The organism is Microbacterium hibisci (genome assembly GCF_015278255.1).
In the GTDB taxonomy this organism is placed as follows: Bacteria; Actinomycetota; Actinomycetes; order Actinomycetales; family Microbacteriaceae; genus Microbacterium; species Microbacterium hibisci.
Genome location: NZ_JADIJC010000008.1, coordinates 115,344 through 173,014 on the forward strand (window position 1 = coordinate 115,344; position 57,671 = coordinate 173,014).

At 70.9% G+C, this 57,671-nt stretch carries 47 protein-coding genes (2 of these 47 cut by a window edge); 29 read left to right on the top strand and 18 right to left on the bottom strand.

Annotation, left to right across the window (positions count from 1 at the left end):
• The 5 genes from IM770_RS14705 to IM770_RS14725 form a co-directional block, all read left to right on the top strand.
• Positions 1-358, top strand: partial view of a DUF8832 domain-containing protein gene (locus IM770_RS14705; RefSeq protein ID WP_239066273.1) — the final stretch only. The gene continues 653 nt to the left of window position 1, outside the view; 358 of the gene's 1,011 nt are visible here — the last part of the coding sequence; the start codon falls outside the window, past its left edge; it ends in the stop codon at positions 356-358.
• Positions 359-381: 23 nt separating this feature from the next.
• On the top strand, positions 382-2,661 hold the full coding sequence (locus tag IM770_RS14710) for a heavy metal translocating P-type ATPase (protein WP_203581903.1): 2,280 nt from the start codon (positions 382-384) through the stop codon (positions 2,659-2,661).
• Positions 2,662-2,691: 30 nt separating this feature from the next.
• Positions 2,692-2,997 carry a metal-sensitive transcriptional regulator gene (locus IM770_RS14715; RefSeq protein WP_203581904.1) on the top strand — a complete coding sequence of 102 codons (306 nt, stop codon included), beginning with the start codon at positions 2,692-2,694 and terminating at the stop codon, positions 2,995-2,997.
• A gap of 214 nt (positions 2,998-3,211) precedes the next feature.
• Complete coding sequence (locus IM770_RS14720) at positions 3,212-4,915, top strand: vWA domain-containing protein (protein ID WP_203581905.1); 1,704 nt, start codon at positions 3,212-3,214, stop codon at positions 4,913-4,915.
• 147 nt (positions 4,916-5,062) lie between these two features.
• A complete protein-coding gene (locus IM770_RS14725) occupies positions 5,063-5,731 on the top strand; it encodes a VOC family protein (protein ID WP_203581906.1) in 669 nt (222 codons plus the stop codon).
• Positions 5,732-5,794: 63 nt separating this feature from the next.
• On the opposite strand, the gene IM770_RS14730 is transcribed toward IM770_RS14725, so the two are convergent.
• Positions 5,795-6,802: a LacI family DNA-binding transcriptional regulator gene (locus tag IM770_RS14730; protein ID WP_203581907.1), complete on the bottom strand. Its 1,008-nt coding sequence runs from the start codon at positions 6,800-6,802 to the stop codon at positions 5,795-5,797.
• Between the two features lie 121 nt (positions 6,803-6,923).
• On the opposite strand from IM770_RS14730, the gene IM770_RS14735 reads away from it, so the two are divergent.
• The 10 genes from IM770_RS14735 to IM770_RS14780 all read left to right on the top strand — a co-directional run bounded on the left by IM770_RS14735 (position 6,924) and on the right by IM770_RS14780 (position 15,425).
• On the top strand, positions 6,924-8,054 hold the full coding sequence (locus IM770_RS14735; RefSeq protein WP_203581908.1) for a Gfo/Idh/MocA family protein: 1,131 nt from the start codon (positions 6,924-6,926) through the stop codon (positions 8,052-8,054).
• Positions 8,051-8,779 carry a cupin domain-containing protein gene (locus IM770_RS14740; protein WP_203581909.1) on the top strand — a complete coding sequence of 243 codons (729 nt, stop codon included), beginning with the start codon at positions 8,051-8,053 and terminating at the stop codon, positions 8,777-8,779. Before IM770_RS14735 ends, IM770_RS14740 begins: the two co-directional genes overlap by 4 nt.
• On the top strand, positions 8,776-9,837 hold the full coding sequence (locus tag IM770_RS14745) for a Gfo/Idh/MocA family protein (RefSeq protein WP_203581910.1): 1,062 nt from the start codon (positions 8,776-8,778) through the stop codon (positions 9,835-9,837). Before IM770_RS14740 ends, IM770_RS14745 begins: the two co-directional genes overlap by 4 nt.
• 160 nt (positions 9,838-9,997) lie before the next feature.
• Entirely contained in the window at positions 9,998-10,405 is a 408-nt protein-coding gene (locus IM770_RS14750; RefSeq protein WP_203581911.1) for a TIGR03618 family F420-dependent PPOX class oxidoreductase, read from the top strand.
• A 9-nt stretch (positions 10,406-10,414) separates the two neighbouring features.
• The gene (locus IM770_RS14755) at positions 10,415-10,723 is read left to right on the top strand and encodes a YciI family protein (RefSeq protein WP_203581912.1); all 309 of its coding nucleotides are present in this window, start codon (positions 10,415-10,417) and stop codon (positions 10,721-10,723) included.
• Between the two features lie 81 nt (positions 10,724-10,804).
• Positions 10,805-11,290, top strand: coding sequence for a GyrI-like domain-containing protein (locus IM770_RS14760; RefSeq protein WP_203581913.1), 486 nt, complete (start codon positions 10,805-10,807; stop codon positions 11,288-11,290).
• A gap of 106 nt (positions 11,291-11,396) precedes the next feature.
• Positions 11,397-12,548 carry a peptidoglycan-binding domain-containing protein gene (locus IM770_RS14765; protein ID WP_239066274.1) on the top strand — a complete coding sequence of 384 codons (1,152 nt, stop codon included), beginning with the start codon at positions 11,397-11,399 and terminating at the stop codon, positions 12,546-12,548.
• A 220-nt stretch (positions 12,549-12,768) separates the two neighbouring features.
• Entirely contained in the window at positions 12,769-13,749 is a 981-nt protein-coding gene (locus tag IM770_RS14770; RefSeq protein ID WP_203581914.1) for a ThuA domain-containing protein, read from the top strand.
• A 161-nt stretch (positions 13,750-13,910) separates the two neighbouring features.
• On the top strand, positions 13,911-14,651 hold the full coding sequence (locus tag IM770_RS14775; protein ID WP_203581915.1) for an IclR family transcriptional regulator: 741 nt from the start codon (positions 13,911-13,913) through the stop codon (positions 14,649-14,651).
• Positions 14,652-14,654: 3 nt separating this feature from the next.
• Positions 14,655-15,425, top strand: coding sequence for an IclR family transcriptional regulator (locus IM770_RS14780; protein ID WP_203581916.1), 771 nt, complete (start codon positions 14,655-14,657; stop codon positions 15,423-15,425).
• 6 nt (positions 15,426-15,431) lie between these two features.
• On the opposite strand, the gene IM770_RS14785 is transcribed toward IM770_RS14780, so the two are convergent.
• The 4 genes from IM770_RS14785 to IM770_RS14800 are packed head-to-tail and all read right to left on the bottom strand — an operon-like array spanning position 15,432 to position 19,190.
• Entirely contained in the window at positions 15,432-16,124 is a 693-nt protein-coding gene (locus tag IM770_RS14785) for a TetR/AcrR family transcriptional regulator (RefSeq protein ID WP_203581917.1), read from the bottom strand.
• A complete protein-coding gene (locus IM770_RS14790; RefSeq protein WP_307785474.1) occupies positions 16,121-17,047 on the bottom strand; it encodes a shikimate dehydrogenase in 927 nt (308 codons plus the stop codon). Before IM770_RS14790 ends, IM770_RS14785 begins: the two co-directional genes overlap by 4 nt.
• Complete coding sequence (locus IM770_RS14795) at positions 17,044-17,346, bottom strand: Dabb family protein (RefSeq protein WP_203581918.1); 303 nt, start codon at positions 17,344-17,346, stop codon at positions 17,044-17,046. The genes IM770_RS14790 and IM770_RS14795 overlap by 4 nt, the downstream gene beginning before the upstream one ends.
• A complete protein-coding gene (locus IM770_RS14800) occupies positions 17,343-19,190 on the bottom strand; it encodes a bifunctional sugar phosphate isomerase/epimerase/4-hydroxyphenylpyruvate dioxygenase family protein (protein ID WP_203581919.1) in 1,848 nt (615 codons plus the stop codon). Before IM770_RS14800 ends, IM770_RS14795 begins: the two co-directional genes overlap by 4 nt.
• Positions 19,191-19,373: 183 nt before the next feature.
• Between IM770_RS14800 and IM770_RS14805 the strand changes: the two genes are divergently transcribed.
• Complete coding sequence (locus IM770_RS14805) at positions 19,374-20,081, top strand: IclR family transcriptional regulator (RefSeq protein WP_203581920.1); 708 nt, start codon at positions 19,374-19,376, stop codon at positions 20,079-20,081.
• Positions 20,082-20,083: 2 nt separating this feature from the next.
• Positions 20,084-20,848 (top strand): IclR family transcriptional regulator, encoded by a 765-nt coding sequence (locus IM770_RS14810; protein WP_203581921.1) that lies wholly within the window; start codon positions 20,084-20,086, stop codon positions 20,846-20,848.
• Between the two features lie 129 nt (positions 20,849-20,977).
• On the opposite strand, the gene dctP is transcribed toward IM770_RS14810, so the two are convergent.
• The gene (gene dctP, locus IM770_RS14815; protein ID WP_203581922.1) at positions 20,978-22,036 is read right to left on the bottom strand and encodes a TRAP transporter substrate-binding protein DctP; all 1,059 of its coding nucleotides are present in this window, start codon (positions 22,034-22,036) and stop codon (positions 20,978-20,980) included.
• Positions 22,037-22,353: 317 nt separating this feature from the next.
• Here dctP and IM770_RS14820 point away from each other — a divergent pair, with 317 nt between their 5' ends.
• Both IM770_RS14820 and IM770_RS14825 read left to right on the top strand, forming a co-directional pair.
• Complete coding sequence (locus IM770_RS14820; RefSeq protein ID WP_203581923.1) at positions 22,354-23,439, top strand: Gfo/Idh/MocA family oxidoreductase; 1,086 nt, start codon at positions 22,354-22,356, stop codon at positions 23,437-23,439.
• Between the two features lie 25 nt (positions 23,440-23,464).
• On the top strand, positions 23,465-24,826 hold the full coding sequence (locus IM770_RS14825) for an FAD-dependent oxidoreductase (RefSeq protein WP_203581924.1): 1,362 nt from the start codon (positions 23,465-23,467) through the stop codon (positions 24,824-24,826).
• A gap of 33 nt (positions 24,827-24,859) precedes the next feature.
• Here the strand turns inward: IM770_RS14825 and IM770_RS14830 are convergent, their stop codons facing one another.
• The 4 genes from IM770_RS14830 to IM770_RS14845 all read right to left on the bottom strand — a co-directional run bounded on the left by IM770_RS14830 (position 24,860) and on the right by IM770_RS14845 (position 30,262).
• Entirely contained in the window at positions 24,860-25,300 is a 441-nt protein-coding gene (locus IM770_RS14830; protein ID WP_203581925.1) for a type II 3-dehydroquinate dehydratase, read from the bottom strand.
• A gap of 79 nt (positions 25,301-25,379) precedes the next feature.
• Positions 25,380-26,660, bottom strand: a complete 1,281-nt coding sequence (locus IM770_RS14835) for a TRAP transporter large permease (protein WP_203581926.1) — start codon at positions 26,658-26,660, stop codon at positions 25,380-25,382.
• A gap of 4 nt (positions 26,661-26,664) precedes the next feature.
• Positions 26,665-27,354, bottom strand: a complete 690-nt coding sequence (locus IM770_RS14840) for a TRAP transporter small permease (protein ID WP_203581927.1) — start codon at positions 27,352-27,354, stop codon at positions 26,665-26,667.
• 214 nt (positions 27,355-27,568) lie between these two features.
• Positions 27,569-30,262 (bottom strand): outer membrane protein assembly factor BamB family protein, encoded by a 2,694-nt coding sequence (locus IM770_RS14845; protein ID WP_203581928.1) that lies wholly within the window; start codon positions 30,260-30,262, stop codon positions 27,569-27,571.
• Between the two features lie 308 nt (positions 30,263-30,570).
• Here IM770_RS14845 and IM770_RS14850 point away from each other — a divergent pair, with 308 nt between their 5' ends.
• The 4 genes from IM770_RS14850 to IM770_RS14865 are packed head-to-tail and all read left to right on the top strand — an operon-like array spanning position 30,571 to position 37,460.
• Positions 30,571-32,019, top strand: a complete 1,449-nt coding sequence (locus IM770_RS14850) for an aldehyde dehydrogenase family protein (RefSeq protein WP_203581929.1) — start codon at positions 30,571-30,573, stop codon at positions 32,017-32,019.
• A 31-nt stretch (positions 32,020-32,050) separates the two neighbouring features.
• Complete coding sequence (locus IM770_RS14855; protein WP_203581930.1) at positions 32,051-32,911, top strand: citryl-CoA lyase; 861 nt, start codon at positions 32,051-32,053, stop codon at positions 32,909-32,911.
• A complete protein-coding gene (locus tag IM770_RS14860) occupies positions 32,908-34,671 on the top strand; it encodes a thiamine pyrophosphate-binding protein (RefSeq protein WP_203581931.1) in 1,764 nt (587 codons plus the stop codon). Before IM770_RS14855 ends, IM770_RS14860 begins: the two co-directional genes overlap by 4 nt.
• A 35-nt stretch (positions 34,672-34,706) precedes the next feature.
• Complete coding sequence (locus IM770_RS14865; RefSeq protein WP_203581932.1) at positions 34,707-37,460, top strand: TIM barrel protein; 2,754 nt, start codon at positions 34,707-34,709, stop codon at positions 37,458-37,460.
• A 14-nt stretch (positions 37,461-37,474) separates the two neighbouring features.
• Here the strand turns inward: IM770_RS14865 and IM770_RS14870 are convergent, their stop codons facing one another.
• Entirely contained in the window at positions 37,475-38,734 is a 1,260-nt protein-coding gene (locus IM770_RS14870) for a CorA family divalent cation transporter (protein WP_203581933.1), read from the bottom strand.
• 174 nt (positions 38,735-38,908) lie between these two features.
• Between IM770_RS14870 and IM770_RS14875 the strand changes: the two genes are divergently transcribed.
• The gene (locus IM770_RS14875; protein WP_203581934.1) at positions 38,909-39,349 is read left to right on the top strand and encodes a VOC family protein; all 441 of its coding nucleotides are present in this window, start codon (positions 38,909-38,911) and stop codon (positions 39,347-39,349) included.
• Here IM770_RS14875 and IM770_RS14880 read toward each other — a convergent pair.
• The 3 genes from IM770_RS14880 to IM770_RS14890 all read right to left on the bottom strand — a co-directional run bounded on the left by IM770_RS14880 (position 39,315) and on the right by IM770_RS14890 (position 43,453).
• Positions 39,315-40,991: an MDR family MFS transporter gene (locus IM770_RS14880; protein ID WP_203581935.1), complete on the bottom strand. Its 1,677-nt coding sequence runs from the start codon at positions 40,989-40,991 to the stop codon at positions 39,315-39,317. The genes IM770_RS14875 and IM770_RS14880 overlap by 35 nt on opposite strands.
• Positions 40,988-41,629 (bottom strand): TetR/AcrR family transcriptional regulator, encoded by a 642-nt coding sequence (locus IM770_RS14885; protein ID WP_203581936.1) that lies wholly within the window; start codon positions 41,627-41,629, stop codon positions 40,988-40,990. The genes IM770_RS14880 and IM770_RS14885 overlap by 4 nt, the downstream gene beginning before the upstream one ends.
• 717 nt (positions 41,630-42,346) lie before the next feature.
• Positions 42,347-43,453: a substrate-binding domain-containing protein gene (locus tag IM770_RS14890; RefSeq protein WP_307785475.1), complete on the bottom strand. Its 1,107-nt coding sequence runs from the start codon at positions 43,451-43,453 to the stop codon at positions 42,347-42,349.
• Positions 43,454-43,662: 209 nt separating this feature from the next.
• On the opposite strand from IM770_RS14890, the gene IM770_RS14895 reads away from it, so the two are divergent.
• The 3 genes from IM770_RS14895 (at position 43,663) to IM770_RS14905 (ending at position 51,330) form a co-directional block, all read left to right on the top strand.
• Positions 43,663-49,077 (top strand): fibronectin type III domain-containing protein, encoded by a 5,415-nt coding sequence (locus IM770_RS14895; protein WP_203581938.1) that lies wholly within the window; start codon positions 43,663-43,665, stop codon positions 49,075-49,077.
• Positions 49,078-49,445: 368 nt separating this feature from the next.
• Positions 49,446-51,158 carry an IlvD/Edd family dehydratase gene (locus IM770_RS14900; RefSeq protein WP_203581939.1) on the top strand — a complete coding sequence of 571 codons (1,713 nt, stop codon included), beginning with the start codon at positions 49,446-49,448 and terminating at the stop codon, positions 51,156-51,158.
• Complete coding sequence (locus tag IM770_RS14905) at positions 51,145-51,330, top strand: hypothetical protein (protein WP_203581940.1); 186 nt, start codon at positions 51,145-51,147, stop codon at positions 51,328-51,330. Before IM770_RS14900 ends, IM770_RS14905 begins: the two co-directional genes overlap by 14 nt.
• A gap of 66 nt (positions 51,331-51,396) precedes the next feature.
• Here IM770_RS14905 and IM770_RS14910 read toward each other — a convergent pair whose 3' ends face one another.
• Together IM770_RS14910 and IM770_RS14915 are read right to left on the bottom strand one after the other, a co-directional pair.
• Positions 51,397-52,230, bottom strand: coding sequence for a CPBP family intramembrane glutamic endopeptidase (locus IM770_RS14910; RefSeq protein ID WP_203581941.1), 834 nt, complete (start codon positions 52,228-52,230; stop codon positions 51,397-51,399).
• A 94-nt stretch (positions 52,231-52,324) separates the two neighbouring features.
• Complete coding sequence (locus IM770_RS14915) at positions 52,325-53,737, bottom strand: aminotransferase-like domain-containing protein (RefSeq protein ID WP_203581942.1); 1,413 nt, start codon at positions 53,735-53,737, stop codon at positions 52,325-52,327.
• On the opposite strand from IM770_RS14915, the gene IM770_RS14920 reads away from it, so the two are divergent.
• Both IM770_RS14920 and IM770_RS14925 read left to right on the top strand, forming a co-directional pair.
• Complete coding sequence (locus IM770_RS14920) at positions 53,736-54,659, top strand: DMT family transporter (RefSeq protein WP_203581943.1); 924 nt, start codon at positions 53,736-53,738, stop codon at positions 54,657-54,659. The two genes, IM770_RS14915 and IM770_RS14920, sit on opposite strands and share 2 nt — an antisense overlap.
• Positions 54,659-55,264 (top strand): FMN-binding negative transcriptional regulator, encoded by a 606-nt coding sequence (locus tag IM770_RS14925; RefSeq protein ID WP_203581944.1) that lies wholly within the window; start codon positions 54,659-54,661, stop codon positions 55,262-55,264. Before IM770_RS14920 ends, IM770_RS14925 begins: the two co-directional genes overlap by 1 nt.
• 113 nt (positions 55,265-55,377) lie before the next feature.
• Here IM770_RS14925 and IM770_RS14930 read toward each other — a convergent pair whose 3' ends face one another.
• Entirely contained in the window at positions 55,378-56,712 is a 1,335-nt protein-coding gene (locus tag IM770_RS14930) for an HNH endonuclease signature motif containing protein (protein ID WP_239066276.1), read from the bottom strand.
• 191 nt (positions 56,713-56,903) lie between these two features.
• On the bottom strand, positions 56,904-57,671 hold the 3' portion of the coding sequence (gene corA, locus IM770_RS14935; RefSeq protein WP_203581945.1) for a magnesium/cobalt transporter CorA. Its footprint extends 231 nt past the window's final position; only the last 768 of its 999 coding nucleotides appear in the window; its start codon lies off the right edge, out of view — the gene reads right to left on this strand; the stop codon is at positions 56,904-56,906.

Consider the following 57,671-nt stretch of genomic DNA (forward strand, 5'->3'; position numbering starts at 1 on the left):
GCAGCCGGTCACGACGCTCGAGCCGTACCTCGGGGCGTTCGGTCACCTCGTGGCGCTCCGCGGCGGCGATCTCGCGTACCTGCACGTGCACGCCGAGGGCGCAGAGCCCGCGCCCGGCGACACAGCGGGACCGGAGATCGCGTTCATGGCGGAAGCGCCCACCCCGGGCCGCTACCTGCTGTACCTCGACTTCCAGGTCGACGGACAGGTGCGCACCGCCGCGTTCGTGCTCGACACCGCCGACGCCGACGGCTCCACCGCCGAGCCCACGCCCGCCGGACCGGCGCCTGCCGAGCCCGCGCCCGGCGGCGAGGCGCCCGTCGAGGAGTCGCACGACGACGAGCCGCACGGCCACTGACCGCGCAGATGAAGGAAGACACGATGAGCACGACGGCAGCCACGAGTCCCGCCGGATCGAGCCTCGAGCTCGAGATCGGCGGGATGACGTGCGCCTCCTGCGCGATGCGCATCGAGAAGAAGCTGAACAAGCTCGACGGCGTCGCGGCCACGGTCAACTACGCCACCGAGAAGGCCCGCGTGACGGTGCCCGCGGGCTACGATCCGGCCCAGCTGATCGCCGAGGTCGAGAAGACCGGCTACACGGCGGTGCTGCCGGCCCCGAAGAGGACGGATGCCGAAGGCGCGGGCGGCACGGATCGCGACGCGGATCCCGAGCTGACCTCGCTGCGGGAGCGGCTGATCGTGTCGACCGTGCTGACGGTGCCGGTCGTCGGGATGGCGATGATCCCCGCCCTCCAGTTCACGTACTGGCAGTGGGCCTCGCTGGCTCTCGCCGCCCCGGTCATCGTGTGGGGCGCCTTTCCCTTCCACAGGGCCGCATGGGCGAACCTCCGCCACGGCGCGGCGACCATGGACACGCTCATCTCGCTGGGCACGCTGGCCGCGTTCGCGTGGTCGCTGTACGCGCTCTTCCTCGGAACAGCCGGCACACCCGGCATGACGCACGGCTTCGAGTTCGCGCTCTCGCCGGCCGACGGCAGCGCGAACATCTATCTCGAGGTCGGGGCCGGGGTGACCGTCTTCATCCTCGCCGGGCGCTACTTCGAGAAGCGGTCGAAGCGGCAGGCCGGCGCGGCCCTGCGGGCGCTCCTCGAGCTCGGCGCGAAGGACGTGTCGATCCTGCGCGACGGCATCGAGGGCAAGATCCCGATCGACGACCTCCGGGTGGGCGACGAGTTCCTCGTGCGTCCGGGCGAGAAGATCGCCACCGACGGGGTCGTGGTGTCGGGCACCTCCGCCGTCGACGCCTCGATGCTCACGGGCGAGTCGGTGCCCGTCGAGGTCGCTCCCGGCGACCCGGTCACCGGCGCCACGGTCAACGCCGGCGGGCGGCTCGTGGTGCGCGCGACGCGCGTCGGCGCCGACACGCAGCTCGCGCAGATGGCGCGTCTGGTCGAAGACGCGCAGACCGGCAAGGCCGAGGTGCAGCGCCTGGCCGACCGCGTCTCGGGCGTCTTCGTGCCGATCGTGATCCTCATCGCCGCCGCGACCCTGGGCGCATGGCTCGGCGCCGGGGCTCCGGCATCCGTCGCCTTCACGGCCGCCGTGGCCGTCCTCGTCATCGCGTGCCCGTGTGCTCTCGGCCTCGCGACGCCGACCGCGCTGCTGGTCGGCACCGGGCGCGGCGCGCAGCTCGGCATTCTCATCAAGGGTCCCGAGGTGCTGGAGTCCACCCGCAAGGTCGACACCGTCGTGCTCGACAAGACCGGCACGGTGACCTCCGGCCGGATGACCCTGGTGGACGTCATGCTCGAGTCCGGCACCGACCGTGCCGAGCTGCTCCGGCTCGCCGGAGCGCTCGAGGACGCGTCGGAGCACCCGATCGCGCAGGCGATCGCGAAGGGCGCGGTCGCCGAGCTCGGGGCGCTCCCCGCCGTGGACGGGTTCGTCAACCTGGAGGGCAAGGGCGTGCAGGGCATCGTCGACGGGCGCGCGGTACTCGTCGGGCGCGAAGCGCTGCTCGACGACTGGGCCCAGCGGCTCAGCCCGGGGCTCGCCGCCGCCAAGGCGCGGGCCGAGGACGAGGGCAAGACCGTGGTCGCAGTCGGCTGGGACGGGGCCGCGCGCGGCATCCTGGTCGTCGCCGACACCGTCAAGCCCACCAGCGCCGCGGCGGTCTCGCAGCTGAGGGAGCTGGGTCTCACGCCGGTGCTGCTCACCGGCGACCACGAGGCCGTCGCCCGCCGGATCGCCGCCGCAGTGGGCATCGACGAGGTCATCGCCGGGGTGCTCCCGGCCGGCAAGGTCGACGTCGTCGCTCGGCTGCAGCGAGAGGGCAAGGTCGTCGCGATGGTGGGCGACGGCGTCAACGACGCGCCCGCGCTCGCCCAGGCCGATCTCGGCATCGCCATGGGGACGGGAACGGATGCCGCGATCGAGGCGTCCGACATCACCCTCGTCCGCGGAGATCTGCGCGGGGCGGTCGACGCGATCCGACTCTCGCGGCGCACGCTCGGAACGATCAAGTCCAACCTGTTCTGGGCGTTCGCCTACAACGTGGCGGCGATCCCGATCGCCGCCCTCGGCCTCCTCAACCCCATGCTCGCGGGCGCCGCCATGGCACTATCGAGCGTGTTCGTCGTCGGCAACAGTCTCCGACTCCGCGGCTTCGCCAGCAGCTCCCGCCCGACCACCGCCTGACCGGGCCACCGAACCGAAGGAACTCTCGTCATGTCCAGCGTCGACACCCACTCGCACCACGGCTACATCACCGACAAGGAGCGCTACCTCAACCGGCTCAAGCGCATCGAGGGTCAGGCGCGCGGCATCTCGCGCATGGTCGATGAGGAGCAGTACTGCATCGACATCCTCACGCAGATCAGCGCGCTCAAGAGCGCCCTCGAAGCCGTCGCGGTGGGGCTGCTCGACGACCACCTGAAGCACTGCGTCGTCGACGCGGCGCGTGCCGGCGGCGACGAGGCCGACCAGAAGATCAAGGAAGCCAGCGACGCCATCGCGCGGCTCGTCCGCTCCTGAGGGCGGCGGCGGCGGAGCGCGATCCCGGCTTCGCGCCGATGGCTGCCGGTGACCGTGCTCCCGGCGAGGGGAGCGGGCCGCCCGTTTGAGGTGGGCGCGGTGTCGCCTATACTCCACAGGAAGTATCCCCCCAACGTACGACGGCGTATTCCCCGGATGCAGCGTCGTATCCCCGCCAGCGGGCACCCCCCACCCGCCGTCCATCGGAGTGCATGTGGTTCAGATGCAGCCGAACACGCCCGCCCCCGGCGACGCGCCGACGCGCGCGGCCACCCGTGCCGCACAGCGGCGGCGTCGCTCGCTGATCCTGGGCGGCGTCATCCTGCTCCTCGTCGTCGCGATCGCCGTCGTGGTCGGCTTCCTCTTCCTGCGCGGAGCGGCCGATCAGCCCGAGCAGGCGGCGCCGTCGAGCGGCGAATGCGTGCCGGCCACGCTGCGCGTCACCGCAGATCCGGCGGTCGCCGGCGCGATCGAGGCGATCGTCGCCGATCTGGCCGACGCCGGCTCCGGCTGCCTCAAGGTGGCTCTCAGCGAAGAAGCCAGCTCGGTCACGGCCGCCGCGCTCGCCTCAGGGTCCGCGGCGGAGTTCGACGTCTGGGTGCCGGACTCGGCCATGTGGCCCGCGCAGGCCACCGGACAGGCGGAGCTCACGGGTGCCGACGCGGCGGCGCTGGTCGTCAGCGACGCCGTCGCCACCACCCCGGTCGTCTTCGCCGCGACGGAGCCCACGGCCGACGCACTCCAGGCGCAGGGCGCCGGATTCTCGAGCTTCACGGCACGCACGGTCGCCGCCGTGCTGCCCGATCCCACCGCGGTCGCTGCCAGCTCCGCCGCGCTCCTGGCGCTGCAGACGGCGGTCGGCGGCGACGCGCGCACGTTCACGGCGCTCGTGCTCGGGCTCGACACCGGCGTCGTCCCCAGCGCGGCCGATGCGCTCGCCGCAGCAGCCGCTGCGACGACGCCCACCGTCGCGGTCGCCACCGAGCAGGCGGTGCTGAAGTACAACGAAGACGCCCCCGTTCCCCTCGTGCCGAGCTATCCCGCCGACGTGAAGCCCGTGGTGAGCATTCCGCTCGTGACGCTCGCCGACGCCTCGGCCGAGACGCGGGAGGCGGTGGAGGTGCTCACCGCGGCGATCGCGGAAGGGAACGACCACCTCTCCGAGCAGGGACTCCGCGACGCGGCGGGCAATGCGCCGGACTCGCTCCCGGACGACGCCGACGGCGCCCCCGCGCCGGCCGACCCCGCCGACAGCGTCAACCAGGCCGAGGTGCTGCGCACGTGGCGGGTGCTGACCGCCCCGTCGCGCATGCTCTCGCTCAACGACGTCTCGGGATCGATGTTCCAGCCGGCGACCGCTGACATGCGCCGCATCGACCTGTTCGAGCAGGCCGCGGTCAGGGCCGTCAACTCGCTGTCGGCGGACTCGTCGCTGGCTACCTGGGTCTTCTCGAGCCGGCGCATCGGCGGCCAGGACTGGCAGGAGATCGTGCCGTTCGGCCCGCTCGGGGATCCGGCGCACAAGCAGCGCACCATCGACACCGCCAACTCGCTCGACAGCCTGGTCGGCGGCGGGACGGGTCTCTACGACAGTGTGCTCGCGGCCGTGCAGTACCTGCGGGACACCTACGTGCCCGGCCAGGTGCATCTCGTGCTGCTCAACACCGACGGCGTGAACGAGGACGACGACGGACTGGATCTGCCGGGGCTGCTCGCGCAGCTCGAGACACTGCGCGACCCGGCGAAGCCGGTCGCCGTCATCGCGATCGGCTACGGTCCCGACACCGACCAGGCCGCCCTCGAGCAGATCGCCGCCGCCACCGACGGTGCGGCGTATCAGGCGCTGCAGCCGACCGACATCAGCACGGTGCTGATCGATGCGGTCACCCAGCGCGGCTGTCGGCCGAACTGCGGCTGAGGTCGGAGATCCGGCCCCAGTTCCGTCTCCGGTCCGCCGCGGACCGTCCGGCGCTATCGGCGACCGACGCCGCCCGGTACGGTGGAGCCCGCGCAGAGTCCGTGCTCGCCGGCAGGCGGGAATCTCATACCTTCCGAAGGGGTGGCCATGGAGTCGACGAGCGGATCGGGCTGGATCTCGGCGGCCGAGTTCCACCGGGCGCCGGGGGTCTCGGACTGGCGCGTCACGGGCACCGGCCCGCAGGCCGTCTTCCGCACCGGCTCCCTCGCCGCCGGTGCCGACCTGATCGCGTCGATCGTCGCCGTCGCCGAACGATCCGGCACCCTGCCCGACATCGACCTGCGCCCCGAGGCGGTCGTCGTGCGCGTCCCTCTGGACAGCACCGAAGGAATCCCGGCGGCGGCCCGCGAGTTCGCGGCCGCCGTGTCGGAGGCCGCCGCCGAGCGGGGCCTCGCGCCGGATCCTTCCCGCGCGCAGTCGATCGGCATCTACGTCGCGCAGCACTCGCAGGCCGACGTGCGTCCCTTCTTCACGGCCGCGCTGGGGTACGAGCCCTTCGGCGACACCGATGCCGTCGACCCGCTCCGCTGCGGACCTCAGCTCGCGTTCAACCCCCTCACCGGCGACGCGCCGGCCAGGGGCCGGACCCATTTCGACGTCTTCGTACCGGCCGACCAGGCGCGGGACCGGGTGGCCGCCGCGCTCGCAGCCGGCGGACGGCTCGTCGACGAGTCGCACGCGCCCGCGTGGTGGTCGCTCGCGTCGCCCGACAACCACGGCGTCGACATCGCGTCCTGGACCGACACCTACGACTGACGGCTCCCCGCGGTTTCGATGACGGATGCTGCGCCCCGCGCGGCCCGCGAGCTCAACGCTCGATCACCCGGCGCGATCGTCGGCCACCCCGGGCGCGCCCGTCGATTCGCGCCAGATGATGCGGAGCAGACCCTCCGGCTTGTCGGGCGCCGCCTCGCCGCGCACCGATGCGATGAGCCGGCGCATCGAGTGGGCGCCGAGTCGTTCCCGGTCCTGGGCCACGCTCGTCAGCGAGGGCACCAGGTACGCGCTCTGGTGGTGGTCGTCCCAGCCGGTGATGCTCACATCGCCCGGCACGGTCCAGCCGCGCAGCGTCGCCGCGCGGAGCGCCCCGGTCGCCACGACGTCGTTGGCTGCGATGACGGCGAGCGGCGGTGCGTCGTCGGGCAGCGAGTTCAGTGCCTCTTCGCCGGACCGCCCGCTCCAGTCGCCGTCGACGACGCCGAGCGACGTCAGCCCCAACCGCTGGACGGTCGCGAGGTACGCCTGGCGACGCGCCCTGGCGGACGGGTAGTCCTGAGGGCCGGCGAAGTGCACGAACCGCCGGTGACCCATCGCGGCGAGGTGTTCCATCATCTCGACGATGGGCTGCGCGTCGGTGAACTCGCCGGTGACATGCATCTCGTCGTCGAGCTCTCCGACGGCGAGCACGACCGTCCCGGTGTCGGCGGCAGCGGCGGGAGCCCGCAGCGGCGTGAAGGAGAGGATCCCCTCGTACTGGCGGGACTCGATCACTTCGGCCAGACGCTCGTCGCGGTCGGCGGTGGTCGGCGGCAGGCTCACGACCTCGACGACGTAGTCCTCCTGCTGGGCCGCTGCGATCGCGCCGGAGAGCAGCGTCACCGGATATAGCGTCGAGATGGGTGCCACCACCGCCAAGCGGCCGGTGCGCTGGGTCCGCATCGATCGCGCCGCCAGGTTCGGCCGGTAGCTGAGCTCGGCAGCCGCCTGGAGCACTCGCGTGCGGGTCGCTTCGGAGATGCCCGGGCGGCCGGTGAACACGAAGGAGACCGTCGATTGCGAGACACCCGCGAGGCGGGCGACGTCGTGACTGGTCGGTCGCCTGTCCATGACCCTCCTCTGAGTCGCCCACCGGTGCGGCGGGAAAGCGCTTGACGGCGCGGCATCCGTCTCCAGTATGATCTACTACGTCTTAGTAATACGTAGTAGGCAGCGAAGAGGCGGCTCAGACATGCTCAGAATCGGAATCATCGGCACGGGCGGGATCGCGGATGCCCACATCCGCGGCTATCTCGCGTTCCCCGAGGAGTGCGAGATCGTGGCCCTCGCCGACGTGATCCCGGGCAAGGCGGCGCAGAAGGCCGAGGCATTCGGCTTCGCGGACGCGACCGCGTTCGACGACCCGCTCGTGATGATCGCCGCGGTCGGACTCGATGTCGTGAGCATCGCGACGCCGCCGTCGACGCACGCCTCCCTCGCCGTCGCGGCACTGGATGCCGGCGTCAACGTGCTGGTCGAGAAGCCGATGGCCCCGTCGCTCGAGGAGTGCGACGCGATGCTCGCCGCCCAAAAGCGCTCGGGCAAGGTGCTGTCGGTCGTCGCGCAGAACCGCTTCCGCGACGACCTCATGACACTCAAGGAGGTCGTGGAGTCGGGACTGCTCGGCTCGATCTCGCACGCGCGCGTCGACTCGGCGTGGTGGCGGGGCCTCCCTTACTACGACCTGTGGTGGCGCGGCACGTGGGAGAAGGAGGGCGGCGGCTGCACGCTGAACCACGCCATCCACCACATCGACCTGCTGCTGTGGCTGCTCGGGCGGCCCACCGAGGTCACCGCGATGCTCGCCAACGCACAGCACGACAACGCCGAGGTCGAGGACCTCTCGGTCGCGGTGTTCCGCTACGAGCGCGGCCTGGCCCAATTGACGAGCTCCGTCGTGCACCACGGCGAGGAGCAGGAGATCGTGATCCAGGGAGCGGACGCGCGCATCTCGCAGCCGTGGAAGGTGGTCGCCGAGCGCTCGCGGCCAGACGGCTTCCCCGAGCGCGAGGGCGACAGCGAGCTCGTCGCGCGCATCGAAGCACTGGTCGCGGCCCGCGAGCCCTTGGCGCACCTCGGTCACGAGGGGCAGATCGGCGATCTGCTCGCGGCCGTCCGCGACGGCCGTGCGCCGATCGCGAGCGGCATCGACGGCCGCAACGCTGTCGAGGTCGTCACGGCGATCTACAAGGCGGGCTTCGAACGCGAGGTGGTCTCGCTGCCGCTCCGCGCCGACGACCTGTACTACCGCGCCGGGCAGCTGGTCGCGCACGCCCCCCACTTCTCCGAGAAGCAGCGCTCGCTCGTCGAGGCGGCGTCATGACTGCCTCGAGCTTTCCCGGAGGCACGTCGCTGTCGCACCTCGACGTCTACGGCGACGCTGCTCCCGATGGCGTCTGCGGCGGCAGCCCCCACCTGCACCTGGTCTCGACCGAGGCGTACGTCGTGGTCTCGGGCGAGGGAGCGCTCCAGACGATCGACGCCCGCGGCTTCCGCGAGACGCCGCTGACGGCCGGCTCGGTGGTGTGGTTCACCCCGGGCACCATCCACCGCGCTGTGAACCGAGGCGATCTGCGGGTCGTCGTGCTCATGAGCAATGCCGGGCTTCCCGAAGCCGGCGATGCGGTCATGACCTTCCCCGCCGCGGTCGTCGCCGACCCGGCCGAGTACGCGCGCGCGGCGTCGCTGGGCGAGGCGGACGGGCGGGCCGAGCGGGCGGCGCGGCGGCGAGACCTCGCCGTCGAGGGCTTCGAAGCGCTGCGGGATGCCGTCATCGCGGGCGACCGCGGCCCCCTCGAGGAGTTCTACACCGCCGCCGGCGAGCTCGTCCGTGAGCGTGCCGCAGCGTGGGCCGAACTGGTGCGCGCACGCCCCCTCGCACAGGCGGAGCATTCGCTGGCGCTCGCGGAAGCGGTCGCCTCCGGTTCGGCGGCGCACCTGCGCCAGGCCGAAGTGCACGAGGCGACCGGCTCGCCGGGGGAGCGCGGCTTCGGCATGTGCGGGCGACTGCGCACCTACGACGTCACCGACGAGGAGACCCCCGCATGACCCCGCAGTACACCTTCGATCCGCTGCCCGAGCCGGTCGTCGGCCCCGGTGAGTTCGTCTTCGCCGCCGTCGGACTCGACCACGGCCATGTCCACGGCATGACGGAGGGACTGATCGACGCGGGCGCGACCGTCTCGCTCGTCTACGACCCCGATCCCGCGAAGGTCGCGGACTTCGTCGAGCGTTTTCCGCAGGCGCGGGCCGCCGCGAGCGAGGCGGAGGTGCTGGGCGACCCGGACGTGCGGCTCGTGGCGAGCGCGCCCGTCGCCTCCGACCGGGGGCCGCTCGGCGTCCGCGTCATGGAGGCCGGCAAGGACTACTTCGCCGACAAGCCCGCCCTGACGACGCTCGAGCAGCTCGCCGCGGCGCGGGAGGCCACCGCCCGCACGGGCCGCATCTTCGCGGTCTACTACGGCGAGCGGGTCCATTCCGAGGCCGCCATCCTCGCCGGCCAGCTCATCGAGCGCGGCGCGATCGGCACCGTGCTGCAGGTGGCCTCGTTCGGGCCGCATCGCGTGGGCTCCGGCCGGCCCGACTGGTTCTTCGACCCGGACCGCTACGGCGGCATCCTGTGCGACATCGGCAGTCACAACTTCGAGCAGATGCTCTTCTACACCGGCGCGACCGACGGCGAGATCGTCAGCGCGACCGTGGCGAACTACGCCCACCCCGAGTCCCCGGGCCTGCAGGACTTCGGCGACGCGCACGTCGTGCTCGACAACGGGATGACGGGGTACGTGCGGGTGGACTGGTTCACCCCCGACGGGTTCCCGGTGTTCGGGGACGGGCGCACGATCATCCTCGGCACCGACGGCTACCTCGAGCTGCGCAAGAACATCGACCTCGCCACCGACAACGGCCCGGGTCAGGTGCTGCTGGCGAACGGCGACGGCCAGTTCCGCTTCGACGCCCAGGGCAAGACCGGGTTCCCGTTCTTCGGGCGGCTGATCCGCGACTGCCTCGACCGCACCGACACGGCCATGACGCAGGCGCACGCGTTCAAGGCCGCCGAGCTGAGCATCCAGGCTCAGTCCGCGGCGCGGGTGCTCGCCGGCTGACAGACGCGGGCGCGGCATCCGTTCCCTCCGGAAGACGGATGCCGCGCCCCGCGCTGCTCCCGCGCAGCCCGTCGTCGCGGCCAGGGTGAGGCACGAGAGGGCGGCCGGTCCGTCGTACCCGCTGTCGGCGCGCTTCGCGCGCTCCGGTTAGGTTGGACCGATGCGGGAACTGTCGCCGGCCGGGCTGGAATTCGTGCGCGAGCGTCACCTCGCCACCCTGTCGACCATGGCGCCGTGGGGCGGCATCCACTCGGTGCCCGTGGGCTTCACCCTGCACGAGGGCATTCTCCGCGTGATCACCTCGCGCGACTCGCAGAAGGTGCGCAATGTGCTGCGCGACGGCACGGCGACGATCAGCCAGGTCGACGGCGCGCGGTGGCTCGCCTTCCCCGGTGTCGCCACGGTGCACGACGACCCCGACGAGGTCGCCCTCGCGGTGGCGCTCTACGCGCGGCGCTACCGGCAACCGCGCGTCAACCCGCTGCGGGTCGCGATCCAGCTCGCCCCCGTGCGGATCATGGGCAGCGGCGGGCTCGTCCAGGCACCTGGAGAGATGGCGTCCGCCTAGGCTGGACGGGTGAGCACGTCACCGGTGGAGTATCTGATCACGGCGTTCGACGGCACGGACGACGGCGCGCCCGCCCGGCGCCTCGCCGTGCGCGACGCGCACCTCGCGGGCGCCCAGGTGCTCGCCGAGCGCGGTGAGCTCCTGAGCGGCGGCGCGATCCTCGATGAGGACGGCCGGATGATCGGCTCGTCCATGCACGTCGCGTTCGCGGATGAGGCGGCGTTCCGCGCCTGGTACGACGCCGAGCCGTACATCACGGGCGACGTCTGGCGTGATGTCTCGGTCCGGCCGATGCGGATCTTCCGTCCCATCGTCTGACGGCGCGACTCCGGACGGTGCGAGCCGCAATGCGATCCCGAAGGGGTGCGTCGGCGCGCGCCGTGGGGCAGAATCGGCCCGATGGAGACCCTGGACGGCCCGCTCATCGAACGCCGCGCAGAGCGCCCGACGCTCGGCATCCGTCGCCGCACGCCGTTCCGGGGAATGCTCGCGGAGCGCGACCGGCTGCTCGCAGAGCTGATCGCCTGGCTCGACGAACACGGCGTCGAGCCTGACGGGCCGTTCTTCCTGCGTCTTCACACGGTCGACATGGCGGGGGAGATGGACCTCGAGGTGGGCGCGTTCGTCGCGGCCCCCGGCGACGGTGTCGTCGCGCCGGGCGTGATCCCGGGCGGGGAGTACGCCGTCCTCGTCTACCGGAACCATTCGCTGCGGGCCAATCGGCTGCTGCAGGAGTGGGTGCGCGAGCGCGGGCGCGACTTCGACGTCGAGGCCTCGCCTGCGGGCGATCGGTGGGCGGCGCGCGTCGAGGCCTACCTCACCGACCCGCGCACCGAGCCGCGGAAGACCCGCTGGGCGACCGAGCTGGCCTTCCTCCTCCGCTGATCCGGGCGGTCTCGCGGGGCCACGAGTCCTCGGGTCGCGGCCGACCGGCGACTCCCGGCCGCGGGATGCCGTGCTCCAGCCGGACGCGGTGCCATGATGGCGGCAGATGTCCGCTGCGCGGTGGGAGGCCCCGGTGACGAGCGTTCCGAAGATGTGGTCCCGGCCGGTCGTCGTCATCGGCATCGTGCTCGCGGTGACGACGCTCGCCGGTTGCGCGGGCGAGGTCAGCGACGTCGATCGCGCGGAGGCGCGCGTCTCGGCCGCGGAGGAGGCGGTGACGGATGCCGAAACCGAACTGGCCTCTGCATCCGGCGAGTTCTGCGGCGCGAGCGAGGACTACATCGACGCGCTCGACCGCTACGGCGACGTGCTGAACGACACCGCGCCGACGGTGGGCGACGTGCGGGACGCCGGCGCGGATCTCGCGGAGCCGAGGGACGACGCGTTCGACGGCGCGGAGGCGGCGGTCGAGGCGCAGCAGGAGCTGGACGCCGCCCGGCAGGAGCTGGCCGACGCCCAGGCTGCGCTCGCGGCGGCGCAGGCGGGCCCGACCGGAACCCCGGTTCCCGTCGACACCGTCATTCCGTCCAGCACCCCGCTCGCGCCCGCGTCGGCGGTGGACCGCGTGACGCAGGCGGAGTCCGACTTCGCTGACGCCGCGGCGGGGGTGACCGATCAGACGCCGCTCGTCGAGGCCGCGGAGCAGTTCAACAGTGCGGCCGTGGCGCTCGAGATGTCATGGCTGCGGCTCTTCGCCGAGGCGGGCTGCATCACGGACGAGCAGCGGCAGCAGGCCGAGGAGACGGTGCGCGCCTACACGACGGCGCTGCAGCAGGACCTCGCCACCGCCGGGTACTACACGGGAACGGTGGACGGCGTGTACGGACCGCTGACGGTCCAGGCCGTGCAGGATCTCCAGCAGGCGAGCGGGCTTCCCGTGACCGGCGTGATGGACCGGGCGAGCGCTGCGGCGCTCCAGGCCGAGCTCCTCGCTCTGGGCGGCGCCGCGGCTCAGGAGTCTCTCGCGTCCGCGGCGGCGGTCCAGCAGACGCTCAAGCTCGCAGGGTTCTGGGACGGTCCCGTCGACGGCGTGTGGACGCCGGAGCTCACCGAGGCGGTGCAGGCCCTTCAGACGGAACTCGGCGTCGAACCCACCGGCACGGTGGACGCTGCGACGATCAGCGCCTTCGAGAAGGCGCTCGCCGAGCTCCAGCAGCCGGAACCGGCACCGACGCCGTCGAGCTCCGACGGCTCGTAGCGCGCACGCCGAAGGCTGTTCACCGCACGCCGGAGGCCACCTGGCCTACTGGGTGGAACAGTCTTTGCCGCCGTGATCGGCGAGAGCCTACATTCGCACCAACCCGAGGGTCGATCCGGATCCCGCCGCCCCAGGCGCCGCACCGGAGGCCGCCGTCGGCCGAGTGCGAGATCGCGCTTCGACTCCCCGTGGGCCACCTCGAATGATCGAAGGAGATCACATGAGATCGCTACTACGCTCCGGCGTCGCCATGGTCGCCGCGGCGGCGCTGGGCGCCGGCATCGTGCTCGCCGGAACGGCCGCGGGTGCCGACAGAGGCCCCGGAAACGGCAACGGCAACGGCCTGGGTGGACAGCCCGCGACCGCCAGCCAGATCTACACCGACGAGATCAAGGACTACGGCGTCTGCCGCGGAGTCGACCCCTCGTGCTACAACGAGTGGGGCAACGGCTGGACCGAGGGCGAGCAGAAGCGCATCCTCATCTGGAGCCGTACCGCCGGGCCGCGCCACGCTCATCTCGGCACCGCGCTCGGACCGGGTCTGAACCCGCCGCTGAACGCGAACAACGTGGCGCAGGCGGGCCTGAAGAAGTGGGCCGAGGAGCGGGGCATCGCGGTCGACTACACCGAGGACCTCGCGAGCTTCAGCCGCCTGAACAACTACCAGGCCATCGTGTTCCTGAGCTCGAACCGCGACACGCTCGACGACACGGCGCAGACCTCGCTCATGCAGTACATCCGCGGCGGCGGCGGCTTCGTGGGCATCCACAACGCGTTCGGCGCCGAGTACCACTGGGAGCACTACGAGGGTTTGCTGGGCGGTGCCAACTTCTACAACCACGGGCCGAACCGTGACGGCACGGTCGAGACCGTCAACGACCGGGACGTCTCGACGTCGTTCATGCCCGAGACGTGGCCCTTCAAGGACGAGTGGTACAACCTCACGCCGTACCCGAGCTTCGTCAATGTGCTCCTCGAGGTCGACCAGGCCACGAGCGAGGCGACCGTGGCCGGCCATGGCGAGCACCACCCGGTGAGCTGGTGCCAGTACTACGACGGCGGCCGGTCGTGGCTGACCACGCTCGGTCACGATGTCGCGGCGTGGACGGACGCGCCGCTGGCGGGCGACGAGTTCTTCAAGCAGCACGTGATGGAGGGACTCGAGAGCGCGATGGGCATCAAGCCGTTCTGCACGGTCTGATCTCCGACGCAGGGCCCGGACACGCCCTCCAGGCGAGTCCGGGCCTTTCGCGTCGGCGCCGCGCGGTCTCCTGCGGCCGGCTGTTCCACTGGGTGAGACGCCGGCCGGGTGCGGGGGCGCAGTTCCTTGCCGCCCCGTCGAACTCGACGGATACTGCCCACATGCGATCCGCCCACAGGGACCAGCCCGTCTCGGTGCTCGACCGGATCCTCGCCATCCTCGAGACCGTCCGTGAGGCTCACGGCTCCACCACCGTCACCCAGCTCGCGCTGGCCACGGGAATCCCGAAGTCCACCGTCTCCCGCCTGGTCGGCGACCTCGTCCGGCAGCGGTACCTGATGCGCGCCGAGGACGGCGTCGTGATCGGCCTCCGGCTCTTCGAGCTCGGCGCGCGCGCCAGCACGCCACGTCGGCTCAGCCTGGCCGCGCTCCCCGTCCTCGCGGAGCTCTCGAACGCCACCGGAGAGCACCTCAATGTCGCGGTGCAGGAGGGCTTTGAGATGCTCTCGGTGATCTCGGTGCGCGGGCGCCTGCGGCCGGTGCCGTCACGGGCAGGCGTGCGGGTTCCGTCGGTGACGACCGCGCTCGGCAAGGCCGTGCTGGCCTTCACGCCCGACGATGCGGCTGTCGAAGGGGTCGTGGCCGGCCTCGACCGCTACGCGCGCGGGCGTTTCGCACAGGAGCTGGCCGGCATCCGCTCCGACTGGTTCGCCGTCGACCGCTGCGAGACGTTCCCCGGCGTTGTGGGCGTCGCGAGCCCCGTGCTGTCGGCCGAGCGCGTACCCGTCGCCGCGATCTCGGTCGCCGGGCCCGTGACCGATATGGACCCGAAGCGCATGGCTCCGCTCGTGCGGCACGCGGCGCTCGCCCTCACCCATCGGCTGGCAGCCCAGGTCGCCTGACCGATGGCAGCCGAGAGCCTCACGGACTCCGTCGGAGTCCTCGACCGCATGACCGCCATCCTCGAGGCGTTCGACGAGGACGATCGAGGACTCGGGCTCTCGGAGCTCGCGGTCCGCGCGGGACTGCCGAAGTCGACCGTCTCGCGGCTGGTCGCCACCCTGGTGCGCCAGCGGTACCTCGAGCGCGACGGCCGGCGCATCCACCTGGGGCTGCGGCTCTTCGAGCTGGGGCAGCTCGCCGAGCAGCCGCGTGAGCTGCGGATCGCCGCCCTGCCCGTCATGGCCGAGCTGCGCAACCGCACGGGCGAGAACGCGCACCTCGCGATCCGTGACGGCGCCGAGATGATCTGCATCGCCGCGATGCGCGGGCGGTCGGGAACGTCGTTGGCCGTGCGCACCGGCGGGCGCCTGGCGGTGCACGCCACCGCACTCGGCAAGGCCGTGCTCGCCTATGCGGCGCCGGACGACGTCGCCGGGGTGCTGACCACCCGGCTGACCGCCTTCACGCCGGCCACCGTTGTCGATCCGTCGCGACTCCGGCAGCAGCTGGAGGCCATCCGATCGGGCGCGCCGGCGGTCGAGGTGCGGGAGTCCGCCGCGGACGTGTGCGCGGTCGCGAGCCCGGTCGTCGCCCCGTCCGGCGCCGTGGTCGCCGCGATCTCGGTGTCGGGGACGGCGGACGCTTTCGACCTCGACCTCTGGTCGGGAGCCGTGGATGCCGCGGCTCTCGCTCTCTCGCACCGGCTGGCGCAGTCGAGCCGCGACTCCGGCTGACCGGTCTCAGCTCTCGCCGTGCGCTCCGGCGGACGGACGAGGCGCGTCGCGATCCGTCATCGTCGCGACGACGAGGTCGCCCAGGAGCCGCCGGTGCGAGTCCTGCAGCGACGCGTCGAGCATGTCACGGCCGAAGATCGCCGCGAACGTGTGCCGGTTCGCGACATGGAAGCAGGCGTACGCGCTGATCACCATATGCACATCGACCGCGTCGACGTCGTCGCGGAAGCTGCCATCGGCGACGCCTCGCTCGATGACCTCCTGCAGGAGCGTGATGGCCGTGGCGTTCTCCTGGAGGATGGTCTGCGACTGGCGCACGTGCTCGGCGCGGTGGATGTTCTCGATGCTGACGAGCTGGATGAACGCCTCGTGCGTCGTGTGGTGGTCGTAGGTGGCGTGAGCGATCGTGCGCAGCGCCTCGGACGGTGACATCTCCTCGACGTGGATGCCCCGCTCGACGCGGCGGATCTGTGCGTACACGCGCTCCAGGACGGCGAGGTAGAGCCCCTCCTTCGAGCCGAAGTAGTAGTAGATCATGCGCTTCGTGGTGCGCGTCCGCGCCGCGATCTCGTCCACCCGCGCCCCGGCGTAGCCGTTGGCGGCGAACTCGGCGGTGGCGACTTCGAGGATGTCGTCCTTCGTCCGGGCGGCGCGCTCGGTCAGCCCGCTGTCGCGCACCTCGCTCACCCCACCCGTCATCGCAGGCTCCCTCCCGCGCTGGACTCCTCGGCGCTGATGAGCGCGCGGAAGTGCCGTGCCATCCGTTCCCGATCGGGCACCGTGCCCGTGATGATTCGGAGACTAGCGCACGCCTGCCCGACGGCCATCCGTCCGCCGTCCAGTGCCGCATGCCCGCGCTCCCGGGCGCGCCGGATGAGCTCGGTCTCGAGGGGCCGGTAGACGACGTCCGACACCCACGCGTCCGGGCGGAGCAGGTCGAGGTCGAAGGCGACACCCGGGTGGTGCAGCATCCCGAGCGGCGTCGCATGGACGACGCCGCTCGCCCGCTCGATGGCCTCGGCCAGGACGTCGGGCCCGACGGCCGTGATGGTCTGCGCGGGGAAGTGCGGGCGCATCCGGGCCACGAGGTCTTCTGCGCGTCCGGCGTCCACGTCCGACAGATCGAGCCGCGCGGTGCCGTGCGAGAGCAGCGCGTACGCGGTCGCAGCACCGGCGCCGCCGCATCCGATCTGCACCACGCGGTCGAAGGACGCCCCCGGGAGCCCGTCCACGAGACCGTCGCGATACCCCATCCAGTCGGTGTTGTAGCCCACCAGCCGTCCGTCGTCGAAGACGACGAGGTTCACAGCCTGCAGGTGCGCGGCATCCGCGTCGAGATCGTCGACGAGATCCACCACGAGCTGCTTGCAGGGGTGGGTGATGTTCATCGCCGCGAAGCCCGCCGCCTGCGCCTCGGCGAGCAGGTCGCCGACGTCGGTGGCCGGCCGGCCGAGGGCGATCAGGTCGAGGATCCGGTACTCGTAGTCGATCCCCAGCGCCCCGGCCTCCGCCTCGTGCATGGGAGGGGTGAGGGATGCCGTGATCCCTTCGCCGATCAGACCCACGAGGTACGGCCGCCGGGGCGACTCCGGCGACCCCTCGGCGCTCATCCGGTCGGTCACGACGCCCCCGGGATCTCGAAGTCGACGGTGGCGACCGAGATCTTCACAGGTGCCGAGATGCGCAGCACTTCGTCGTGCGCAGGATGCCTCGAGTAGGCGGCGAGCCCGTCCAGGTCGTCGAAGTCGGCGACGATCGCGAGCTCATGGGACGCCGGGCCGCCGAGCACGTCGACGCCCACGCTGATGCTGCGCAGCTGGGGGATCCGCTCGGGGAGCGCCCGCAGCAGCGACATCCAGTGCTCGCGCTCGTCCGCGGTGAACTCCGGGACGAAGCGGAACACGGCGACATGCCGGATCATGCGCCGACCTCCCCTCGCGCCGCGCGGCGATGCTGATACTGCGCGGCGAGGCGGACGGGTGCGTTGAGCGCACCGTATCCGGCGTAGCCGTGGCGCCGCTCGACCACCTCGAGGAACACGGTGCCGATCGGGTGGGTGTAGAAGTGCAGGAACTCGCCGGACTCGTCGCGGTCGTACATGACGTTGAGCTCGCGCAGCTCTGTCAGCAGCCCGGGTTCGATGAGGTACCGCGCTGCGATGTCGTCGTAGTAGTTCGCGGGGATGTCGAGCGGCGTGAACCCGCGCTCGCGCGCCCTCCGCGCCAGCGCGAGCACGTCGCTGGTGGCGAATGCGATGTGCTGCGGCAGGATGGCCTCGTCGCCCGCACCGGACGGCACGAGGTTGAGCGCGAGCCGGATGATGCCGTCGTCGCTGCGGAGCACCTGACTGCGGACGAGGCCCACCGGCGCCGCCACCTCGACGGATGGCTCGGCGTGGAGGTCGAGCACCGACAGGTAGAAGAGCACCGCCGCGTCGAAGTGCTGCCAGGGCTGCGCGAGGTTGATGTGGTCGACGCGCTCGATGAGCTCAGGAGCGCTGTCGGGGCGCGGGCCGAACTCTCCCACCCAGCGAGGCTCGTCGCCGTCGTCGGCGCCGAAGAACACCTCGGATCCGTCGGGACTTCCCACGCCGACGAGCCGCTCGTCGCCCGTGGCCTCCTGCCGGGGCACCGGGGGCGCGAAGAGCTGCTCGGCCCGGCGCAGGGCCGAGGCCGGGTCGCGCACCGAGAACCCGAGGCCGGCGACCGTGGGCCGGGTGCGGTCGGAGTCCGGCGCGCCGAGCACGACCCGTGCGGCGCCCTGCGACCACAGCTCGACAGGCTTGGTGCGATGCGCGCCGTGCGACCGGAAGCCGAGTTGGCCGAGCAGGCGTCGGAGCTCGGGCAGCGCGGTCGTGCGCAGCTCGACGTAATTGACGTCGGTCGGCGGCTCGACGCCCGGGAGCGCGCTGATCGACATGCGGGCGGCGCGGCCCCCCGCGCCGCGGCCGAGCGCCGCGGCAGCCTCGTGCTCCAGCCAGCGCAGCGACCGCCGCCCGTCGATGGCGGTGGCGACCGGATCCGTCTGACGGAAGGTGTCGTTGAAGATCTCGAGGGAGACCGGGCCGTCGTACCCCGTGCGGATGAGGTGGGCCATGAAGGTGCCGAGGTCGAAGCCGCCCTCGCCCGGGAAGAGCCGGTGATGACGGCTCCACGAGAGCACGTCCATGGTCAGCAGCGGCGCATCGGCCAGCTGGACGAAGAAGATCTTGTCGGCGGGGATCGTCTCGATCGCCTCGGGGCTGTGGCCCTTCGAGAGGATGTGGAAGCTGTCGAGGCACAGACCGACGGCCGGATGGTCCGCCAGGCGGACGATGCGGGCCGCCGTCTCGTAGCCGTCGACGAACCGTCCCCAGGCGAGGGCTTCGTAGGCGATGCGCACGCTGAAGCGCTGTGCGACGTCGCCGAGCTGCCGCAGCTGTGCGGCGGCGAGCTGCTCGTCTCCGCTGCGCGCGGTCGCGACGTTGCTGCACAGCAGCATCGTCTGGATGCCGAGACGGTTCATGAGGGCGAACTTCGCCTCCGCCCGTCGCAGGTTCTGCTCGAGCAGCTCCGGTCCGACACCCTCGAAGTCGCGGAACGGCTGATAGAGGTCGAGCGTCAGACCGAGCTCTGCGGCGCGCGCCCGGATGTGCTCAGGCGAGAGCGGCGAGGCGATCAGGTCGGGCTCGAAGATCTCCACGCCGTCGAAGCCCGCCGCGGACGCGGCGAGGAGCTTCTGATCGAGGGTGCCGCTCAGGCAGACCGTGGCGATCGATGTGCGCATGGCGCCCTTCTGGGGCACCGACGCTGGGGCCCGCGTGATTCTCGGAACAGCATTGCATGGTTGTGTACTAACTAGTACGTTCGAAGCGAAGCGTGATCGACGACGATTCAAGCCGCTGGGAGGGGATGCTCGATGGAGAGTCTCGCCGAATGGAACACGATTCCGGCTCGAGAGGACGCACCCGTGTCCGTCCTCGACCGGATCCTCGCGATCCTCGACACCGTCAAGGAGTGCGGGGGCTCGCTGTCGATCACCGACCTCGCCGCCCGCACGTGCCTGCCGAAGTCCACGGTCTCGCGGCTCGCCGCGGAGTTGACGGCGCAGCGCTATCTCGAGCGCACCGACGACGGGGTGGCCCTCGGCCTCCGGCTGTTCGAGCTCGGAGCGCGCGCGAGCGTGCCTCGACGACTGATCGGCGCCGCGGCGCCCGTCATCCGTCAGCTCCGGGAGGTCACCGGTGAGCGTGTGGGGCTCTGGGTGCAGCAGGGGACCGACATGGTCTCGATCGCCGCGATCGCCGGCCGCGTGCCCCTGCTCCCGACGCGCGTCGGCATGCGCTCGCCCGCCCTGACGACGGCCAGCGGGAAGGCCTATCTCGCCTTCTGCTCCGACCAGGGCGTCGTCGACCGGGTGAGCGCGCCGCTCGCCGCCGCCGACGCCGACCACTTCCGCGACGAGCTCACCTCGGTGCGCAGCAATGTGGTGGCGATGGACATGGGGGAGTCGTACCCCGGCATCCTCGCCGTCGCGAGCCCCGTGCTGTCGAACGATCGCGTCGTGCTCGGGGCGATCTCGATCGCCGGACCCAGCGGCGGCATGGACCCCGACCGCGTCGCTCCGCTGGTGCGTGCCGCCGGCACGAACGTGAGCCGTCGGCTCACGGCCGCCTAGCCATGCGCACCGCGGGATGGACCGACTCGGTCACCGTGCTCGACCGGCTGACGGCCGTCTTCGATGCCTTCGGCGAGCACGACGAGGGTCTCGGGGTCTCGGAGCTCGCCCGCCGCGCGAACCTGCCGAAGTCGACGGTCTCGCGCATCGCCGGCGACCTCGTCGCGCAGCGCCTGCTGGATCGCGAGGGCGGCAAGCTCTACCTCGGCGTGCGGCTGTTCGAACTGGCGCAGACCGTGGAGAAGCCGCGCCGGCTGCGTCACCTGGCGCTGCCGGTGATGACCGAGCTGCGCGACGTCACCGGTCATACGGTGAGCCTCGGCGTGCTCGACGGCTCGGACGTCGTGATCCTCGGTGTCGTGCGCGCCGCCGGCGGCTGTGCACCGCCCGCGAGCGTGGGGGGCCGGCTCCCCGCGCACGCGACGGCTCTCGGCAAGGCGCTGCTCGCGTTCTCCGCCCGCGAGACGGTCGAGCGGATCGTCCAGGAAGGACTGGCGCAGCGCACGTCCCGCACGACCACGGAGGCGGGGATGCTGGCGCGCGAGCTGGCCGACGTGCGCCGGCTCGGCGTCGCCACCGACACGGAGGAGTGGGCCAAGGATCGCGCGTGCGCCGCGGGTGCCATCCTCGGTCAGGGCGGCGCGCCCGTCGCGGCGCTGTCGGTGACCGCGCCGGCGACGGACGCGACGCCGGAGCGCCTCGCGCCGGCGGTCCGCGCCGCGGCGATGACCCTCAGCCGCCGCCTCGACCCCGCCCACCACGGCTGACCCGCGAACACGGCTGACCACGCACGACGTCTGACCCCGCGCCACGGCTGCGCGGCCAGTCCCGCGCCGCCGGGGACGACGGAAGGGGGTGGGCGCCGATGCGCCCACCCCCTTCTCGGGTCGGTCGGGTCAGCCCGCGGTCTCGCGGATCGCCTCGTACGCCTCGAGGTTCTCACCGGTGAAGTAGCCGCCGAAGAAGTCCTCGGCCTGGCTGATGAAGGCATCCATGTCAATGTCCTCCGTCTCGACCACGGTGAAGTTGTCGTCGCCGCGGTACTCGTCGAGGATCTCCTCGGTCGCCTCGTCGACGCAGTCGCGGTTCTCGGGGCGGATCTCGCGGATGGTCTCCTCGAGGAGGGCCGCCTGCTCGTCGTTCATCTTGTCGTAGGTCTTGTCGCTGACCAGGATCCAGTGGATGCCGACGTTGTGGTTGTTGAGGATCGCGGTGTTGAGCACCTCGTCGTAGCTGGACGACCGCGTCGCCACGATCGGGTTCTCCTGGCCGACGGCGATGCCCTGCTGGAGGGCGGTGTAGACCTCTTCGACGGCGACCGAGACGGGGTTGGTCACGCCGAGCGCCTCGGCGTTGGCGAGGAAGATCGGCGAGTTCGGGAAGCGGATCGGCACGCCGGCGAGGTCGTCAGGGCTGGTGACCTCGACGTCCTTCGTCGTGAAGGTGCGGTTGCCGAAGAACCAGCCGTCGACGATGTTGACGCCGGTCGCCTCGTGGAAGCCGGTGAACAGGTCCTCCGAGCTCTCGTCGATCCACTGGAACGCGTGGTCCACGTCGTCGAACGCGTACGCCGCGTCGACCACGCCGATTGGCTCGTAGGTGGCGCTGAGCGCCGAAGCCCCCTGCAGATCGATGTCGATGTCGCCGGCCTGCACCTGCGGGAAGCGGTCGGCATCGGGGCCGAGCTGGCTCGCGGGGTAGAGGTCGACGGTGAAGCCCATGTCGGCCCCCTCCAGCCTCTCCTTCAGCAGTTCGACGCCGCAGAAGTAGTTCGGCGTCTGCTCGTTCTGGCTCGTGGCCACCGTGAGGGTGACGGGGCTGGCCTCAGCGGCGCCTCCGTCGCCCGTCTCTTCCGGGGCTGCCTCGCCGCCGGCGCAGCCGGTGACGACGAGGGCTGTGGCTGCGAGCACCGACGCGGCGAATCGGCGTCGGCGCGTCGAGCGGGCTGTGCTCATGGGACTCTCCTCTGTTCTGTGCACGTCGTCGTGCAAGCTGTGACGTGACGGTCGTTGGCCTGAGCGGGACTTCGGGTCGACATCCTTCGCACGGGAGTTCGTCGTCGACCACGATGTCACGTTTCGGCCCGGTGGCAGTGCCGACTCTGACCGACTTCGAACGCTTGTCAAAGCGATGTCCCGGCGAGTGGAACAGGCGTGCTCCGGCGTGCGCAGAGGCGCGCTCACCGCTGAATGGAACGAATCTCCCGGCCCGGCCGACGGTGTCGTACGCTCGGTCCGCACGCGCGCAGACGGTCAGCACGCAGGGAGGCCCGGTGACCGCATCCGATCCCGCGCTCCTGCGATTCGGCGTGATCGGCGCCGGCTTCATGGGGCGCCAGCACCTCGACTTCATCCGCGCCGCGCCGGGGGTGTCCCTGGCGGCGGTGGCCGACCCCGCAGCGCTCGCCGACGACTTCGAGTGCCCGGTGTACGAGTCGGCGGAGCGGATGCTGGATGCCGCGCAGCTCGACGCCGTCGTCATCGCCAACCCGAACGCGCTGCACGTCGAGACGGCGGTCCGCTGCCTCGAGGCCGGGGTCGCCGTCCTGCTGGAGAAGCCGGCGGCGGTGGACTACGCGGAGTCGCTGCGGCTGGTCGACGCCGTCGCGCGGCTCGACGGCAGACTGCTGGTGGGACACCACCGCCGTCACCATCCCGCGGTCGAGCGAGCGCGCGCGGCGGTGGACGGCGGCGAGCTGGGCGAGATCGTCGGCGTCAGCGGACTGTGGTCGGCGCGCAAGGAGGACGCGTACTTCACCGACATCCCCTGGCACAGCCGGCCGGGCGCCGGCGTGCTCCTCATCAACGTGGTGCACGACCTCGACCTGCTCCGCCACCTCTGCGGAGAGGTCGTCGAGATCCAGGCCATGCAGAGCTCGCAGGCCCGCGGCCTCGTCGTCGAAGACACGGTCACGCTCAACCTCCGGTTCGAGAACGGCGCCGTGGGGAGCTTCCTCGCCTCCGACGCGGGCGTCTCGCCGTGGGGCTGGGACCAGTCCACGGAGGAGACCTCGGCCTTCCCGTTCCTCCCCGACGGCGTCGCCTATCGCATCCTCGGCACGCGGGCGGCTCTCTCGGTGCCGAATCTGGCGCGGTACGCCTATGACCCGTCGGTCTCGCCCGACTGGCACTCGCCGCTGTCGCGCACGTATCTGCCCGTCGCGCCGCGGGGCTCCTTTCCGGCGCAGCTCGCGCATTTCGCCGACGTCGCCCGCGGTCTCGTGGCCCCGCTCGTCTCGGCCGAGGACGCCTCGCGCACCCTCGCGCTCGTCGAGGCGGCCGCACTCGCCGCCCGCACGCAGCGCACCGTGGACGTGGCGCGGTTCCGCGCAGAGGTCGAAGCGGGCAGGCAGCCATGATCGCGGCGCGCCGGGAAGGACCAGCATGATGCGACGAGACGTGCGCTCGTTCGATGCGGTCGTCGTGGGCGGCGGACTGGCCGGTGTGGCCGCGGCGCAGCGTCTCGCGACGCGGGGCCACCGGGTCGCACTCCTCGAGAAGCGCGACCGGCTGGGCGGCAGCACCGCCTTGAGCGGCGGGTGGTTCGCGCTGTCGGGCACGGCGGCGCAGAAGCGTGCCGGGGTCGGCGACTCCGACGAGCTCTTCCTCTCCGACATGCGCGAGACCGGGGCCGGCTACGCCGACGAGTCGCTGCTGCGGGCGCTGGTCGCCGGCCAGGTGCACGCGATCGGAGCCATCGACCGCGCGGACGCGTGGACCGACGAGCTCAAGGTCAGCGCGGGGATGACGGTCGCACGAGCGCACCTCGTGCGCATCGACGCCCTGCGGGCGCACCTCGAGGCGGAGGCGGTCGCCGCCGGAGCGGTGATCCTCCCGGGGCGCCCGGCGGACCGGCTCGTGGTCGACGGCGGCCGGGTGATCGGCGTCGAGGCGGCAGGCGAGGAACTGTCGGCGGGTTCGGGCGTGGTCCTCGCGACGGGCGGCTTCTCGCGCAGCCGCGAGCTGCTCGACCTCTTCGTGCCGCACCAGGCCGCCGCGATGCCGTACGGCGGCGTCGGCAACACCGGCGACGGACTTCGCATGGCATGGATGCTGGGCGCCGGGCTGGCCGATGTCGGACACGTCTCGGGCACCTACGGCCAGCACGCCGAGACGACCGACGACGAGCACGAGCTGCTGACGGCAAACTACCTCGGCGCGATCCTCGTCAACACGCGCGGTGAGCGGTTCGCGGACGAGTCCGCGTCGTACAAGGTGCTCGGCGCCGCGGTGCTGGGCCAGCCCGGCCGGATGGCGTTCCAGGTGTTCGACGCGGTCGTGCGCGCCCGCTCCCGGCCGGGGGTGCCGCTGTCCGACATGGAGCGCCTGGAGGAGCTCGGCCACCTCGTCAGCGCCCCCACGATCGCGGCGCTGGCGGCCGGGCTCGGCATCCGTCCCGAGAATCTGGAACGCACGCTCGCGCAGTACAACCGCGCCGTGGCGACCGGCAGCGGCGACGCGTTCGGGCGGACGGGGCTCGTGAACGGAGTCGGCGCGCTCACGCCCATCGATACGCCGCCGTTCTTCGCGTACGCCGCCGTGACGGCGATGACGTCGACGTTCGGCGGGTTGCGGGTCGCGCCCGACGCGGCCGTGGAACGCGTCGACGGCACCCGCATCGATGGCCTCTTCGCGGCCGGCGAGGTCGTCGGCGGATTCCACGGTGCGTCGTACATGACCGGCACCGCCCTGACGAAGGCGCTCGTCTTCGGAGTGATCGCCGCCGACACGCTCGTCGCCGGCTGACCGCCCGCGCGGCGGAGCGCACCCGGCCCGGCGTCAGGGCTCCGTGAGGCGATCCGCCGCACGGATCGCCAGCTCGTAGCCGTACAGCCCGGCTCCGGCGATCACGACCCGCGCCACGGAGGAGATGAGCGAGTGCTGGTGCACGGCGTCGCGCGCGTGGATGTTCGTGATGTGCACCTCGAACACCGGCGTCGGCAGCATGTGGAGCGCGTCCAGCAGCGGCACCGAGTTGAAGCTGAAGCCGGCGGGGTTGATCACGACGATCGCCCGCTGCCGGAACGCCTCGTGCACCCACTCCACGAGCTCGTGCTCGGCGTTGGTCTGCGCGAAGAAGAGGTCGAAGCCGTGGTCGTCGGCGACCCGCTCGCACTCGGCGCGCACGTCGTCGAGCGTGGCCGTGCCGTACAGCTCGGGCTCGCGCAGGCCGAGCATGTTGAGATTCGAGCCGTTCAGCACGAAGAGCTTCCGCGTCATGGTCTTCCTCTCTGCGACGGCGTCCCGCCCGCCGGGCCCACGGGTCGGCGTCGTGGATCAGGGCGGGCGGGACGAGCCGCTACATCAGGCCGAGCAGGGTCGGCAGGAACGTGACGATCACCGGGAACACCGTCAGGAGCAGCAGCACGGCGCCCAGCGGGATGAGGAACGGCAGGATGCCGCGGAACAGCTCTCCCATCGGCCTTCGCGTGATCGACCCGACGACGAAGAGGACGGCTCCCACGGGTGGTGTGAGCGATCCGATCATGAGGTTGAGGATCATGATGACGCCCAGCTGGACCGGGTCGATCCCGAACTGGCCGATGATCGGCATCAGGATCGGCACGAGCACGAGGATCACGGGCGGCGCCTCGAGCGGGATGCCGAGCAGGATCAGCAGCACGTTGAGCATCAGCAGGAACAGCAGCGGGTTGTCGGTGAGGCCGGTGAGCCACTCGCCGAGCGCACGCGAGACCTGCTCGCGGGCGAGCACCTGGCCCATGAGGTTCGAGGCGCCGAGGATCAGCAGGATGCCGCCCGAGATCACGACGGTCTCCTTGGCCGCCTTCCAGAACACCTGAAGGGTGAGGGTGCGGTAGATCGCGCCGAGGAAGAGCATGTACACGGCCGCGATGCCGGCGCTCTCGGTGGGGGTGAACCAGCCGCTGAAGATGCCGCCGAGGATGATGACGGGGAGCAGCGCCGGACCGATCACGCGGACGGAGGCCTTCGCCAGCATCGAGCCGTCGAAGGGGCGGCTCACTGCCACCTTCGGGTGGCGCTTCACCCAGACGAAGATGTACAGGGCGAGGCCGAGCGCCATGAGCATCGCCGGGATGATGGAGCCCGCGAAGAGGGCGCCGGTCGAGATCGACGCGGTCGCGGCGAAGAGGACCGCCGGGATGCTCGGGGGCATCACGGTGCTCATGAGCGACCCCGACGCCGTCAGGCCGGCCGAGAAGCCGTACGGGTATCCGGCCTTGAGCATCTGCGGGATCTGCACCTTGCTCGTGGAGGCGGCGTCGGCGAGGGCCGACCCGCTGATCCACGAGAACCCGATCGCGGTGCCGAGGTTCACGTACGCCAGGTTGCCGGGCAGGCGCGGCAGCAACGCCCGGGCGAGGTCGTAGAGCCGTGTCGCGATGCCGAGATGATTCGCGATCGTGCCGACGAAGATGAACAGCGGCACGGCGAGGAGCGGGAAGCTGTTGATGCCGTTGACCACCGACGTGATGGCGTAGCCGGCGGACAGCCCGTGGCTGTAGAAGTACAGCATGCTCGCGGCGATCATGGAGAACGCGACGGGCACCCGCAGCAGCAGCAGGACGACGAACAGCAGGATGTAGAGCCAGAGGTCCAACGGGTCAGCCTTCCATCTCGCCGATGTCGAGCTTGCGCTCGGGGCGGTTCGCGTAGGGGATCTTGAATGCCGAGTGGATCGCCGCCGACACGAAGCCGATGAGCGCGAAGACGTACAGCATTCCGAGCGGCACGTGCATCGCGGCGCTGAGGCGTCCCCACTCCGCGTCGATCTTCACCAGGGCCTCGTAGGCGAGTGCGAGGCTCGTGGCGACCATGATCACCGCGGAGATGATCCGCAGCGCGACGAACAGCCTGGTGCCGGCGAGGAGCTCGTCGAAGATCTCGAGCACGATGTGGCCGTTCCGCCCCACCAGGTACCCGGTCACGATGAACGTCATCGCGATCATCGACAGCAGCGCGACCTCGCCGGCACCTACCCAGCTCACCGACGGGAAGTACCTGCCGACGACCTGGTACATGACGCCGAACACGATGAGGGCGAACAGGGTGACGCCGATCGTGATCTCGATCGCCGAGAGGACCCTGATGAACATCGGGTCGGCCGGCACGCCCTGGTTGAGCTTCGGCGCCGTGTAGTACGTGTTCGTGTGGGGGTAGATGGAGTCGCCGACGCCCGGCTCCGCCGGGCGGTCCGCGGCGGGCTCCGCGGGCGGGTTCACGGGCTGGTCGGAGCCGGATGCCGGACCCTCCCGCGGCTCCTCCGCGGGCCCCTCCCCGGGCTTGTCTGTCATGGCTTCACCGCCATGTCGCCTTCGTGCATTGCCAACCTCTCTGTTGATGCGGGGCGGACCTGGATCCACGCGCGCAGATCGCTGCCCCTGCGACTCTCGCTGTCGTGCGCGTGCCTGCAAAGACGAGTTTCGCCGAATGGGACACCGGCCCGGCGCATGAGTCCGCCCCCGTCGATCACGACGGGGGCGGACCTGTGCGACGTGCGGGACCGGGCTACTTCACCACGGTCACGGTGGCCGTCGAGGTCAGCTGCTCCTGGACGCCTTGGGCGTTCAGGACGTTGACCCTGACGGTCAGGCTCGCGTCGCCAGTCGGCACGTTGTTGTCGACCTGCGTCGCGTCGAACTGGAGGATGATCCGGTTCTTGTTGGCCGTCACCTTCGAGGCGTCGATCGGGGTCGACGACAGCGGCGTCAGCAGCTCGGCCTCACTGTCGTACGTGTACCCGGCCGGCAGCTCGAACTGTGCCGTGACCTTGCCGTTCACCCCGGTGAACAGCCCCGTGCCCGAGCCGAGCTGGAGCTTGCCCGGCGTGAACGTCAGTGCCCCCGGCTGGTCCTGCGGAGCCAGGTACACCTCGATCTTGCCCGTGGGCCGCGGGTCGGTGCAGTCATTGAAGAAGTACTCGCCGGCACGCGTGAACGTGTGCTGGTACGTCTCTCCCGGCTGCAGCTTGACGTTGAACTCGCCCTCGAAGAACTGCGTCGCGCAGTGCGGCTTCTGGTTCGGGAAGTTCGGGAACGTCTCGGCCCCCGGGTTGCGGAACGTCACCGTCGTGCCCACCGGCACCCGCAGGTTGGTCGGCTGCATGCCGGCCTGCGCCACGCTGTCGCGGGCTGCCGCGGTGTCGGCGGTGCGGCTCGACCGCGCGAGGAGCACGGTGTTGTTCACCGTCGAGCCCTCGACCGCCGCGCCGCTCACCGGACGACGGATCGACAGCGGTGCGGTCATCGGACCTTCCTGACTGCCCGACTCGGTCCGGTACTGGCCGCCGAGCTTGAACGACCACAGCGAGTCGCCCTGCGTCACGGAGTTGCCGTACGGGTTGGTCGACCCGGCCGCGAAGAACGCGACGTACTGCTCGCCGCCGACTTCGTACGTGACGGGTGCCGCCGCGATGCCCGAGCCGGTCTGGAACTCCCACAGCACCTCGCCCGTCCCGGCGTCCATCGCCAGCGCGCGTCCGTCGATCTGGCCCACGAAGAGCAGATCGGATGCCGTGGTCATGGGTCCCTGGCCGTGCGACATGTCGGTGCCCAGGTGGTTCTGCCACGCGACCTCGCCGGTCGACGCGTCGTAGGCGAGGATGCCGCCGGTCTGGTACTGCCCGATCGCGCGCTGCCCGTTGGCCGCCGCCCCGTTCCAGTGCGCCACCGGGTTGGTGCCGTACGGGAAGTAAACGAGGTTCGTGCTGTGGCTGTAGGAGTTGTTCGACCAGTCGCCGCCGCCGTTCTGACTGGTCGTCGAGAGGATCGGCGCATCCCACTGCGGGTCGTACATGCAGCCTTCGCGGTGTCCGACGTGGCCCTCGGGGTAGGTCAGGAACGGCTCGTCGACCGCGACATAGCTGTCGGGGTTGAACACGAGGTTGCCCTCGGCGTCCGGCTGGTAGCCGTTGTAGTTCGGCACGGCGCGCCACGGGTCGCCCGGGATGTTCTCCGGGTCGAGCTTCTGCCACACCAGGCACTCCGGCAGCAGGCGGTGCTCCGGGAACGGCTGCGTCTCGGAGTGCAGCTGCCGCGAGTCGGTGATCATCTCCTTCTCGGCGACCGGCAGCGCCGGCTCGCCGTTGGTGCGGTCGATCACGAACTGATGTCCGGACTTGCTGCCGTAGAAGACGACCTTGCGCTCTTCGCCGTCGATCTCGATGTCGGCGAGGGTCGGCGGGTGCACGTTGTCCATGTCCCACACGTCGTGGTGGATCGACTGGTAGTGCCACTTGTAGGCACCGGTCGAAGCGTCCACCGCCACCAGCGTGGTGGAGAAGAGGTTGTCGCCCGGGCGGAGCGATCCGTTCTGCGAAGAGGTGCAGCTGCGCGCGTTGCCGAATGTCATGTAGTAGAAGTTCAGCTCGGGGTCGACCGCGCCGTGGATCCACGACGTCGCGCCGCCCTCTTCCGCGCAGTCGGTGCCGTCGGGGAGCACGGGGCCCCAGGTCGCCGACGCATCGAAGGTCACGCCGTCGAGGCCGGTGAACTGCTCGCCGCGCTTGGGACCCCCGAAGAAGTGCCACAGGTACGACCCGTCGCTCGAGTCGAGCGCCACGACCGCGCCGCGGTCGCCGTCAGCGGCATGGGCGTAGACGATGCCGTCGTAGTACACCGTCGCGACCTTGCCCACCCGGCCGAGATCCTCGCCGTCGGGGCCGGTGGGCTGGACGGCCCACACCTCGGCGCCCGTCTCCTGGTCGAGTGCGACGACCCGGTTGCCGCCCGCGAGCGTGAAGATCAGGCCGTCGCCGGCCGACACGCCCCGGCGGGTGCCCGACAGGCCGTAGACCGTGTTCTCCCACTTCCAGATGGGGTCGCCGGTCACGCCGTCGACAGCGATGACGCCACCGCTGGGCGTGTCGAGGTAGAGCACGCCGTCCACGACGATCGGCGTCGTCTGCTGGCCGGTGTCGTCGCTGGCGGGAGCGACGGCCGACACGTGGGTCCGCCAGGCGGGCGCGAGATCCTTCAGATTCTGCTTGGTGATCTGCGTCAGGCCGGAGTAGTGCTGGTTGCCGAGGTTTCCTCCCACCGTCGGCATGTCGGCGCCCGTCGGGTCGACGCCGGTGAGCCCCGCGGGCGCGACCGGCTCGGCGGGTCTCTGCAGTCCGTACGCGGGTGAGGCGGCCACGGCGAGCGCCAGCGCCAGCGCCCCGATTCCCGCAGCTCCCAACCTCGTGGTCAGTCGTTTGCGCATCCCTTGCTCCTTGATCATCGTCGATCCGACCTCGGGGGGATCGCGTCCGCCTGAGGCCGCTGTGGGGAATGCCGTCCGGTCCGTCCGACCTGGGTGATCGGCCGCAGCGGTCAGCGCTCGGACGCTAACTCCGGGCGGATGTGCGGGCAACCGTGCGACCCATCGAGTGGCACAACATCTCGCGAGGCGGGCCGCGGGCGGGTTCGCGAGAGCGGCCCTTTCTGCCCAGTGGGACACGCTTTGTCGGCGGCGACGCGGCCTGAATAGCATGCGGCGGTCGGCACCCCACGCCCATGGACGGAGTTGTCATGGCTGCTTCAGCATCGAAACCACTGTCGCCGGAACAGGAGCAAGAGCTCGATGAGGTCTTCGCCCGTGCCCGCGCGGCGCTCGCGATCATCGAGACCTACGACCAGGCCCGGGTCGACCGGCTCATCCGGGCCGTCGCGTGGGCGGTGGCCAACCGCTCGACGTTCCACCGGCTCGTCGAGATGGGCATCGAGGAATCCGGGCTTGGCGACTTCGACAGCCGCATGAACAAGCGGATGAAGATCCGCGGCGTCCTGCGCGACGCGCTGCGCAGCCCGTCCGTCGGCATCATCGAGGAAGACGTCGAGAAGGGCCTGGTCAAGTACGGCAAGCCCGTCGGGATCATCGGCTGCGTCGTGCCCACGACCAACCCCGATCTCACGCCGGCCGGCAACGCCATCTATGCGATCAAAGCGCGCGACGTCGTCGTGTTCTCGCCTCACCCCCGTTCGAAGCACACGACCCTCGAGACCGTGCGGCTCATGCGCGAGGCGCTCGAGGCCGAGGGCGCCCCGGCCGACATCCTGCAGTGCATCACGCTGCCGAGCCTCGCGGCCTCGCAGGAGATCATGGCCCGCTCCGATCTCGTGATCGCCACGGGTGGCCAGGGTCTGGTGCGTGCGGCGTACAGCTCGGGAACCCCGGCGTACGGCGTCGGGGCCGGAAACGCCACGGAGTTCGTCGACGAGACGGCCGACATCGCGGAGACCGCCCGCAACTGCCGCATCTCCAAGACGTCGGACTTCGGCTCGGGGTGCTCGGCGGACGGCAACGTCCTGGTGCCGGCATCGCGCTACCGCGAGATGCTCGACGCGCTGCAGGCCGAGGGCGGCTACCTGGCCTCGGCGGACGAGCGCTCCGCGCTGCAGCGGGTGATGTGGGACGACGAGGGCCACCGGCTGCCCGACACCGTCGCGGTCTCACCCCAGGCGCTCGCGCAGGCGGCGGGCTTCGGCATCCCGTCCGATGCGACCTTCATCGTCGTCGAGGGCGATGGCATCGCCGAAGACAGGCAGTTCTGCAAGGAGAAGCTGACCACGCTGATGGCCGTCCACGCCTACGAGGGTTCGTTCGAGGACGGCGTGGACGTGGCCAAGCGGCTCTACGACATCGGCGGCAAGGGTCACTCGTGCGGCATCGCCTCCACCGACGACGCCCGCATCGACTACTTCGCCCAGCACATGCCGGTGTCGCGCATCATGGTGCGCCAGCCGAACTCCAAGGCGAACGCCGGCGCCTTCACCAACGGCATGCCGATGACGTCGTCGATGGGGTGCGGCACCTGGGGCGGCAACATCACGTCCGAGAACGTCGCGCTCCGCCACTACCTGAACACGACGTGGGTCTCGCGCACCATCGCCGAGGACCGACCCTCGGACGAGGAGCTCTTCGGCGACTTCTACGACGCGGCCCTCGAGGCCGCCGACACGATCGCAGCCGCGCGATGAACCGGACGACGACGACAGGGCGGGTCGGACGATGAGCGAGCAGTCGGCCGAGGAGCTCGTCGACGAGGCGCGGCGCTGGTGGCAGACCGACATCATCGACGTGCAGCCCGGCGAGATCGCGCTGCGGGGCTATCCCATCGAGGAGCTCCTCGGGCGCGTCGGCTTCGTCGAGACGATCTGGCTGATGCTGCGAGGCGAGCTGCCCTCGGCCGCGGAGGCGAGGCTCCTCGAGGCCGCGCTCGTGGCGTCGGTCGACCACGGTCCGCAGGCGCCCTCGATCGCGATCGCCCGGATGGCGACGACGTGCGGAGTCCCGATCAACGCCGCGATGGCGTCGGCGATCAACGTGCTCGGCGACGTCCACGGCGGTCCCGGCCAGCAGTGCATGGAGGTGTACCTCGAGATCGACGACGAGCTCGAGCGCACCGGCGACCTCGACGAGGCGACCCGCCGGGTGCTGCAGCGCCGACGGGAGGCCGGTGTCGCCTACGTGCCCGGCTTCGGCCACCGCTTCCATCCCCTCGACCCCCGCACGCCCCGACTGCTGTCGCTCGTCGACGCCGCGGCCGCCGCGGGCACGGTGGACGGCCGTTTCGCGGCCATCGGGCGCGCGGTCGAGGACGCGATCAGCGCGGGCCGCGCGAAGCGCATCCCCATGAACGTCGACGGGGTGACCGCCGTCATCTACTGCGAGCTCGGGCTCACCCCCGAGCTCGGGCGCGGGGTGTTCATCCTCGCGCGGTCGGTGGGGATCCTCGCGCATGCGGCCGAGCAGCTGGCCCAGGGCGGCCGGATCAAGGGTCCGCTGCCCAAATCGATCGGATACACGTACACGGGGCCGGCTCGCCGATCCGTCCCGCTCGACCTCGATGAGAGAGGAACCCCTTCATGAAAGACCTGGTGTCCAACCAGATCGTCCGCTACCTCGAAGCGCGCGACGTCGCGCACGTCTTCGGGCTCTGCGGTCACACCAACATCGCGCTCCTGGCAGCGCTGGAGAAGAGCGAGCGCATCTCGTTCGTGAACGTCCGCCACGAGCAGATCGCCGCCCACGCGGCCGACGGCTACGCGAGGGTGACCAAGCGGGCGGGGGTGGTGCTGACGCACCTCGGCCCGGGCCTCACCAACGCCGCGACCGGCGTCGCCAACGCCGCCCTGGACTCCATCCCCCTGGTCGTGATCGCCGGCGACGTGCCGACGCACTACTTCGGCAAGCACCCCCACCAGGAGATCAACCTCCACGCCGACGCCGCGCAGTACGAGATCTATCGCCCGTTCGTGAAGCGCGCCTGGCGGGTCGACCAGCCGCACCTCGTGGCCGAGGTGCTCGACAAGGCGTTCACCCTCGCCGAGAGCGGACGCCCTGGACCGGTCCTCGTCGACGTGCCGATGGACGTGTTCTCGGCCGAGGTCGATGCGGCCCTCTTCGACAAGGTGATGGGCAACACCCGCGCCCTCGCGCGGCCGTCGCTCGACGAGGCGGTGGCCGAGCAGATCGTGAAGAACCTGCTGGATGCCGAGAAGCCGGTGCTGTACGTCGGCGGCGGCATCGTCGCGGCAGACGCGGCGGCCGAGCTCGCCGAGTTCGCCGGCCTGCTGTCGCTGCCGGTGGCGCACAGCCTGATGGGCAAGGGCGCGGTACCTGACGACAGCCCGCTGGTGCTCGGCATGACGGGGTTCTGGGGCACCGCGTTCACCAACGAGACGACGCGGACCGCGGACTGGATCCTCGCCCTCGGCACCCGGTTCGCGGAGGCCGACTCGAGCTCGTGGTACGCCGAGTACACCTTCGACATCCCCGGCACGAAGCTCATGCAGATCGACATCGATCCGGCCGAGCTCGGCCGCAACTATCCGCTCGAGATCGGCGCGCTCGCCGACCTCAAGTCCGCGCTCACCGTGCTGATCCGGGTCGCCCGCCGCCTGGCGCCGGAGGGCGTGGATCGCTCGGCGCTGCTCGCGCGGATCGCCGACAGCCGGTCCACGGTGAGACGCGAGAACGCCGACGCGCAGGTCTCCGACGCGTGGCCGATGCGGCCCGAGCGGATCCTGTCCGAGACCCGCGAGGTGCTGCCCGCCGACGCGATCATCACGACCGATGTCGGGTGGAACAAGAACGGCGTGGGCCAGCAGTTCGACATCCTCACGCCCGGGACGTTCCTCACCCCCGGCGGCTTCGCGACGATGGGCTTCGGCGCGCCGGCGGCGGTCGGCGCCAAGATCGCGCACCCCGATCGCGTCGTCGTCTCGCTCGTGGGCGACGGCGGCTTCGGCCAGAATCCGGCGGTGCTGGCGACGGCGCGCGAGGAGGGTGTCGCGGTCGTGTGGGTCGTGATGAACAACAACGCGTTCGGCACCATCGCAGGGCTCGAGAAGGCGGCGTTCGACACCACCTACGGGACGGTCTTCGGCAGCGCCGACGACCCCATGTACACGGACTTCGCCGCGATCGCGGAGGCGTACGGGGTCGACGGGATCAAGGTCGACTCGGCGGCGGACTTCAAGCCGGCGCTCGAGCGGGCGATCGCGCTGGGGCGCCCGGTCGTGATCGACGTGTCGATGGTCAATGTGCCGACCCCGACGACGGGCCACTGGAACATCCTCGACATCTACTCGCCCGACCAGCCGATCGAGCACGTCGCCACGCACTGACGGAACGGTCCGGACATGAACAGGGGGCAGCGCCCATGAGTCCTCAGCGGCCGCTGGACGTGTCGATCTCGAGCGTGTGCCTGTCAGGCACGCTGGAGGACAAGCTCCGGGCCGCCGCGGCGGCGGGGTTCCCGGGCGTGGAGCTGCTCGAGTACGACCTCATCGTGTCGCCGTGGGCTCCCGCACGGGTGGCGCGAGAGGCCGCCGACCTCGGCGTGTCGATCGAGGTGTATCAGCCGTTCCACGTCGAGACCGTGCCCCCGGAGCTGTTCGGCGGGGTGCTCCGCCGCGCCGAGCGCAAGTTCGAGCTGCTGTCGCAGCTCGGGGCACGCGTGCTCGTGTGCTGCTCCTCGCGCAGCGACAGCGGCGTCGACGACGAGGCCCTCACGCTCGAGCAGCTGCACGCGCTGGCGGAACGGGCGGGTGACCGCGGGCTGCGGCTCGCGTACGAAGCCGTGCCATGGGGGCGTGTCCGTACGCACCGGGAGGCAGGGCGGCTGATCGGGCAGGTCGATCACCCGGCGCTCGGGCTGTGTCTCGACAGCTTCCACGTGCTGTCGGCGGGCGATGATCCGGCCACGCTCGCGCAGGTGGCGGGCGACCGTATCTTCCATGTGCAGCTCGCCGACGCGCCCCGTCTCGACATGGATGTGCGGGAGTGGAGCCTTCACTACCGGATGTTCCCGGGGCAGGGAGTCCTGGACGTCGCCGGGTTCCTGGGCGAGGTGCTGGCGACGCGCTACACGGGTCCGGTGGCGCTCGAGGTCTTCAACGACGTCTACCAGCAAGAGGATCCTCGGCACGCCGCGATCGATGCGATGCGCTCGCTGCGTGCCCTGACCGAGGCCGTCGCGTCCCGGTACCCGGACGCCGCACCCGCCGCATCCGCCGCCCCCGCCGCCCCCGCCGCGCCCGCCGCACCGTCGGCGGTGGCGCTGACGGAGGCGCCTCGACTGGACGGCTTCGCCTTCGTCGAGCTCGCGGTCGATGAGGTGTCAGGTCCCCTGATGTCGCGAGCCCTCGCGGCGCTCGGGTTCGCGCACGTCGGCCGGCACCGCTCCAAGCCCGTCGAGCTCTGGCAGCAGGGCGAGGCGCGGGTGCTGCTCAACTCGGCGCCGGACCGCTCGATCACACCTGCGACCTCGGCGATCTGCGCGTTGGCGGTCCGCACTGAGGACGCGGGGGCATCGATGCGGCGGGCCGAGAGCCTGCTCGCGCCGAAGCTCGCGCGCCGGCGCGCGGCGGACGAGATCGACCTTGCCGCCGTGGCGATGCCCGACGGAACGGCCCTGTTCTTCTGCGACGACGGTGCCGGCGCCCGCTGGGCCGACGACTTCGCGCCGACGGGCGCAGACGCCGACCCGTCGCCGTTCCTGACGGCCATCGACCACGTGGCGGTCACCGAGTCGATCGACGACTTCGACCAGTCGGCGCTGTTCCTCCACTCGGTGCTCGGCCTCGTCCCGCAGGAGCTGACCGAGATCACGGCCCCGTTCGGTCTGATCCGCACGTGGTCCGCGGGTGACCGCGACGGGCGGGTGCGCGTCGCGCTGAGCACCAACCCTCTGCGCCGTGGCGACTGGTCGCCGGGCGTGACGAGCCCGCAGCTGATCGCCTTCACCACCGACGACGCCGTCGCGTGTGCGCGGGCGCTCCGCGAGCGGGGCGCCCGCATCCTCGAGATGCCGGCCAACTACTACGACGATCTCGAGGCCCGGCTCTCCCTGCCGGCCGAGTTCGTCGCTGCGCTGCGCCAGAGCTCGATCCTCTACGCTCGCGGCGAGCGGGGGGAGTTCCTCCACTTCTTCACCGAGATGGTCGGCTCACGGGTCTTCTTCGAGGTCGTGCAGCGGATCGACGGGTACGACGGCTTCGGCGACCCCCGCAGTGTGCCGCTGCGGATGGCCGCGCACCGCCGGCAGCGGATGCGGACGCTGGCGACCGCGGCGACGGAGACGGCGACCGAGCCCCGCCACGACTACTCACTCGCGCACCTCACCGCCCTGAGCCTGTCGCCGCCGGAGCTGGTGGACGCCGCCGCCGCGGCGGGCTACCGCTACGTGGGACTGCGCATGACGAAGGTCACCGCGCAAGAGCCCCACTATCCGCTGTCGTACGACCCGGCGCTGATGCGGGCGACCAAGACGCACCTGGCGGCGACCGGCGTCGAGGTGCTCGACATCGAGCTCGCCCGCATGACGTCGGGCGACAGCCCCCGCGACTACCTGCGGTTCCTGGAGGCCGGTGCCGAGCTCGGGGCGCGGCACGTCATCACGCAGCTGCCCGACGCGGACTTCGCGCGCAAGACCGATCGGTTCGCGGAGCTCTGCCGGCTCGCGCAGCCGCTCGGGCTGACGATCGACCTGGAGTTCCCGTCCTGGACCGAGACGGGGACCCTCGCCGAGGCGACGCGCGTGCTGCGCGCAGCGGACCAGCCGAACGCCGGAATGCTCATCGACCTGCTCCACTTCGCCCGCTCCGGCTCGAGCCTCGACGACTTGCGGGCTCTGCCGCCGGAGTGGTTCCACTACGCGCATGTGTGCGACGCGCCCGCTGAGATCCCGACCACGACGGCGGAGCTCATCCACACCGCACGCTTCGAGCGGCTCTTTCCGGGTGAGGGCGGCATCGACATGCGGGGCATCCTCGCGGCGCTGCCGGACGGCATCCCGTACGCGCTCGAGATCCCGCGCGCGATGCTCGTGGCGCAGGTGGGGGCGAAGGAGCACGCACGTCTTGCGATCGGCGCGGCGCGTCGGCACCTGGATGCCGCGCAGCTCGTGGCCTGATCGCGCCGCCGCCGCTACAGCCAGCGGCGGCGCTTGAACAGCCCGTAGATCACGAGGTCGATGGCCACGATCGCGCATCCGATGGCCACCCAGCCGTACTGCCACTGCACCAGCGGAATGTTGTCGAAGTTCATGCCGTACAGCCCGGCGATGAGCGTCGGGACGGCGAGAAGGGCGGCGAACGCCGAGATCGTCCGCATGTCCTGGTTCTGTCGCGCGGCGACGCTGTTCTCGTAGCTCGAGAGGATGGCGTCGAGACCCTTGCTCTGGTTGTTGATCAGCGCCGCGGTGCCGGCGGCGTCGTCGAGGAGATCGTGCAGGTAGGGGACGATCTGCTCGGTGCCGACCTTCAGCGTCTCGAGGTGCCTCGTGCTCTCGTGCAGCGCGGCGGCGATGCTCGACACGGCGCGGTCGACCCGCCCGATCTTCTTGCGCAGCCGATAGATGCGTCGATGGTCCTCGCGGCTCGACTCGCTGAAGACCTGCTCCTCCAGCTCTTCGAGCGCGGTCTCGATGTCGGCGGCCGCCTTGGCGTAGCCGTCGACGATCTGGGCCATGATCGTGTACGCGGCGGGCATGGTGTCGTTGCGGGCGTCGGGGGGTGCGTCGGCCAGCAGCCGGGGCAGATCAGGCAGCTCGGCGCCGTTGCCCCGCTGCACCGTGAGGAGCCAGCCCTCGCCGATGTACAGGTACGTCTCGCCGAGCAGCAGCGCGTCATCCTCCGTGCGCAGCACGTTCCACAGCATGACGAACAGGTGCTCGTCGAACTTCTGCACCTTCGGCTGCTGGCGGCGCGACACGACGTCGGCGACGGCGGTGGGATGGATGCCGAGCACGTCGCGCGCCTGGCGCACCGTGTCTTCGTCGGGCTCGACGAGGTGCAGCCACACGAAATGCCTCCGGCGGAAGCGACGGAGCCTCGACGGGACGTCCTCCAGCTCGAGGTCGTCGATCGACTCGATCTCGTCGCCGACGCGGAAGACCCGCAGCACCTCGCCGGACGCGGCGGAAGGCGCCTCCTCGGTGTTCGAGCGGTCCTCGGTGGCCGCGGCGCCTGCGCCGTCCTCCGCCTCCCGCTGCGCGCCCTCGGGCGCCGCGGTGCGCTCGGGCTCCGCGGTCTGGTCGGGCTCCGCGGTGCGGTCGGACCCTGCGGTCTTCTCGGGCTCCGCGGTGCGCTCCGACGCGGCGGTCTGCTCGGGCGCGTCGGCGTCGGCGACCGCGGTCTCGGGCTCGACCGCGCGTGGCTCCTGGTCGTATTCGGTGGGGTGGGGCATCGACGAATCCTCACGGCTGTGGTGCCCTGCGACCGTAGGCGCGCGCCGAGCACCCGCGAAGGGGCTTGTCGCGGAGCGCCGTCTGTGCTTCGCCACCCGCTTCCGCCGCGGCCGGGCTCCCGAGGCGATGCCCAGGGGGTGTCGCCGAGGCCGTCCGCGGCCTACTCTCCAAGCGTGGGTGTCCGCAGCTTCGAGCACATCGGCGTCATCGTCCACGACCTCGACACGGTGGCGGCGTTCTTCGAGCTTCTCGGGTTCGACCGCAGCGAGACGGCCAGGGTCGGCGGCGCCTGGGCCGATCGGGTCAATGGGCTGACCGGCACCGACGTGGAGATGCTGTTCCTCACCGCCCCCGACGGCACCGGGGCGATCGAGCTGTCGCGGTTCCTCACGCCGCGGAGTCCGGCATCCGTCGACGACGCCCCGTCGAACGTGCCGGGCCTGCGGCACCTCGCGTATCGGGTGGACGACGTCGAGGCGCTGGTGGAGCGGGTCCGCGCCGCCGGCTACGACCTCATGGCCGACCTCGTGAACTACGAGGACCAGTGGCTGGTCTGCTACGTGCGCGGACCCGAGGGCCTCATCGTCGAGCTCGGCCAGCGCCTCGACGAGTGACCGACGACGCAGCCTCGGGGGCGGGCCCGCCGCGCAGCTCGGCCTCGAGACGCTCGGCCTCTTCGCCGCCGATCGCCTCGCCACGGGCGACGAGGCCCGCGACGTCGGACAGCGGGATCTGCTTGAGGAAGAGCGCGAGCACGAACGCCACGGCGATGAACGGCACGAGGTACCAGAACACCGGGGCCAGCGCGTCGGCGTATGCGTCGACGACGCCCGTCCGTACGGGATCGGGCAGCGAGTTCAGCACCGACGGGTCGATGCTCGACGTCGCCTGACCCGCCTGCTCGGCCGTGGCACCGGCATCCGTGAAGACCTTCGTCAGATTCTCGGTGAGGCGCGTGGTGAAGAGCGTGCCGAACACCGCGATGCCGAGCGCGGCCCCGACCTCGCGGAAGTAGTTGTTCGTCGACGTGGCGGTGCCGAGGTCGGCCGCCGGGACGGCGTTCTGCACGACGAGCACCACGACCTGCATGATGCAGCCGAGTCCGACGCCGAAGAGGAACAGGTAGGTGCAGATCAGCCAGATCGGCGTCGACGCGGTGAGCGTCGTCATGAGCACCATCGCGATGCCGACGATGAGCGTTCCGACGATCGGGAACAGCCGGTACTTTCCGGTCCGCGTGATGAGCAGACCAGAGGCGATCGAGGTGCCCATGACGCCGACCATCATCGGGAGCATGAGGAGACCGGATGCCGCCGCCGACGTGCCCGACGACATCTGGAGGAACGTCGGCACGAAGCCGAGCGCGGCGAACATGCCGATGCCGATCGCCATGCCGATCGCCGTCGCGTTGAGGAAGATCGGGTTGCGGAACATCGCCAGCGGCATGATCGGGTCGGCCACGCGCGATTCGGTGAAGATGAAGAGTCCGGCCGCGGCGACGAGTCCGGCGCCCCAGGTCCAGGTGGCGGCCGAGTCCCAGCCGAACTTCGCCGAGCCGCCGAAGTCGGTGAAGAAGATGAGGCATGTGGTGGCCGCCGAGAGGAACAGCACGCCCAGCCAGTCGATGGGCTTCTCGGCCTTCTTGTCGGGCAGCTTGAGCGCGAAGACCGCGACGAAGAAGGCGGCGATGCCGACCGGGATGTTGATGTAGAACGCCCACTGCCAGGTCAGGTGGTCGACGAAGAAGCCGCCCAGGAGCGGGCCCGCGATGGCGGCCAGGCCGAACACGGCGCCGAGCGGGCCGAGGTACTTGCCGCGCTGGTCGGCGGGCACGATGTCGGCGATGATCGCCTGCGACAGGATCATCAGCCCTCCGCCCCCGAGACCCTGGATGGCGCGGAACACCACGAACATCCAGAAGTCGGTCGCGAACGCGCAGCCGATCGAGGCGAGCGTGAAGATCGCGATGGCGACCATGAAGAGCCGCCGACGCCCCAGCACGTCGCCGAACTTGCCGTAGATCGGCATGACGATGGTCGTCGCGAGGATGTAGGCGGTCGTGATCCACACCTGGTGGGACACCCCGCCCAGCTCGCCGACGATGGTCGGCATCGCGGTGGAGACGATCGTCTGGTCGAGGCTGGAGAGCAGCATGCCCGCGATCAGCGCGGAGAAGATGATCCAGATGCGGCGTTGCGTCAGCAGGAACGGCGCGTCGCCGTCCGGCCGGATCGTCGGGATCGTGGACGTGGTCATTCGGTGTTTCCCATCAGTGCGGTCTGCGTGGCGAAGAGGTCGCGCGCCGCGCCGATGCGCCGCTCGAAGATCTCGATGAAGGTGTCGGGGTTGCCGGGCTTGAGGAACTCCCCGGCGGCGGAGCGGACGAGGGCGCCGACCACCTGCGACGCGACCTGCGCCCGCAGATCGCCGGACAGGAGGTTCTCGCGCTGCTCGATGAGGCGCGCGTCGAACTGCTCGCCCTCCGCGCCGAGTTCCAGCATGCGGGCGAGCAGCCGCGGCTCCTTCTCGACGGCACGGAAGAGGTCCTGCACGGTGTCCGGCGCGATGTCGAGGGCGCGCCAGCGTGCTTCGGCGAGCAGTGCGAGGTCGGTGAGCAGGGTCGGCGAGAGTCCGGGGCCGCCCGAACCGCCGGCGAGGAAGCGGGCGATGGCCGCGGCATCCGATCGCTCCAGCGGCACGCCCAGCACCGCATCGTCTTTCGAGGCGAAGTAGTTGAAGAACGTGCGGCGCGACACGTCGGCTTCGGCGCACAGCTCCTCGATGGTGAAGCCGGCGAGGCCGTGCTCGGCGGTGAAGTGCCGGGCCGCGCGGATCAGCGCGCGCGTCGTCTCGGCGCGGCGGCGCTCACGGAGTCCATCTGCACTATCTACCACATCATGCAGTTTTGCACTCCACGTGCCATCGTGCAAATCGCCGTAACGTGGTCGTCGCCGGGCTCGGGCGTTTCGTCTCGCTCGTTCCTCGCTCGCTCAACGGCCGGGGGAGTCCGTCGAGTGCCGGTCGTTGAGCGGAGGGCGCTCTGGCGCCCGCAGACGAAACGCCTCGGGGCTCCGGCTCTGCGCCGGGTTCGGGGCGTTTCGTCTCGCTCGTTCCTCGCTCGCTCAACGGCCGGGACACGGTGCCACCGGTCGTTGAGCGGAGGGCGCTCTGGCGCCCGCGGACGAAACGCCTCGGGGCTCCGGTTCTCCGCCGGGTTCGGGGCGTTTCGTCTCGCTCGTTCCTCGCTCGCTCAACGGCCGGGCCACGGTGCCACCGGTCGTTGAGCGGAGGGCGCTCTGGCGCCCGCAGACGAAACGGCCTCGGGGCTCCGGTTCTGCGCCGGGTTCGGGGCGTTTCGTCTCGCTCGTTCCTCGCTCGCTCAACGGCCGGGACACGGTGCCACCGGTCGTTGAGCGGAGGGCGCTCTGGCGCCCGCGGACGAAACGGCCTCGGGGCTCCGGGGAAGGCCGGGTTCGGGGCGTTTCGTCTCACTCGTTCCTCGCTCGCTCAACGGCCGGGACACGGTGCCACCTGTCGTTGAGCGGAGGGCGCTCTGGCGCCCGCAGACGAAACGCCTCGGGCCTTCCATCGACGCCGGGTTCGGGCCGCCTTCAGACGGCCGTGCGCGCCGTCGAGCCGCGCGTCTGCAGCTCGGGCAGCAGCTGCACGCGCTGCACGGGGCGGCGCTCGCCGTCGCTGAGGCGCGCCACCATGGTCTCGACCGCGAGTCGCCCCACCTGCTGCTTCGGTGGACGCAGCGCGGTGATCGGAGGCTCGGCGCTCTCGGCGACCTCGTCGTCGTACGCGACGATCGCGAGGTCGTCGGGGATCGACCAGCCATGGTCGCGTGCGTACTGTTGCAGCAGCACCGCCTGCGGGTCGTTGTGGATCAGCATGGCGGTGGTTCCCGTGTCGCGGACGGTGCGCAGGAGATCGGCGATGGTGCGCTCGCGCTCGCCGCCGTCGAGGGAGTCGAGGGTGGTGTCGAGGTCGAACGTCGCCGTGAGGCCGAGCTCGGCCACCGCCCGCGCCCACCCGCGCCGGAGCTGCCACGATGTGGGCGACCCCGGTGAGGCGAGCAGCCCGACGCGTCGATGGCCGAGGGCGGCGAGGTGGTGCGCGGCCAGCGATCCGCCGAAGACGTGGTCGGTCGTGACCCACTCCAGTCTCGTCACGGCGAGCGCTGACGGCACCCGGCGTTCGGCCAGGACGACCGGGATCGGCAGCGCGTCGAGCCACTGCAGCAGCGCCGACCCCTCGGGCCCCTGCGTCTCGGTCGCCACGATGAGCCCGTGGAGCGTGCCCGACTCGGCGAGCGAGCTGATCTGCCGCCGCTGGTCGGCGGGGGAGTAGCTCGCGCCGCGCAGCACCAGCTGCACACCGGCGTCGGTGGCTGCGGCCCGCGCGCCGATGATGATGGGCGGCCAGTAGTACCCGAGCGACGGGACGACCATGCCGACGCGGAACCGGGGCGGACCCGACGTCGGGACCCCGTGCGGGACGGAGGTGTCGAGCCGGCTGCGGAGCGTCGCCCCGCCGTGGACGCGGGTCAGCAGACCGCGATCGGCGAGGGCTCCGATGTCGCGGCGGATCGTCAGCTCGGCGACGCCCAGCTCCTTCGCGAGGTCCGCGACGCGCACCGATCCCGTGCGGCGCAGCTCGTCCATGATGCGCTCACGTCGCGACAGCCCGAACGGCGGTGGTGCGCTGGCCTCCACGGCGATCTCCTTCGATGCGCGTGCGTTCGTGTTCGTTTCGAACGTAGTGGTTCGCGGCTGACGCCGCCGAATCGCGGCATCCGCCATATTCGTGTGTGCGAATGGATGCGAGTGTGTTCGATTCTGAACGATTCGCTTCCGCGGTCGAGAGGCCGATGATTCGCTGGCAGGCGACCCCAGTGGGCTCTCTTTCGACGACGAGGAACTCCATGGCGAAGATGTCATCGGCCCGGATCACGGCCGCCCTCACCGCGGCGGCAGTCGCGGTGGCCACCGTAGTGATCCCGCTCTCCCCCGCTACCGCCGCCGTGACCGACCCGGTCGTCGTGACCGTGAACGGCGCCGACGTCGCCGCGGCGGCGCAGAACCGGAACGGTCTGACGTTCAAGGGTTTCGGCGTGCTGTCGGCGAACTCGACGAGCGCACTGCTGCTGGACTACAAGGCGCAGCACCCCGACGAGTACTGGGAGCTCATCGAGACGCTCTTCGGCGGCGACCACCCGATCATGAACACCGTCAAGATCGAGATGGGCAACGACCGCAACACCTCGACAGGCCCGAACCCTGCGACCATGCGCAGCCGCGACGAGTACCCGAACGTGCTCCGCGAGCCCGGCTTCCAGCTCGCCGCCGATGCCCAGCACGTGGCGCACGGCGACGTCCACGTGAGCATCCTCCGGTGGAACCGCCCCACCTGGGTCGCGAACGATGCCGACCAGTACATCTGGTTCAAGAACACGGTGCTGGCCGCCTATCGCGAGTTCGGCGTCATGGTCGACTCGATCAACCCCGACACCAACGAGACCAGCAGCCCCAACCTCCAGCTCTACAAGAACTTCTCGGGCTGGCTGCGCACCGACACCAAGGGCTACGAGGGGGCGACTGCGGCCGACCCGAACAACGGGTTCGCCTCGGAGGAGGAGGGGAACCTCTACCGCGCGATCGAGACGGTCGCCGCCGACACCGTCGGCACGCCGCCGTTGAGCTTCGGCAACGCGATGACCTCGGCGACCGACCCGTCGCTGCGCGAGGCCGTCGACATCGTCGGCTTCCACTACTCCAGCGCCGACGACAGCGCCGGCAACATGAAGAAGATCGCAGAGCAGCTGGACCAGGAGGTCTGGAACTCCGAGGGCCAGTCGACGTTCTCGAGCTCGGCCGACCGCCCGAACAACAACGCGAGCGACGAGCAGGGCGGCTTCGGCACCCAGTTCGGCGGCACCAACAGCGCGCTGGAGATGGGCAACTGGGTCACCACCGGCTTCTCCGCCTCGCGTCGGACGCTCAACATCTTCCAGCCGGCCATCGGCTCGTTCTACGACGGGTTCCAGTACTCCTCGAAGGAGCTCGTGAACGCGCGTGAGCCGTGGTCGGGCTGGCTGTACTACGACGGCGGCCTCTCGGTGATCGAGCAGTTCACACAGTTCGCGAAGCTGGGCTGGGAGAACGACGACAACACGGCGGGCATCTGGCGCGCCATCCCGCAGGCGTCCAAGAGCGAGCTCGGCACGGGGAACCCGCCCGGCGGTGCACGGGCCGGAGGCGCGTCGTACACGACGCTGGCGGCGCCCGACGCGTCGGACTTCTCGACCGTGATCATCAACGACTCGAAGTTCACGAAGACCTACCGCGTCGTGGCGAACGGACTGAGCCTCGGCTCCGACCAGACCGCCGAGCTGTGGGAGACCCGCGCCGCCGACGAGGGCCAGGCGTACGACGCCAACTACCTGCAGCCGGTCGGCGAGCTCGCCCCGGCGGCGGACGGCGCGTACACCGTGACGGTGAAGCCGTGGTCGGCGCTCACGCTCACGACGCTGGATCACGCCACCGCGGGCGCGGACGGCGAGCTCTCGGCCAAGGACGGCTACGGCAGCTCGCTGCCGACGTCGAAGGAGTACACCGACGCCGACGGTGGCCGCGACGTGCTCGACACCGACGCGAGCGGTGCCGTCAACGGCGTCACCGACGACGCGCTCCTCTACGCCGACGACTTCGACTACGCCGAGCAGGGCCCGGTCAAGGGCTACGACCCCGCCACCGGCGAGCTCACCGAGGGCGAGTCGTTCCTCGAGAGCCGCGGCGCGCGGGCGAAGCCTGCGGGCACGCCGGCCGTGCAGACCGAGGACTACGGCGCGACGCCGCGCTACACCAACGACACGAACGGCGCGTTCGAGTCGGTGGCGACGACGGATGCCGCGCACGACCGCGTGCTCCGCCAGCAGGTCGGGCCGGGCATGGCGGGCGGCGCGTGGAACGGCGGCGACCCCAAGACGACGATCGGCGACGCGCGCTGGGCGAACTACACCGTCTCGGCCGACGTGCTGTTCGAGGCGGCCGGGGCGCAGAACGCGACGATCGGCACGCGCGAGCAGGGCGGCACCGCGAACGGGCAGAACGTCTCGGCGGCCGAGCTGCGGATCGACCCGAACGGCGCGTGGACGTTCATGCGCTTCGGGGCGACGCTGTCGACGGGCACCGTCGCGGGCGACGCCGCCGTGGCCTTCAAGACCGGCGCGGGCGTCTGGAACAACGTCGCCGTGAAGGTGGCCGGGGCGGTCTACACCGCGTACGTGAACGGCGTGCAGATCGCGACGTACACGGATGCCGCACCCCAGGCGACCGGACGCATCCAGCTCGGCTCGAGCTTCAACTTCGTCGCGTTCGACAACCTGAAGGTCGAGCCGGTGCCGGGCTACACCCCGTACTACGCCGCGATCATCGACGGCATGCACCAGACCAGCTGGGCCGACACCTCGGTGCCTGTGCTCGACTTCGATGCGAGCTGGAGCCACGTCAACGGCCAGGGCATGTTCGAGTGGCAGCGCACCGCCTCGAAGAGCACGGCCAAGGGCGCCGCGATGACCTACGCGTTCACCGGCACGGGCCTCGACATCATCGGCACCAACTCCGGCGCGACGACGCTCGACGTGATCGTCGACGGCGTACAGGTGACCGCTGCAGCTCCCACCTTCAGCGCCGGCAGTGAGCGTACGACGTTCATCCTGCGCGGACTGGAGGACGCCGCGCACACCGTCGTCATCAAGACGGCGAACGACGCCTCGATCAACGTGGACGCCGTGGGCGTGGTCACCGCCACGGCCGACTCTTCGAAGGTCGACACCGCCGCGCTGGCCGCAGCGCTGGACGCCGTCGACGGCCTGGAAGAGAGCGAGTACAGCGCCGAGACGTGGGCGGTGTTCGCCGCCGTGCGCGCGAACGCGCAGACCGCGGTGGACTCCCCGGAGCAGTACGGCCTGGACGCTGAGGGTGCGACGGCGCTGGCAGCCCGCCTGACGGCAGCCGCCGACGGCCTCACGCCCAAGGACGTCAGCCCGGACGTGCTGCCGCTCGGCGTCGTGACGATCGCGTCCAATGACCGCACGCTCCCGGCCAAGCTCTCGCTCGCGGGCACCGACGCGAAGGTCACGTGGAGCCTCTCGTCGGTGGCGAGCGCGAAGACCGTCGCCGAGCTCGGCACGTTCCTCGCCACCGGCCGCTCGACCGAGAAGCTGGCGTCGGGCGTGTACCAGCGGTTCAGTGCGACCGTGCTCGTGACGCCCGCCGACCTCGAGTACTTCATCGACTCGGGCGCCGCTGCCACGGTGGACGGATCGGTCTACGCCGGCGTGAAGGCATCCTTCCCGGATCTCCTCAACGACGGCGCCGACCAGAAGTGGGACGGCACGACCGCGGGCGAGACGTGGGGCTACTCCACCACGGCCACCACCATTGCGGCGGGGAGCCCGCAGGACTGGGGCTCGTCATATGTGGGCGCCGACTACAACAAGCCGATCACCTACCACCTGGCGCTGCCGGCCGGCTCGTACAACATCGTCGCCGTGCAGGCGCCGCGTGCGGGCCTCACGACCAACGTCTACTCGAAGGTGAAGGCGTCCGGCACGGAGACCACCAAGACGGCCGCCTCGACGGGAGCGGCGACCCCGGTCGCGCAGACGCTGACGCTCGACGCGGACGCGGTGGTCGACGTCGAGTTCGGCACGAACGGCACGAGCGGCTACAACGCCCGCCTCGCGCTCGTCTACGTGCAGAGCCTGCCGCGCGACCTCGGGGTGCAGGGTGCGCTGGGCGTCGACGAGGAGCTGCCCGAGACCGTCGTGGTCGCCGGCGCGGAGCGCGCGGTGGAGTGGGATGCCGCCTCCGCCGCGCAGCCCCGCAGCGAGTACGCGAAGCTCACCGTGACCGGTCGCCTCGCCGACACCGATCAGGCCGTGGTCGCGGCCTTCGAGATCGTGCCGCCGGCGCTGGTGTACTACATCGACGCGGGGACGAACGGGGCTGCGTCGCCGCAGTACACGGCGGTCGCGCAGAGCGTCAGCCTGCGTAACGACAAGGTCGACCAGGTCTCGACCGCCGCCGACCAGTGGGGCTATGTCTCCGACGGCATGAAGACGAAGGGCACGACCGACCTCAACGAGAAATACTCGACGGGCCTCTACCAGGACACGACGAAGCTCATCTACCGCCTGCCGCTGGACGCGGGCACCTACTCGCTCACCGGAGGGTTTACGGAGTGGTGGAACGTCAACCGCTCGATGTACCACACCGTGTCGGTGGCCGGCACCGAGCTCGCCAAGGGCAGCATCCCGCTGTCGGGCTCGAACACGCCGCTCTCCGCCGCGCTGACGTTCACGCTGACGGCTCCGGCGACCGTGGACTACGTGGTGACGAACGAGGGCGCGGGGAGCGAGCGGCCCGTCATCTCGTGGCTGGCCGTGGCGGACCAGACGCTGCCGGCGGCACCGCAGAACGTCACGGCCGAGCGGTCGGGTGACACCTCGATCCTTGTGTCGTGGGATGCCCCAGCCCTCACCGGTCCGGGATTCGCGGGGTACCGCGTGTACGAGGCGGGCAGCAGCGAGCCGGTCTGCGAGACGAGCGGCACGACGTGCACCGTGAAGGCGCTGGAGCTCGGCTCCACGCACTCGTTCGAGGTCGCGGGTGTGAACGCGCTCGGCGAGGGCGAGCGGTCCGCGGCGACGGCATCCGTCACCCTCCCGGAGGTCCCCTCCGACGACGGCGCCAAGACGGCCCCCGCCAAGGCCGTGCTGTCGTCGAACGACGGATGGGACACCGGACTCAAGGACGGCACGTTCCAGGTGACGATGAACCTGTGGTGGGGCGAGAACGGCTCGCTGTTCAAGCTCTACCGCGACGGCGAGCTGGTCGCGAAGGTGCCGCTCACGATGATGACCCCGGGCGCGCAGCGCGCGGTGGTCGACATCGAGGGCCTGCCGAACGGCACGTACGTGTTCACCGGCGAGCTGCTGAACTCGAAGGGCACCACCGCCACGCAGCCGCTCACCGTCAAGGTGACGGACGCGTCGCCCGGCAAGCCCGTGCTGTCGGCCGACAACAAGGACGGCGACGGCACCTACACGGTGACGGCGAACCTGTGGTGGGGCACCAACGCCACCTCGTACCGGTTCTTCGAGAACGGCAGCGAGGTGGGAGCGGGCGACCTGACGGCCGCGACCCCCGACGCGCAGCGCGCGACGCTGCCGGTCAGCGGCAAGGCGAAGGGCACGTACACCTACACGGTCGAGTTCACGAATGCCGCCGGCAGCACCGTGAGCGCCCCGCTGAAGGTGACCGTGTCGAAGTAGGCGGAAGGACGAAACGCCTCGGGCTCCGGTTCTGCGCCGGGTCCGGGGCGTTTCGTCTCGCTCGTTCCTCGCTCGCTCAACGGCCGGGACGCGGTGCCACCGGTCGTTGAGCGGAGGGCGCTCTGGCGCCCGCAGACGAAACGCCTCGGGGCTTCGGTTCTCCGCCGGGTTCGGGGCGTTTCGTCTCGCTCGTTCCTCGCTCGCTCAACGGCCGGGGACCCGTCGAGTGCCGGTCGTTGAGCGGAGGGCGCTCTGGCGCCCGCAGACGAAACGCCTCGGGGCTTCTGTCGGCGCGGGGACCCGGGGCGGCGGGATTGGGGGAGGATGGCGGAGAGCCCGGCGCCGCGGCCGGGACGGAGGAGTCGACGGTGACGCTGCGCAGTTCGCATTGGTATGCGGGGGATGACCGGAACGCGTACATCCACCGGGCGTGGATGCGGCGCGGGGCGCCGGATTCGGCGTTCACGGGTCGCCCGCAGATCGCGATCGCGAACACCGCGTCAGACCTCACGCCCTGCAACGCGCACCTGACAGAGGTCGCGCAGTCGGTGAAGAACGGCATCTACGAGGCCGGCGGCATCCCGCTGGAGCTGCCGGTGGTGTCGCTCGGCGAGACGAACGTGCGGCCGACGGCGATGCTGTGGCGCAACATGGCGGCGATGGCCACCGAGGAGATGCTCCGGGCCAACCCGATCGACGGGGTGGTGCTGCTGGGTGGCTGCGACAAGACGATCCCGTCGCTGCTGATGGCCGCGGCATCCGTCGATCTGCCCGCCGTCGTCGTACCGGGCGGGCCGATGCTGACCGGCCACTTCCGCAACGAGGCGCTGGGCTGCGGCACGGATGTGTGGCGACTGTCCGAGGAGGTGCGCGCCGGCACGCTGAGCGAGGCGATGTTCCTCAAGTCCGAGTCGTCCATGATCCGCTCCAAGGGCCACTGCAACACGATGGGCACGGCGTCGACGATGGCGCTCGTGGCCGAAGCGCTCGGAGTGGTGGTGCCCGGCGTCGCGGGTACGCCCGCACCGGACGCGCGGCTGCTCGAGGCGGCGCACCTGACCGGCGCGCTCGCCGTGGCGCTCGTAGCGGAGGACCGGCGCCCGTCGTCGTTCCTGACCAAGGGCAGCTTCCACAACGCGATCGTCGCGCTCGCCGCGATCGGCGGGTCCACGAATGCCGTGGTGCACCTGCTCGCCATCGCGGGGCGGCTGGGCATCGACCTCACGATCGACGACTTCGACCGGATCGGCGCCGACGTGCCGCTGCTGGTGAACCTGCAGCCCGCCGGCCGGTACCTGATGGACGACCTGTTCCGAGCGGGCGGGTTCCTGGCCGTGATGCGCGAGGTGCGCGACCTGCTCGACCCGACGGCGCTCACGATCACGGGCCGGCCGTTCGTGGAGTACCTCGACGACGCCCGCATCTGGGACGCCGACGTCATCACCCCGCGGAGCACGCCGCTGCAGCCGCACGCCGGCATCTCGGTGCTGCGCGGCTCGCTCGCCCCCGGCGGCGCCCTGATCAAGCCGGCGGCAGCCTCGCCGCATCTGCTGAAGCACCGGGGCCGGGCGGTGGTGTTCGACTCGATCGAGGACTTCCACGCCCGCGTCGACGACCCCGACCTCGACATCGACGAGAACTCGGTCATGGTGCTGCGCGGCTGCGGGCCGAAGGGCTACCCGGGCATGCCCGAGGTGTCGAACATGCCACTTCCGACCAAGCTGCTCGAGAAGGGGGTGCGCGACATGGTGCGCATCTGCGACGGCCGCATGTCGGGCACCGCGTACGGCACGGTCGTGCTGCACGTCACCCCCGAGGCCGCCGCCGGTGGCCCGCTCGCCCTCGTGCAGACGGGCGACTGGATCAGTCTCGACGTCCGCGCCGGCCGCCTTGACCTCGACGTGCCCGCGGAAGAGCTGGCGGAACGGATGCCGAACCCTGCCACCGTCGACGGGTACGCGAATCCTCGCCGCGGGTGGGAGCGTCTGTACGTCGACCACGTGCTGCAGGCCGACAAGGGCGCCGACCTCGACTTCCTGGTCGGCTCATCCGGATCGGAGGTCTCCCGTGAGTCCCATTGACCCGCGGACCGGCTACGCCGACATCCCGTCGCTCGGAACGGCGCAGTTCGCCACCGACACCGCGCACCACCTCGGCGAAGGCCCGGCGGGGGATCCGGCACGCGAGCGGCGGCTGTTCGCCTTTCGGCCGGGGGTCCGCGGCATCCGCTCCGCCCTCTGGGCCGGTCGGTGAGCGCCGGCCCTGATCAGGCCGAGAAGCTTCCGACCGGCGACAGGACCCTGACCGGGTGAACCCGGGTCAGCCGTTCGTTCGGGGGCTCGCGCTCGGCTCGATCGTGCGTGCGGGGTCGGCGACCTTGCCGCGGATGAAGAACAGCAGCACGATGCCCGCGAGGATGACGAGGATATTGCCCTGGGCGGCGATCGTCGTCAGCGCGCCGTCGGCGGGGTACAGGGTCTGCAGGAAGATCGACGGGTCGGTCGAGGCGTGCAGCAGGATCGGCCAGATGAGGCTGCCGGTCACCCGCAGCGACAGATACATCAGGATGCCGAAGGCGAAGGTGTACACCAGCTGGAACGCCGTCGCGAACGGCGACTGCCCCGACAGCAGGTTGCCGGCGTGCAGCACGGCGAACAAGGCCGCTGACACCGCGGCGACCGTGATCTCGCGATACCCGCCCTTGCGCATCAGGTTCACCACGAAGCCGCGGGTGAGCACTTCTTCGGCGAAGCCGACGCACAGGCCGCCGACGAGCCAGGCGAGGACGATGCCCGCGCCCGCCGCGCCGTAGTCGACGGTGGCGAACCGCAGCACGTTGGACAGCAGGACGACCCCGACGGCGATCCACATCCAGCCGCGGCCGCCGATGGGCTGCCGCCCGAACAGCTCGCGCAGCCAGCCGACCGACCACGCGAACAGCAGGAGGATGAACCCGCCGAGGGCGACCGGGAGGACGGTGCCGAACCAGACGAGCGCGGCGGGGTCGTCGGTCGACGTGTACAGCGGGATGAAGGCGAGCGAGCCGAGCTGGTACAGCGCGTAGTACGCGACCACCAGGAGGAGCGAGCGCCACCAGCCGCCGCGATTCCAGAATCGCTGCCACCCGTTGGCGCCCGGCGTGGATGGCGTCATCTCGGCGTGCATGGAGTCCCCTGTTCGTGCGGCGAGCGGAGCACTCACCCTAGCGGTAGGCGATGGCGACCTTCCGTCCCCCACGCCGATCCGCTCAGCCGGTGGCCGCGCCGAGCACGTCGCCGAGGATGCGTGCCGCCTCGGGGAACCGCCGTGGATCCTCGCTCGAGTAGTTCAGACGCACGAACGGGCCCGACGGCTCGGCGGGGAACCATTCGGCGCCGTCGGCGATGATGAGCCCGCGCGCCTCGGTCTCGCGCACGGTCGATGCCGCGTCGACGCCGTCGGGAAGCCGCGCCCACAGGTTGAGGCCGCCGGCGGGCGTCGACTCGATGTGCGCGGTGGGCGCATGCTCCCGCATGCTGTCGAGGAGCAGATCGCGGCGGTCGCGAAGCTGTTGGCGGAGCGAGCGCAGGTGGGTGCGCCACGACGATTGGGTGATGACGTCGAGCGCGGCGGCCTGCAGGAGCCCGCTGACGTACATGGATTCCGCGGCGCGGTCGGTGAGGATGCGTTCTCGTGCCGGGCCGCGGGCGACGACGGCGGCGACCCGCAGCGCGGGGGACACGCTCTTGGTGAGGGACCGCAGGTAGATGACGTGCCCGTCGTCGTCGTGCGCGGCGATCGGGTGCGCGTCGCGGTCGATGGCGAGGTCGTGTGCCCAGTCGTCCTCGATGAGGAAGGCGCCGCGGCGCCGGACGATGTCGAGGATCGCGTCGGACGTGCTCGTCGGCCATTGGGCGCCGGTCGGGTTGGCGAAGTTGGGCTGTGCGTAGAACGCGCGCGCCCCGCTGCGCTGGAGCGCACGGTCGACTTCGTCGGGATCGGGTCCCTCGGGGCCGGAGGGCACCGGCACGAGCACGACGCCGGCCTGCTCGGCGGCGAGCATCGCTCCCCAGTACGTCGGCGATTCGATGAGGAGCGGCTCGCCAGGCCCGACGACCGCGCGGAAGATCGACGACAGTCCGCTCTGGCTGCCCGAGATGATCAGCACGTCCCGTGCGGCGGGAGGAGTGATCCCTGCGGGGGCGGCCGCGGCGAGCTCCTGCGCGAACCACTCCTGCAACTGCGGCATCCCGGTCACCGGCGAACGGGTGATCGCGGCACTCGAACGCGCCGCGCGGGCGATGGCGGTGCGGACTGCGCGTTCGGGAAGGAGATCGGATGCCGGATACCCCGAGTGCATGCTGATGGCATCGGGCGCGACCGACCGCTGTGTGGACGACAGCATCGACACGCGGGCCTGCGGCGTGCCGAGCGCCGCTGTCTGCCAGCCGTAGTCGGCGGGTCGGGCCGCCCGGACCGCGCGCACGAAGGTGCCGACCCCCGGCCGGCTCTCGATGAGACCAGCGGCGATGAGGCGGCGCATCGCCTTCTGGACCGTGACCGGGCTCGCCTCGTACTCGGCGACGAGGGTACGGCTCGACGGCAGCTGCGCGCCGGGCGCCGCCCCCTCGATCCACCTGCGGAGCGCGGTGGCGATGCGCTCAGTGCTATCCTGATCCATGACAGATAAGAGTAGCGCTACTCTCGCGGCTGCGAGACCGCTATCGAGCGGCGCCGGTCTGGCCTGGGGCTTGATCGGCGTCGTCGCGTTCTCGTTCACGTTGCCTTTCACACGCGCGGCCGTAGAAGGCCTGTCGCCGCTCTTCATCGGATCGGCCAGGGCAGTGGTCGCCGCGCTGCTCGCCGCGCTCGCGCTCGGGTTCACGCGTCAGCGGCGGCCCGAGATGGTGCAGTGGGTGCGCCTCGGTGTCGTCGCCGCGGGGGTGGTGGTCGGCTTCCCGCTTCTGACCTCGTATGCGCTGGTGTCGGTGCCGGCCAGCCACGCGGTCGTGGTCATCGGGCTGCTTCCTGCCGCGACGGCGGTGATGGCGGTGGTTCGCGGGCGGGAGCGTCCCGGTCGGTCGTTCTGGGTGTTCGCGGCCCTCGGAACTGTGGCGGCGATGAGCTTCGCGTCACTCCAGAACGGCGGGCTCGGCGAGTTCCACGAGGCAGACCTGCTGCTGTTCCTCGCGGTGGTGCTGTGCGCCCTCGGCTACGCGGAGGGCGGCCTGCTCGCGCGCGAACTCGGGGCGTGGCAGACGGTGTCGTGGGCGCTGATCGTCGCGTCGCCGCTGATGATCGCCAGCACGCTCGTCTCGATCGCGCTGGAGCCGCCGCGTGCGGAACCGGTGGAGTGGGCGGCCTTCGCCTACCTCGCCGTCGTCAGCATGTTCCTCGGGTTCTTCGCCTGGTATCGCGGCCTCGCGATCGGACCGATCGCGCGCGTCAGCCAGGTGCAGCTCGCGCAGCCCGTGCTCGGCATCCTGTGGTCGGCCCTGCTCCTGCACGAGGCCGTCGGTCTGCCGACCGTTCTCGGCGGTCTCGCCGTCATCGCCTGTGCGGGCCTCGCCGTCCGCGGCCGGATCAACAGAAAGGACGCGTGATGCGCCACACCCCTCGATATCTCATGACGGACCCCGCGCACGTGAAGGAGCTGATCCGCCGGCATCCGTGGGCGACCTTCGTCTCGTACGTCGACGGTTCGCTGGTCGCGTCGCACTACCCGGTGCTCCTGGAGGAGGACGCCGAAGGCATCGTGCTGCTGAGTCACTTCGGGCGGCCAGACGATCGGCTGCACGAGCTCGGCGCCCGCGAGATGCTCGTCATCATCCAGGGTCCGCACGACTACATCTCGCCCAGTTGGTACGCGCCCGGCGATCTGGTGCCGACGTGGAACCACGTCACGGCGCATCTCTACGGCACGGCGGAGGTGATGTCGGACGAAGAGAACTACGCCGTGCTCTCCCGGCTCACGGATCACTTCGAGCAGGGGCAGCCGCACGGTCGCAGCCTGGCCGAGGACGAAGCGGGCACCCGTCGCGCCGCGAAGGGTGCCGTCGGCGTCCGAATGCGGGTGACGCGCTTCGATGCGCGGGCGAAACTGAGTCAGGGCAAGTCCGCCGAGGTGCGCGAGAACATCACCGCCCACCTCGGGGTGCGCAACCCCGACCTCGCAGAGGCGATGAAGGCGGCCGAGATCGGCGGTTGAGCTCACACTGCGCGGCGCGGATGCGGGTGGGCTCTCGGTGGCGGGTGCGGTGGCACGGCAGCGGGGCGCGGCGTGGAAACGGGGCGGTGCGCGGCAGGTGAACCTGCCCGAGCTCAGAAGGGGGGATCTGCGCTGGACTCGCGGCCGGGGACACGCGGCGCCGGTGCGGTGGCGGTGAAGGTCGGCACCTTGCGCTCCGGCCGAACCACATACCGGCGGCCGGTCGGCGAGGTCCAGGCCACGGCGCCGCCGGACCCTTCGATCTGCCGGACGCGCCAATCGGTGTTGTCCTTCACGAGGTGGTGCCCCTTGCAGAAGGGAAGGGTGTTGTCGAGGCAGGTCTCGCCGTCATCGGCCCACCGGACCTGATGATCGATCTCGCAGCGCGAGGCCGGCATCGAGCACCCGGGTCCCATGCATCGGTCCGCTCGCCATTGCACGAGTCGTCGCAGCGCGGCCGGCGGCCGGTAGCTGTCGCGCCCTACGGAGAGCACCATGCCGGTCTCGGGGTGAGTGAGCACGCGCATCCAGCGGGCGTCGCCGCCGCACAGTGCACGTGCCTTCGAGAGCGGGATCGGCCCGATGCCCTCCACGACCGGGGGGTCACCCGCCACTGCGAGCCCGTCATCGAGCAGCGAGAGCACAGGAACCGTGACCACGACCTCGGCGCGGACGCCAGAGGCCTCCGCACACAGGTGGTCGGTGGTGCCGTCGATCAGGAGGTCGGACGCGATGTCGGCACGGAGTTGATCGCGCGTGCGGGTCTCGCCTTCGGCCCGTGCGGCGATCTTCGCCATCCGGCTGAGACGACCGTGGATGGCATGGATCTCCACCTGAGCGCCGTAGATCCACAGCCAGGCCATGCCGTCGTGCCCCGGCTCGACCGCGATCCGTCGCTGTGCGATCGCCTGAGACTGCCGCTCCTCCAGTGTCGGGGCCTGCGCGGTCTCGATGAGGCGGCGCAGTGCCCGCCGGAACGTGCCGACGGGCTCGGACTCGGCCAGGGCCACAGCGTGGGGCAGCAGTTCACCGCGAAGCGCGACGGGTGCCTCGTCGAGCAGATCCGTCAGGGCTTCGGCGTGCTTCTCGGTGATCCGGCCCGCGCCCAGGGCGTCGAGCGCGGCGGGATAATCCCGGACGAGCGCCTCGGCCTGCGCGATCAGGCGGCCCGCGGCGTACTCGGTGACGCGCATCGCCGCCGCGAGTTCCAGCCGGATCGACCGCTCGACGATCTCTCGCGGCGCATCCCGCCGATCGGTCGACTCGCGGAGCACCTCGCGCCGCATCGCGTCGATCCTCCTCAGCCGCTGGGCGGCGAAGACGGACATCATCGCCGCCGTCTCGACCACCAGGTCCACCGCATCCGGCACCGGCGGCAAGAACTCCTCATCGACGACGCGCGCCCACTCACCGCCCTCACGGGAGTGAGACTCGCGACGATTGGTCATGAGTCGAGTTTAGAACATAGTTTCGAATGCGTCAATCGTTGATCGCCATCGGGGCGCCGGCGCCTCCTCAGCTCGGCCGTTCGGCTCTGCACAAGCCCCGACGAGGGCCGCGGCGGTGTCGCCTCCTCGATCGGCCGAAGACGAAGGACGGGACGGATGCCGGGCCCCGGCATCCGTCTCCGCATCCGTCCTCAGAGCCAGTGGCGGCGGCGGAAGACCCAGTACAGCGTCACGCTCGTCGCTGCCATGAGGGCGAGCGCCATCGGGTAGCCGAGCGGCCATTCCAATTCCGGCATGTAGACGAAGTTCATGCCGTAGATCGTGCCGACGAGTGTCGGGCCGAAGAGGATCGCCGCCCAGCCCGAGATCTTCTTGACCTGCTCGTTCTGCTGGAGTGCGGTGTCGGTCTGCCGCTGCGTGACGATCGTCGCGTTGACGGTGAGGGTGTTGTCGAGGATCGAGCGGAACGCCGAGATCTTGTCGATGATGCGCAGCGTGTGGTCGTGCACGTCGCGCAGTGAGCGCTGCAGCTCGAGATCCACCTCGTACTTCGGCGCTCCCCGCTGCAGCGCGTCGAGCATGTCGGCCAGCGGCGCGACCGCGCGCTGCAGCGTGATCACCTCGCGCGACAGGTCGTAGATGCGCTTGGAGAGGGTCACCCCGCCGTTCTCGAACAGGGCGTCCTCGATCTCATCGATGTCGTTCTCGACCCCCTCGATCACCGGTGCGTACTCGTCGACGACCTCGTCGAGGATCGCGTACAGCACCGCCTCGGGGCCGCGGGCGAGCAGATCCGGCTCGCTCTCCATGCGGCGCCGCACGCGGCTGAGGTCGGGCGACTCGGCGTGGCGGATCGTCACGATGAAGTCGGGGCCCACGAACACGTGCAGCTCGCCGAAGTCGACCGTCTCGGTCTCGTCGACGTACCGCGCCGGCCGCAGCACGACGAAGAGGATGTC

What these genes read in the sequence shown, in the direction of transcription:
- IM770_RS14775 (WP_203581915.1), top strand. Translation starts at nt 13,911, where the DNA reads ATGCGATCCGCCCACAGGGACCAGCCCGTCTCGGTGCTCGACCGGATC.
- IM770_RS14735 (WP_203581908.1), top strand. Translation starts at nt 6,924, where the DNA reads ATGCTCAGAATCGGAATCATCGGCACGGGCGGGATCGCGGATGCCCAC.
- IM770_RS14920 (WP_203581943.1), top strand. Translation starts at nt 53,736, where the DNA reads ATGACAGATAAGAGTAGCGCTACTCTCGCGGCTGCGAGACCGCTATCG.
- IM770_RS14710 (WP_203581903.1), top strand. Translation starts at nt 382, where the DNA reads ATGAGCACGACGGCAGCCACGAGTCCCGCCGGATCGAGCCTCGAGCTC.
- IM770_RS14760 (WP_203581913.1), top strand. Translation starts at nt 10,805, where the DNA reads ATGGAGACCCTGGACGGCCCGCTCATCGAACGCCGCGCAGAGCGCCCG.
- dctP (WP_203581922.1), bottom strand. Translation starts at nt 22,036, where the DNA reads ATGAGCACAGCCCGCTCGACGCGCCGACGCCGATTCGCCGCGTCGGTG.
- IM770_RS14770 (WP_203581914.1), top strand. Translation starts at nt 12,769, where the DNA reads ATGAGATCGCTACTACGCTCCGGCGTCGCCATGGTCGCCGCGGCGGCG.
- IM770_RS14780 (WP_203581916.1), top strand. Translation starts at nt 14,655, where the DNA reads ATGGCAGCCGAGAGCCTCACGGACTCCGTCGGAGTCCTCGACCGCATG.
- IM770_RS14745 (WP_203581910.1), top strand. Translation starts at nt 8,776, where the DNA reads ATGACCCCGCAGTACACCTTCGATCCGCTGCCCGAGCCGGTCGTCGGC.
- IM770_RS14880 (WP_203581935.1), bottom strand. Translation starts at nt 40,991, where the DNA reads ATGACCACGTCCACGATCCCGACGATCCGGCCGGACGGCGACGCGCCG.
- IM770_RS14740 (WP_203581909.1), top strand. Translation starts at nt 8,051, where the DNA reads ATGACTGCCTCGAGCTTTCCCGGAGGCACGTCGCTGTCGCACCTCGAC.
- IM770_RS14860 (WP_203581931.1), top strand. Translation starts at nt 32,908, where the DNA reads ATGAAAGACCTGGTGTCCAACCAGATCGTCCGCTACCTCGAAGCGCGC.
- IM770_RS14810 (WP_203581921.1), top strand. Translation starts at nt 20,084, where the DNA reads ATGCGCACCGCGGGATGGACCGACTCGGTCACCGTGCTCGACCGGCTG.
- IM770_RS14895 (WP_203581938.1), top strand. Translation starts at nt 43,663, where the DNA reads ATGGCGAAGATGTCATCGGCCCGGATCACGGCCGCCCTCACCGCGGCG.
- IM770_RS14870 (WP_203581933.1), bottom strand. Translation starts at nt 38,734, where the DNA reads ATGCCCCACCCCACCGAATACGACCAGGAGCCACGCGCGGTCGAGCCC.
- IM770_RS14845 (WP_203581928.1), bottom strand. Translation starts at nt 30,262, where the DNA reads ATGCGCAAACGACTGACCACGAGGTTGGGAGCTGCGGGAATCGGGGCG.
- IM770_RS14925 (WP_203581944.1), top strand. Translation starts at nt 54,659, where the DNA reads ATGCGCCACACCCCTCGATATCTCATGACGGACCCCGCGCACGTGAAG.
- IM770_RS14830 (WP_203581925.1), bottom strand. Translation starts at nt 25,300, where the DNA reads ATGACGCGGAAGCTCTTCGTGCTGAACGGCTCGAATCTCAACATGCTC.
- IM770_RS14855 (WP_203581930.1), top strand. Translation starts at nt 32,051, where the DNA reads ATGAGCGAGCAGTCGGCCGAGGAGCTCGTCGACGAGGCGCGGCGCTGG.
- IM770_RS14800 (WP_203581919.1), bottom strand. Translation starts at nt 19,190, where the DNA reads ATGCGCACATCGATCGCCACGGTCTGCCTGAGCGGCACCCTCGATCAG.
- IM770_RS14840 (WP_203581927.1), bottom strand. Translation starts at nt 27,354, where the DNA reads ATGACAGACAAGCCCGGGGAGGGGCCCGCGGAGGAGCCGCGGGAGGGT.
- IM770_RS14750 (WP_203581911.1), top strand. Translation starts at nt 9,998, where the DNA reads ATGCGGGAACTGTCGCCGGCCGGGCTGGAATTCGTGCGCGAGCGTCAC.
- IM770_RS14865 (WP_203581932.1), top strand. Translation starts at nt 34,707, where the DNA reads ATGAGTCCTCAGCGGCCGCTGGACGTGTCGATCTCGAGCGTGTGCCTG.
- IM770_RS14715 (WP_203581904.1), top strand. Translation starts at nt 2,692, where the DNA reads ATGTCCAGCGTCGACACCCACTCGCACCACGGCTACATCACCGACAAG.
- IM770_RS14730 (WP_203581907.1), bottom strand. Translation starts at nt 6,802, where the DNA reads ATGGACAGGCGACCGACCAGTCACGACGTCGCCCGCCTCGCGGGTGTC.
- IM770_RS14785 (WP_203581917.1), bottom strand. Translation starts at nt 16,124, where the DNA reads ATGACGGGTGGGGTGAGCGAGGTGCGCGACAGCGGGCTGACCGAGCGC.
- IM770_RS14795 (WP_203581918.1), bottom strand. Translation starts at nt 17,346, where the DNA reads ATGATCCGGCATGTCGCCGTGTTCCGCTTCGTCCCGGAGTTCACCGCG.
- IM770_RS14910 (WP_203581941.1), bottom strand. Translation starts at nt 52,230, where the DNA reads ATGACGCCATCCACGCCGGGCGCCAACGGGTGGCAGCGATTCTGGAAT.
- IM770_RS14825 (WP_203581924.1), top strand. Translation starts at nt 23,465, where the DNA reads ATGATGCGACGAGACGTGCGCTCGTTCGATGCGGTCGTCGTGGGCGGC.
- IM770_RS14765 (WP_239066274.1), top strand. Translation starts at nt 11,397, where the DNA reads ATGTCCGCTGCGCGGTGGGAGGCCCCGGTGACGAGCGTTCCGAAGATG.
- IM770_RS14930 (WP_239066276.1), bottom strand. Translation starts at nt 56,712, where the DNA reads ATGACCAATCGTCGCGAGTCTCACTCCCGTGAGGGCGGTGAGTGGGCG.
- IM770_RS14725 (WP_203581906.1), top strand. Translation starts at nt 5,063, where the DNA reads ATGGAGTCGACGAGCGGATCGGGCTGGATCTCGGCGGCCGAGTTCCAC.
- IM770_RS14915 (WP_203581942.1), bottom strand. Translation starts at nt 53,737, where the DNA reads ATGGATCAGGATAGCACTGAGCGCATCGCCACCGCGCTCCGCAGGTGG.
- IM770_RS14850 (WP_203581929.1), top strand. Translation starts at nt 30,571, where the DNA reads ATGGCTGCTTCAGCATCGAAACCACTGTCGCCGGAACAGGAGCAAGAG.